The 57671-nt window shown below is 54.6% G+C and carries 53 protein-coding genes and 2 pseudogenes (1 of these 55 running past the window's edge); 37 read left to right on the forward strand and 18 right to left on the reverse strand.

Annotated elements, in window-relative coordinates; translation table 11 throughout:
• The first annotated feature begins 344 nt into the window (after nt 1-344).
• Together EQV24_RS17985 and mdtD are read left to right on the forward strand one after the other, a co-directional pair.
• The gene (locus EQV24_RS17985; protein WP_130626897.1) at nt 345-1052 is read left to right on the forward strand and encodes a FadR/GntR family transcriptional regulator; all 708 of its coding nucleotides are present in this window, start codon (nt 345-347) and stop codon (nt 1050-1052) included.
• Nucleotides 1049-2482, forward strand: a complete 1434-nt coding sequence (mdtD, locus tag EQV24_RS17990; protein ID WP_023622147.1) for a multidrug transporter subunit MdtD — start codon at nt 1049-1051, stop codon at nt 2480-2482. The genes EQV24_RS17985 and mdtD overlap by 4 nt, the downstream gene beginning before the upstream one ends.
• On the opposite strand, the gene rbsR is transcribed toward mdtD, so the two are convergent.
• The 7 genes from rbsR to kup form a co-directional block, all read right to left on the reverse strand.
• Complete coding sequence (gene rbsR, locus EQV24_RS17995; protein WP_013099392.1) at nt 2448-3440, reverse strand: ribose operon transcriptional repressor RbsR; 993 nt, start codon at nt 3438-3440, stop codon at nt 2448-2450. The genes mdtD and rbsR overlap by 35 nt on opposite strands.
• Nucleotides 3441-3443: 3 nt before the next feature.
• Nucleotides 3444-4373 (reverse strand): ribokinase, encoded by a 930-nt coding sequence (gene rbsK, locus EQV24_RS18000; RefSeq protein WP_028028127.1) that lies wholly within the window; start codon nt 4371-4373, stop codon nt 3444-3446.
• A gap of 107 nt (nt 4374-4480) precedes the next feature.
• Nucleotides 4481-5371 carry a ribose ABC transporter substrate-binding protein RbsB gene (rbsB, locus tag EQV24_RS18005; RefSeq protein ID WP_013099394.1) on the reverse strand — a complete coding sequence of 297 codons (891 nt, stop codon included), beginning with the start codon at nt 5369-5371 and terminating at the stop codon, nt 4481-4483.
• A 27-nt stretch (nt 5372-5398) separates the two neighbouring features.
• The gene (gene rbsC, locus EQV24_RS18010; protein ID WP_029883505.1) at nt 5399-6364 is read right to left on the reverse strand and encodes a ribose ABC transporter permease; all 966 of its coding nucleotides are present in this window, start codon (nt 6362-6364) and stop codon (nt 5399-5401) included.
• 4 nt (nt 6365-6368) lie between these two features.
• A complete protein-coding gene (gene rbsA / locus EQV24_RS18015) occupies nt 6369-7874 on the reverse strand; it encodes a ribose ABC transporter ATP-binding protein RbsA (RefSeq protein ID WP_020690258.1) in 1506 nt (501 codons plus the stop codon).
• A 7-nt stretch (nt 7875-7881) separates the two neighbouring features.
• Nucleotides 7882-8301, reverse strand: coding sequence for a D-ribose pyranase (rbsD, locus tag EQV24_RS18020; RefSeq protein WP_020690257.1), 420 nt, complete (start codon nt 8299-8301; stop codon nt 7882-7884).
• Between the two features lie 194 nt (nt 8302-8495).
• Nucleotides 8496-10364 carry a low affinity potassium transporter Kup gene (gene kup / locus EQV24_RS18025; protein WP_013099398.1) on the reverse strand — a complete coding sequence of 623 codons (1869 nt, stop codon included), beginning with the start codon at nt 10362-10364 and terminating at the stop codon, nt 8496-8498.
• Nucleotides 10365-10587: 223 nt separating this feature from the next.
• Between kup and ravA the strand changes: the two genes are divergently transcribed.
• Both ravA and viaA read left to right on the forward strand, forming a co-directional pair.
• Nucleotides 10588-12084 carry an ATPase RavA gene (ravA, locus tag EQV24_RS18030; RefSeq protein WP_058679269.1) on the forward strand — a complete coding sequence of 499 codons (1497 nt, stop codon included), beginning with the start codon at nt 10588-10590 and terminating at the stop codon, nt 12082-12084.
• Entirely contained in the window at nt 12078-13529 is a 1452-nt protein-coding gene (viaA, locus tag EQV24_RS18035) for an ATPase RavA stimulator ViaA (RefSeq protein ID WP_130626898.1), read from the forward strand. Before ravA ends, viaA begins: the two co-directional genes overlap by 7 nt.
• On the opposite strand, the gene asnA is transcribed toward viaA, so the two are convergent.
• A complete protein-coding gene (gene asnA / locus EQV24_RS18040) occupies nt 13530-14522 on the reverse strand; it encodes an aspartate--ammonia ligase (protein WP_130626899.1) in 993 nt (330 codons plus the stop codon). It abuts the gene before it with no gap.
• Between the two features lie 151 nt (nt 14523-14673).
• Here asnA and asnC point away from each other — a divergent pair, with 151 nt between their 5' ends.
• From asnC to phoU, 20 genes are all read left to right on the forward strand, one after another.
• Complete coding sequence (asnC, locus tag EQV24_RS18045; RefSeq protein ID WP_130626900.1) at nt 14674-15132, forward strand: transcriptional regulator AsnC; 459 nt, start codon at nt 14674-14676, stop codon at nt 15130-15132.
• Nucleotides 15133-15222: 90 nt separating this feature from the next.
• Nucleotides 15223-15672 carry an FMN-binding protein MioC gene (mioC, locus tag EQV24_RS18050; protein WP_013099402.1) on the forward strand — a complete coding sequence of 150 codons (450 nt, stop codon included), beginning with the start codon at nt 15223-15225 and terminating at the stop codon, nt 15670-15672.
• A gap of 374 nt (nt 15673-16046) precedes the next feature.
• On the forward strand, nt 16047-17936 hold the full coding sequence (mnmG, locus tag EQV24_RS18060; RefSeq protein WP_058650929.1) for a tRNA uridine-5-carboxymethylaminomethyl(34) synthesis enzyme MnmG: 1890 nt from the start codon (nt 16047-16049) through the stop codon (nt 17934-17936).
• A 107-nt stretch (nt 17937-18043) separates the two neighbouring features.
• Nucleotides 18044-18667 (forward strand): 16S rRNA (guanine(527)-N(7))-methyltransferase RsmG, encoded by a 624-nt coding sequence (rsmG, locus tag EQV24_RS18065; protein WP_013099403.1) that lies wholly within the window; start codon nt 18044-18046, stop codon nt 18665-18667.
• A 616-nt stretch (nt 18668-19283) separates the two neighbouring features.
• The gene (atpI, locus tag EQV24_RS18070; RefSeq protein ID WP_006177553.1) at nt 19284-19664 is read left to right on the forward strand and encodes a F0F1 ATP synthase subunit I; all 381 of its coding nucleotides are present in this window, start codon (nt 19284-19286) and stop codon (nt 19662-19664) included.
• 8 nt (nt 19665-19672) lie between these two features.
• On the forward strand, nt 19673-20488 hold the full coding sequence (atpB, locus tag EQV24_RS18075; RefSeq protein WP_013099405.1) for a F0F1 ATP synthase subunit A: 816 nt from the start codon (nt 19673-19675) through the stop codon (nt 20486-20488).
• A gap of 49 nt (nt 20489-20537) precedes the next feature.
• A complete protein-coding gene (gene atpE / locus EQV24_RS18080) occupies nt 20538-20777 on the forward strand; it encodes a F0F1 ATP synthase subunit C (RefSeq protein WP_000429386.1) in 240 nt (79 codons plus the stop codon).
• A gap of 48 nt (nt 20778-20825) precedes the next feature.
• On the forward strand, nt 20826-21296 hold the full coding sequence (gene atpF / locus EQV24_RS18085; RefSeq protein WP_013099406.1) for a F0F1 ATP synthase subunit B: 471 nt from the start codon (nt 20826-20828) through the stop codon (nt 21294-21296).
• Between the two features lie 14 nt (nt 21297-21310).
• Nucleotides 21311-21844 carry a F0F1 ATP synthase subunit delta gene (gene atpH, locus EQV24_RS18090; RefSeq protein WP_013099407.1) on the forward strand — a complete coding sequence of 178 codons (534 nt, stop codon included), beginning with the start codon at nt 21311-21313 and terminating at the stop codon, nt 21842-21844.
• Nucleotides 21845-21856: 12 nt separating this feature from the next.
• Complete coding sequence (gene atpA / locus EQV24_RS18095; RefSeq protein WP_003862367.1) at nt 21857-23398, forward strand: F0F1 ATP synthase subunit alpha; 1542 nt, start codon at nt 21857-21859, stop codon at nt 23396-23398.
• A gap of 51 nt (nt 23399-23449) precedes the next feature.
• The gene (atpG, locus tag EQV24_RS18100; protein WP_003862364.1) at nt 23450-24313 is read left to right on the forward strand and encodes a F0F1 ATP synthase subunit gamma; all 864 of its coding nucleotides are present in this window, start codon (nt 23450-23452) and stop codon (nt 24311-24313) included.
• Between the two features lie 31 nt (nt 24314-24344).
• Entirely contained in the window at nt 24345-25727 is a 1383-nt protein-coding gene (atpD, locus tag EQV24_RS18105; protein WP_003862362.1) for a F0F1 ATP synthase subunit beta, read from the forward strand.
• 20 nt (nt 25728-25747) lie between these two features.
• On the forward strand, nt 25748-26167 hold the full coding sequence (locus tag EQV24_RS18110) for a F0F1 ATP synthase subunit epsilon (RefSeq protein WP_006177560.1): 420 nt from the start codon (nt 25748-25750) through the stop codon (nt 26165-26167).
• Between the two features lie 137 nt (nt 26168-26304).
• On the forward strand, nt 26305-27675 hold the full coding sequence (glmU, locus tag EQV24_RS18115) for a bifunctional UDP-N-acetylglucosamine diphosphorylase/glucosamine-1-phosphate N-acetyltransferase GlmU (protein ID WP_045293067.1): 1371 nt from the start codon (nt 26305-26307) through the stop codon (nt 27673-27675).
• Nucleotides 27676-27912: 237 nt separating this feature from the next.
• Complete coding sequence (glmS, locus tag EQV24_RS18120; RefSeq protein ID WP_013099409.1) at nt 27913-29742, forward strand: glutamine--fructose-6-phosphate transaminase (isomerizing); 1830 nt, start codon at nt 27913-27915, stop codon at nt 29740-29742.
• A gap of 322 nt (nt 29743-30064) precedes the next feature.
• A complete protein-coding gene (gene pstS, locus EQV24_RS18125) occupies nt 30065-31105 on the forward strand; it encodes a phosphate ABC transporter substrate-binding protein PstS (protein WP_013099410.1) in 1041 nt (346 codons plus the stop codon).
• A gap of 127 nt (nt 31106-31232) precedes the next feature.
• Nucleotides 31233-32192, forward strand: coding sequence for a phosphate ABC transporter permease PstC (gene pstC, locus EQV24_RS18130; RefSeq protein WP_013099411.1), 960 nt, complete (start codon nt 31233-31235; stop codon nt 32190-32192).
• A complete protein-coding gene (gene pstA / locus EQV24_RS18135) occupies nt 32192-33082 on the forward strand; it encodes a phosphate ABC transporter permease PstA (protein WP_020690249.1) in 891 nt (296 codons plus the stop codon). The genes pstC and pstA overlap by 1 nt, the downstream gene beginning before the upstream one ends.
• Before the next feature lie 47 nt (nt 33083-33129).
• Nucleotides 33130-33903, forward strand: a complete 774-nt coding sequence (pstB, locus tag EQV24_RS18140) for a phosphate ABC transporter ATP-binding protein PstB (RefSeq protein ID WP_008500183.1) — start codon at nt 33130-33132, stop codon at nt 33901-33903.
• A 14-nt stretch (nt 33904-33917) separates the two neighbouring features.
• Nucleotides 33918-34643, forward strand: coding sequence for a phosphate signaling complex protein PhoU (gene phoU, locus EQV24_RS18145; protein ID WP_008500182.1), 726 nt, complete (start codon nt 33918-33920; stop codon nt 34641-34643).
• A 50-nt stretch (nt 34644-34693) separates the two neighbouring features.
• On the opposite strand, the gene yieH is transcribed toward phoU, so the two are convergent.
• The gene (gene yieH, locus EQV24_RS18150; RefSeq protein WP_013099413.1) at nt 34694-35359 is read right to left on the reverse strand and encodes a 6-phosphogluconate phosphatase; all 666 of its coding nucleotides are present in this window, start codon (nt 35357-35359) and stop codon (nt 34694-34696) included.
• A 165-nt stretch (nt 35360-35524) separates the two neighbouring features.
• Here yieH and adeP point away from each other — a divergent pair, with 165 nt between their 5' ends.
• Nucleotides 35525-36862, forward strand: a complete 1338-nt coding sequence (gene adeP, locus EQV24_RS18155) for an adenine permease AdeP (protein WP_023621401.1) — start codon at nt 35525-35527, stop codon at nt 36860-36862.
• A 61-nt stretch (nt 36863-36923) separates the two neighbouring features.
• Here adeP and EQV24_RS18160 read toward each other — a convergent pair whose 3' ends face one another.
• From EQV24_RS18160 to rpmH, 8 genes and pseudogenes are all read right to left on the reverse strand, one after another.
• Nucleotides 36924-37490, reverse strand: a complete 567-nt coding sequence (locus tag EQV24_RS18160; RefSeq protein ID WP_013099415.1) for an NADPH-dependent FMN reductase — start codon at nt 37488-37490, stop codon at nt 36924-36926.
• A 36-nt stretch (nt 37491-37526) separates the two neighbouring features.
• On the reverse strand, nt 37527-38273 hold the full coding sequence (locus tag EQV24_RS18165; protein ID WP_130626901.1) for a phosphopantetheinyl transferase: 747 nt from the start codon (nt 38271-38273) through the stop codon (nt 37527-37529).
• Nucleotides 38274-38385: 112 nt separating this feature from the next.
• Nucleotides 38386-38730 (reverse strand): annotated as a pseudogene (locus EQV24_RS18170) (hypothetical protein); the annotation flags it as partial.
• Between the two features lie 97 nt (nt 38731-38827).
• Nucleotides 38828-40192, reverse strand: coding sequence for a tRNA uridine-5-carboxymethylaminomethyl(34) synthesis GTPase MnmE (gene mnmE, locus EQV24_RS18175; RefSeq protein ID WP_020685446.1), 1365 nt, complete (start codon nt 40190-40192; stop codon nt 38828-38830).
• A gap of 72 nt (nt 40193-40264) precedes the next feature.
• Nucleotides 40265-41905 carry a membrane protein insertase YidC gene (gene yidC / locus EQV24_RS18180; RefSeq protein WP_020685445.1) on the reverse strand — a complete coding sequence of 547 codons (1641 nt, stop codon included), beginning with the start codon at nt 41903-41905 and terminating at the stop codon, nt 40265-40267.
• A gap of 2 nt (nt 41906-41907) precedes the next feature.
• Entirely contained in the window at nt 41908-42165 is a 258-nt protein-coding gene (yidD, locus tag EQV24_RS18185) for a membrane protein insertion efficiency factor YidD (RefSeq protein ID WP_001307474.1), read from the reverse strand.
• Entirely contained in the window at nt 42129-42488 is a 360-nt protein-coding gene (rnpA, locus tag EQV24_RS18190) for a ribonuclease P protein component (protein ID WP_028028049.1), read from the reverse strand. The genes yidD and rnpA overlap by 37 nt, the downstream gene beginning before the upstream one ends.
• Nucleotides 42489-42504: 16 nt before the next feature.
• Entirely contained in the window at nt 42505-42645 is a 141-nt protein-coding gene (gene rpmH / locus EQV24_RS18195; protein WP_000831330.1) for a 50S ribosomal protein L34, read from the reverse strand.
• Between the two features lie 637 nt (nt 42646-43282).
• Between rpmH and dnaA the strand changes: the two genes are divergently transcribed.
• From dnaA to gyrB, 4 genes are read left to right on the forward strand one after another with little or no spacing between them, the layout of a single operon-like run.
• Nucleotides 43283-44680, forward strand: a complete 1398-nt coding sequence (dnaA, locus tag EQV24_RS18200; RefSeq protein WP_014830027.1) for a chromosomal replication initiator protein DnaA — start codon at nt 43283-43285, stop codon at nt 44678-44680.
• Between the two features lie 4 nt (nt 44681-44684).
• Nucleotides 44685-45785 carry a DNA polymerase III subunit beta gene (gene dnaN / locus EQV24_RS18205; RefSeq protein WP_130626902.1) on the forward strand — a complete coding sequence of 367 codons (1101 nt, stop codon included), beginning with the start codon at nt 44685-44687 and terminating at the stop codon, nt 45783-45785.
• Nucleotides 45785-46858, forward strand: a complete 1074-nt coding sequence (gene recF / locus EQV24_RS18210) for a DNA replication/repair protein RecF (protein ID WP_013094779.1) — start codon at nt 45785-45787, stop codon at nt 46856-46858. Before dnaN ends, recF begins: the two co-directional genes overlap by 1 nt.
• 28 nt (nt 46859-46886) lie before the next feature.
• Nucleotides 46887-49298: a DNA topoisomerase (ATP-hydrolyzing) subunit B gene (gyrB, locus tag EQV24_RS18215; RefSeq protein WP_013094780.1), complete on the forward strand. Its 2412-nt coding sequence runs from the start codon at nt 46887-46889 to the stop codon at nt 49296-49298.
• A 64-nt stretch (nt 49299-49362) separates the two neighbouring features.
• Here the strand turns inward: gyrB and EQV24_RS18220 are convergent.
• Nucleotides 49363-50268 (reverse strand): annotated as a pseudogene (locus EQV24_RS18220) (LysR family transcriptional regulator); the annotation flags it as partial.
• A gap of 110 nt (nt 50269-50378) precedes the next feature.
• Here EQV24_RS18220 and EQV24_RS18225 point away from each other — a divergent pair.
• The 8 genes from EQV24_RS18225 to EQV24_RS18260 form a co-directional block, all read left to right on the forward strand.
• Nucleotides 50379-51404 carry an NAD(P)-dependent alcohol dehydrogenase gene (locus EQV24_RS18225; RefSeq protein WP_013094782.1) on the forward strand — a complete coding sequence of 342 codons (1026 nt, stop codon included), beginning with the start codon at nt 50379-50381 and terminating at the stop codon, nt 51402-51404.
• Between the two features lie 114 nt (nt 51405-51518).
• Nucleotides 51519-52331 carry a sugar-phosphatase gene (gene yidA / locus EQV24_RS18230; protein WP_130626903.1) on the forward strand — a complete coding sequence of 271 codons (813 nt, stop codon included), beginning with the start codon at nt 51519-51521 and terminating at the stop codon, nt 52329-52331.
• 226 nt (nt 52332-52557) lie between these two features.
• On the forward strand, nt 52558-53247 hold the full coding sequence (gene dgoR / locus EQV24_RS18235; protein WP_003861109.1) for a D-galactonate utilization transcriptional regulator DgoR: 690 nt from the start codon (nt 52558-52560) through the stop codon (nt 53245-53247).
• Nucleotides 53244-54122: a 2-dehydro-3-deoxygalactonokinase gene (locus EQV24_RS18240; RefSeq protein WP_130626904.1), complete on the forward strand. Its 879-nt coding sequence runs from the start codon at nt 53244-53246 to the stop codon at nt 54120-54122. Before dgoR ends, EQV24_RS18240 begins: the two co-directional genes overlap by 4 nt.
• Complete coding sequence (locus EQV24_RS18245) at nt 54106-54723, forward strand: 2-dehydro-3-deoxy-6-phosphogalactonate aldolase (RefSeq protein WP_130626905.1); 618 nt, start codon at nt 54106-54108, stop codon at nt 54721-54723. Before EQV24_RS18240 ends, EQV24_RS18245 begins: the two co-directional genes overlap by 17 nt.
• On the forward strand, nt 54720-55868 hold the full coding sequence (dgoD, locus tag EQV24_RS18250) for a galactonate dehydratase (protein WP_038982421.1): 1149 nt from the start codon (nt 54720-54722) through the stop codon (nt 55866-55868). The genes EQV24_RS18245 and dgoD overlap by 4 nt, the downstream gene beginning before the upstream one ends.
• 116 nt (nt 55869-55984) lie before the next feature.
• A complete protein-coding gene (locus EQV24_RS18255) occupies nt 55985-57322 on the forward strand; it encodes an MFS transporter (protein WP_161496901.1) in 1338 nt (445 codons plus the stop codon).
• A 50-nt stretch (nt 57323-57372) separates the two neighbouring features.
• On the forward strand, nt 57373-57671 hold the 5' end (the start) of the coding sequence (locus EQV24_RS18260) for a DUF3748 domain-containing protein (protein ID WP_130626906.1). It continues 931 nt past the right edge of the window; 299 of the gene's 1230 nt are visible here — the first part of the coding sequence; it begins with the start codon at nt 57373-57375; its stop codon lies beyond the right edge, outside the window.

A 57671-nucleotide genomic window follows, 5' to 3' on the forward strand; every position in this document is an offset into this window, starting at 1 on the left:
GCCCACACAGATTGTCTGATAAATTGTTAAAGAGCAGTGCCGCTTCGTTTTCGCTGCGGCGCGGGGTGTGCATATTACGCTTTCCCGCTTCAGAGTCAAGCGTTTAATTTGCTTTTCTCTGCTGACCTGGCGGCGTGTGTGCCGTTGTTCCGTGTCAGTGGAGGCGCATTATAGGGAGTTATTCTGAAGTGACAAGAGGAAATTTAAAAAAAGTTTCCGTCCGTGTTTTTTTTCACCAATAGCGATGAAATCAAGCTACAAAGTGTTCTATTTGATGTATCTGCAACCACAATCACATTCACGGTGGCATACTTATCGACAAGAATCATTAAGGAATAAAAGCAATGCCATTAAGCGCACAACAGCTGGCAGCCCAAAAAAACCTGTCTTATGTGCTGGCAGAAAAGCTGGCTCAGCTGATTTTAGCGGGTAAATATGCCCCGGGTAGCATCCTGCCGGGCGAAATGGAGCTGGGCGAGCAGTTTGGCGTGAGTCGTACCGCCGTTCGCGAAGCAGTGAAAACCTTAACAGCAAAAGGCATGGTGCTACCGCGTCCGCGCATTGGCACGCGGGTAATGCCACAAAGCAACTGGAACTTCCTCGATCAGGAACTTCTCTTCTGGTGGATGACAGAAGACAACTTCAATCAGGTCGTCGATCACTTTCTGGTGATGCGCAGCAGTCTTGAGCCGCAGGCCTGCCTGCTTGCCGCCACGCTCGGGACAGCCGAACAAAAAGCCCAGCTCAACACCTTAATGGAAGAGATGGTGTTCCTGAAAAAGCACTTCAACCGCGAGCGCTGGGTTGAGGTCGATATGGCCTGGCATGAACATATCTATATGATGAGCGCCAATCCGTTCCTTACCTCTTTTGCTTCTTTATTCCATTCGGTGTACCACACCTACTTTACCTCTATTACTCAGGACGAAGTGGTGAAGCTGGATCTGCATCAGGCCATTGTCGATGCCATTCAGGAGAGCGACGGGCAACGAGCCCTGAGCGCGTGCCAGGCGTTACTGGCCGCGCCAACCCACCAGCAGGTGAATAAATGACAAAGAAAAAAGCACGCAGCATGGCCGGGCTGCCGTGGATTGCAGCCATGGCGTTCTTTATGCAGGCACTGGATGCCACCATCCTCAACACCGCACTTCCCGCCATTGCGCAAAGCCTTAACCGATCGCCGCTGGCGATGCAGTCCGCCATCATCAGTTACACCCTGACGGTTGCAATGTTGATCCCGGTGAGCGGCTGGCTGGCCGATCGCTTCGGCACCCGTCGCGTATTTATGTTGGCCGTAACGCTCTTTACGCTCGGTTCGCTGGCCTGTGCATTATCATCCTCTCTGACCGAACTGGTTATCTTCCGCGTCCTGCAGGGAATTGGCGGCGCGATGATGATGCCCGTGGCGCGCCTGGCACTTTTGCGCGCCTATCCGCGCAGTGAATTGCTTCCCGTGCTCAACTTCGTCACCATGCCCGGCCTGGTCGGCCCGATACTTGGCCCGGTGCTGGGCGGTGTGTTTGTCACCTGGGCCAGCTGGCACTGGATCTTCCTGATTAACATTCCAATTGGCGTAGCGGGGCTGCTGTATGCCCGCAAATATATGCCGAACTTCACCACGCCAAGACGCAGTTTCGATATGGGTGGTTTTTTCCTGTTTGGTCTGAGCCTGGTATTGTTCTCCAGCGGGATGGAGCTGTTTGGTGAGAAGATAGTGGCAACATGGCTTGCGCTGGCTGTCATTCTTGGCGGTATTTTGCTGTTCCTTCTTTATATACGTCATGCACGCCGTCACCCGACACCGCTGATCTCGCTCTCTCTCTTTAATACGCGCACTTTCTCGGTAGGTATCGCGGGGAATATTGCTTCGCGCCTGGGGACGGGCTGCGTACCGTTTTTGATGCCTCTGATGCTGCAGGTCGGTTTCGGCTATCCGGCCCTGATAGCCGGCTGCATGATGGCGCCCACGGCAATGGGCTCAATTCTGGCCAAATCAACCGTCACGCAGGTGCTGCGCTGGTTTGGCTATCGGAAGACGCTGGTTGGCGTAACGGTCTTTATCGGGCTGATGATTGCGCAGTTCTCGCTACAATCTGCCTCGCTTCCCGTCTGGATGCTGATCCTGCCGCTGTTTGTGCTGGGTATGGCAATGTCAACGCAGTTCACGTCGATGAACACGATTACTCTCGCGGATCTGACTGACGACAACGCCAGTAGTGGCAACAGCGTGCTGGCGGTGACTCAACAGTTATCAATCAGCCTTGGGGTGGCTGTCAGTGCCGCGGTACTGCGGTTCTATGAAGGTTTTGACAGCGCGAACACCGTCGAGCAGTTCCACTATACCTTTATCACGATGGGCGGACTTACCGTCGTTTCAGCGCTGGTCTTTATGCTGTTAAAACCGAAAGATGGTCGAAACCTGATTAAAGAACGCCACAAAACAAAAGCTAAACCGAACCCCGTTCCATCAGAACAGGAGTAAGCTGCAGACGTTGCTGCTGCAGCGTGGGCTGCGCCATTCGGTGGATTAATACATCAATGGCCAGCTCACCCAGTTCATCTTTTGGCTGATGGATCGTGGTCAGCGGCGGGGTCATGTAGCTGGCCAGTTCGATATCATCGTAGCCAATCACCGCCATATCGTCAGGAATACGCAATCCCGCCTGGTACAACGCCTTATACGCCCCAAATGCCATGGCATCGTTGCCAATAAAGACGGCCTGCGGGCGCGGTGTCTGCGCCAGCAATGTCTGCATCGCCTCGAAACCGCCCTGAAATTCAAAATCGCCGGTGATACGGTAACCCTCCGGAACCGCGAGTCCCGCCCGAGCCATCGCGGAAAGGTATCCCTCCAGACGCAAACGCGCCGGGGTTTTATCCAGCGGGCCAGTAATGCAGGCGATGCGGGTATGGCCTTTGTCGATCAGATACTGGGTTGCCATATCTCCGCCCAGCAGGGAGTTATCCTGAATCAGATCGCTGGTCCCGTCGAACGGCGCCCAGTCCATCATCACCGTGGGGATAGACGGATAACGCTGAATGATCTCTTTCGAGGGTTGATGCGTTTCGGTACACAGCAGCAGTAATCCGTCGACGCGTTTTTGCATCAGCGTCTCCAGATTACGGTTCATGCGCTGCTCATCCCCTTCGGTATTGCACAGCACCAGACTGTAGCCACGTTCGAAGCAGCTGCGTTCCACCCCGCGGACAAGTTCAGAATAAAAGGGATTCGTACTGGCGGTGATCAGCATGCCAATGGTGCGCGTCTGGTTGAGCTTCAGGCTGCGGGCCAGCGCAGACGGCGCATAGTTGAGATCTTTCACTGCGGCTTCGACTTTCTCCCGAATCGCCTCGCTGACGAAGCGATCGTTATTAATGACGTGGGAGACTGTCGACGTAGAAACGCCCGCCAGGCGGGCGACATCTTTCATTGTGGCCAAGCGTTACCCCTGCTGACTTAAGAATTCATCGATCTCTTTACGCCACGGAACGGAGGGCTGGGCACCTTTGCGCGTGACGGCGATAGCCGCAGCAGCATGCGCAAAGCGGATAGCATCATCCATTCCCTTTCCTTCCAGCAGCGCTGTCACCAATGCTCCGTTAAACGTATCGCCTGCCGCTATGGTGTCAATCGCCTTGACCTTAAAGCCCGGCACGCGACGGCCTTCGCCGTTTACGCTTGCCCACACGCCGCGGCTACCGAGGGTAATGATAACGGTGCCGATGCCTTTATCGTGCAGCGCTTTCGCAGCACGCGCTGCGTCATCATCATTTTCAACACCAATGCCCGTCAGTTTTTCCGCTTCGGTTTCGTTCGGTGTAATGATGTCCACCCGCGCCAGCAGTTCGTCTGATAATACACGGGCAGGCGCAGGATTAAGTACGACAGTGGTATGATTTTGATGCGCAATGTCAGCGGCCGCCAGTACGCTTTCTACGGGCGATTCCAGCTGCATCAGTAACGCGTCGGCATTAGCGATAAGCTCGCGCTGTGCTTCAACGCGGTCCGTCGTAAGACGGGCATTCGCGCCAGCATGAATACCGATGACATTCTCACCTTCCGCGTTGACGAAAATCAGCGCCACGCCGGTCGATTCCCCTGCAACAACGCTGACTGGCGCAACATCGATGTTATCGCTGGCGAGCTGTTTACGCACGCGCTCACCGGTATCGTCATCACCCGTGCAGGCGATAAACGCGATATTTGCCCCACTGCGTCCTGCTGCAACCGCCTGGTTGGCACCTTTACCGCCAAATGCCACCTGATAATGGTTGCCGGTGACGGTTTCGCCCGGCGTCGGGAAGGATTCAAGGTTAAGAATGTGATCGGCATTGATACTGCCAAGGACGACGAGGTTGCCTGCGGTTTTCATGGTTGAGCTGTCCATCTGAGAGCGCCACCGGTGTTACCCGGTGGCGTATGCCACACTTTTCTTTATTGGTGTCCCTCAGGCAGCCAGCGACTGCCTGAATCGCCTTTTTACTGCTTGATGACCAGTTTCAGGTCAACTGGATATTTAGCCTGAACTTTTTCGCCCTTCAGCACTTTGTCAGCAGTCTGCACGCCAGTCGCGCCGATCTGCTCAGGCAGCTGAGCGATGGTCGCCGCCAGTTTGCCATCATTTACCGCTTTTTCACCATCTGGTGTGCCGTCAAATCCGACAACCATCACATCAGATTTACCTGCAGTCTGCAGGGCACGCAGCGCGCCGAGCGCCATTTCGTCGTTCTGTGCGAACACCGCCTGCACGTCTGGGTGCGCGGTCAGCAGGTTCTGCATGACGTTCAGACCTTTAGTACGGTCGAAGTCAGCAGGCTGGCTGGCCAGGACGTTAAATTTGTGAGCCGCAACCGCCTGCTGGAAACCTTCGCCACGTTCGCGGGCTGCGGACGTACCGGCAATACCCTGCAGTTCGATAACTTTCGCGCCTTCACCTGCTTTCTTCGCGATGTAGTCACCCGCGATTTTACCGCCCAGCACGTTATCAGACGCAATGTGGCTCACAACGTCGCCTTTCGTTGCCTGACGGTCCAGGGTGATCACCGGGATCTTCGCCTGGTTTGCCATCTTCACGGCGTTACCCACCGCGTCAGAATCGGTTGGGTTGATCAGCAGAATTTTGGTGCCGCGAACGGTTAAGTCCTGCACGTTAGCCAGCTCTTTCGCCGGGTTGTTCTGTGAATCCAGCACCACCAGGTTGTAACCCAGTTTGTCGGCTTCTTTTTGTGCGCCATCCTTCAGGGAGACGAAGAACGGGTTGTTCAGCGTGGAGATAACCAGCGCGATGGTGTCTTTCGCCATAGCGTTAGCACTTACGGTTGCGCTCAGCGCGACAGCAGAAACCAGGGTAGCCAGTTTTTTCATGTTCATATCTAAGATGTCCTGTAGTGTCGTCAGTTACTGTTTTTTGTTGTCTACCAGGACCGCCAGCAAAATCACCACTGCTTTAACGATCATCTGGTAATAGGAGGAAACACCTAACAAATTCAAACCATTATTCAGGAAACCGAGAATCAGTGCGCCGATCAATGTCCCAACAATGCGACCTTTACCGCCCGCAAGACTCGTACCGCCCAGAACCACTGCCGCAATGGCATCCAGCTCATACCCCGTACCCGCCGTTGGCTGCGCGGAAGAGAGGCGCGCCACTTCGATGATGCCCGCCAGAGAGGCCAGCAAACCGCACAGTGAGTAAACGATAATTTTAACTTTGTTGACGCTGATACCGGACAGACGCGTTGCCGCTTCGTTACCGCCCAGTGCATAAATATAGCGGCCCAGACGCGTGTGGTGCAGCATGTACCACGCCGCCAGGAAGACGATGGCCATGATCCAGACCGGCGTCGGGATACCCAGCGGGCGACCGATACCGAACCAGCCAAACAGATCGGCGTTGTCCGTAAAGCCGGTGTTAACCGGGCTGCCGTTGGTATACACCATGGTGACACCGCGCAGCAGCAGCATCATGACCAGCGTCGCAATAAACGCCTGAACACGACCTTTCGCCACAATAACCCCGGTGACAGCACCAATTGCCGCACCCAGCGCCAGCGCAGCGGCAACGGCCACCAGCGCATTGACCTCAATCCCGACGATTGAAGCAGCAACCGCACCGGTGAGTGCCAGCAGGGAACCGACGGACAGATCGATACCCGATGTCAGAATCACCAGCGTCATCCCGACCGCCATAATGGCGTTCACGGAGGTCTGCTGCAGAATATTGAACAGGTTATTAACGGTGAAGAAATTGGGGCTCATGGTCGACACAATCGCGATCAGCACCAGCAGGGCAATCAGCGATTTTTGTTCCATCAGCCATGCCTTTGTGAAATAACGGCGACCAGAAACAGCCTGGGTAGTCATCTTCTTACTCCTGATTCACGCGATTAAGCTTGCCCACAGCGGCAGCCATCAGAACTTCCTGGGTGGCCTGCTCGCGAGTGAATTCACCGCCGAGATGCCCTTCATGCATGACGATAATGCGATCGCTCATGCCTAATACCTCTGGCATCTCGGAAGAGACCAGAATGATGCTCAGACCGTCGGCCTTGAACTGGTTAATCAGCTGATAGATCTCTTTTTTAGCCCCTACGTCCACGCCGCGGGTAGGTTCATCAAGGATCAACACTTTCGGGCGCGTCATCAGCCCGCGTGCAATCGCCACTTTCTGTTGATTACCGCCGGACAGCAGGCCAATCGCCTGTTCCATCGAGGGGGTTTTCACATTAAAGAGGCGGATAAAATCGCTGACTGCCTGCTGTTCATCTTTATGTTTCAGGCTGCCGCCGCTGCGGCTGAAATAGCGCAGGGCGGTAAGAGACATGTTCTCTTTCACCGACATGCCCAGCACTAAGCCGTCGCGCTTACGGTCTTCGGAGATATAAACAATACCATTCGCCAGGCCATCCTGCGGAGAGCGCGTCACCACTTCATGCCCGTCGAGAGTGACATAACCGCTGGATCGCGGCAGCGCACCGTACAGCACTTTCATCAGCTCGGTACGGCCAGCGCCCATTAGCCCTGCCACGCCAAGAATTTCCCCTTTGCGCAGGGTAAAGGAGACATTATCCACGCCCGGGCCACAGAGATTATCCACCTTCAGGCGGATCTCACCCGGTGCTTTGTCGAGGTGCGGGTATTGATCTTCGAGTTTGCGTCCCACCATCATTTCGATAAGCGTATCTTCCGTCAGCGATGCCACTTCACGCTCGGCAATAAACTGCCCGTCGCGGAAGACGGTAACGTCGTCGCAGATCTCGAAAATCTCTTTCATACGGTGAGAGATATAGACAATTCCACGCCCCTGCGATTTCAGCTCGCGGATGACGCGGAACAGGGATTCGGTTTCGGTATCGGTCAGGGCGTCCGTCGGTTCATCCATAATGATGACCTTCGACTCAAAGCTCAGCACTTTCGCGATCTCCACCATCTGCTGGTCGCCAATGGAGAGTTCGCCCACCAGACGGTCGCTTTTGAAGCGCAGGTTCAGCTTCGCCAGTAGCTTATCCGCTTCGGCATACATCGTTTTCCAGTCAATTTTGCCAAACCGGTTAACAAATTCGCGGCCGAGGAAAATGTTCTCCGCAATAGTGAGCTGCGGGATCAGGTTCAGTTCCTGGTGAATAATGCCGATCCCCGCTTCCTGCGAAGCTTTTGGACCGCTGAAGGTGGTCTCTTTACCCAGCCACAAAAGTGAACCGGCATCGCGTTGATAGATACCGGTCAGCACTTTCATCATGGTGGATTTGCCGGCGCCATTCTCGCCCACCAGCGCCATTACGCGTCCGGCATAAACGTTCAGCGCCGCGCCAGAAAGGGCTTTTACGCCCGGGAACGATTTATCGATCCCTTTAAGTTGCAGTAATGCGTCCATGATGGCCTCAGAAGGTGACGCCAGCACAGAGAATGATATTCGCATACGGGGAACACTCCCCGCTGCGAATCACCGCCTGACTGTCTGCGGTTTGTTGTTTGAACTGTTCGTGCGTTGTGTAACGAATTTCTATGGTGTTTCCCTGGTGTTGTTGCAGTTGCTCAATGTGATTGAGCAACGTTTCGTGGAGTTGCGGATTATGTTGTTTAATTTCCGTCGCGAGAATGGCCGCCTCAACCTGCATCTCCGCGGTCACTACATCCAGTACCTGCATAAACGAGGGCACGCCCTGCGTTAACGCCATATCAATACGGGTTGTGTTGCGCGGAACCGGTAAGCCTGCATCGCAAACCACCAGCGTATCGGTATGCCCAAGACGGGAAATAACCGACGAGATTTCTGAGTTGAGAACCGTGCCTTTCTTCATTTTCTTGCTCCACTAGCGAAACGTTTCGCTGAAATCAGTTTAGTCTTAAGAGTGTTCAGAAAACCACCATGACGTAACAGAATTGTGATCGGTGTCGAAACGTTTCGCTAAGTGAAATGAGACGTAAATTTTGGCGGGAATATTGAGTATGAATAGGCCGGGTAAGCGAAGCGCCACCCGGCATTTTAAGAAGCTTAAATCTCGACCTGGGTTCCCAGCTCGATCACGCGGTTAGGCGGGATCTCAAACTGGTCCGGCGCACGAAGGGCGTTTCGCTGCAGAATAAGATACAGCTTGCCGCGCAGGCGCAAATACCACGGACGTTTACCGATAATCAGCGACTCATGCGACATAAAGAACGATGTTTCCATCATGCGGCAGCTTAAGCCTTCCAGACCGCAGCGGTGGAAGACCTCTTCCACGTTCGGCGTCTCACGCCAGCCGTAGCTCGCCACCACGCGCCAGAAGGTTGGCGACAGTTGCTCAATTTGAACACGGCGCACATTGTGAACATACGGTGCATCTTCGGTGCGCAGGGTCAGCAGGATAACCCGCTCATGCAGCACCTTGTTGTGCTTGAGGTTATGCATCAATGCGAACGGAATAACGTTCAATGCACGAGACATATACACCGCCGTGCCCGGTACGCGAACCGGTGGGGATTTCTCCAGCGAGGCAATCATCGCCTCCAGGGAGTTTCCGTGTTCATGCATACGACGCAGCAGACGAAAACGCTCGCTTTTCCACGTGGTCATCACAATGAACATCAACAGACCAAGCGTCAGCGGCAGCCAGCCGCCGGAGACAATCTTATCGAGGTTTGCCGAGAACAGCGGTACGTCGATGCACAGGAAGCCCACCAGAATCATCGCCACGAGGAACTTGTTCCAGTGCCAGTTTCGGTACGCCACCGTGGTGGAAAGAAGCGATGTCAGCACCATGGTGCCTGTTACCGCAATACCGTACGCTGCGGCCAGGTTGCTGGAGTGCTCAAAGCTGACGATCACGATCACCACAGCAAAATAGAGCAGCCAGTTAACAAACGGGATGTAGATCTGGCCCGATTCCATCTCTGAGGTATGGATGATACGCATGGGAGAGAGATACCCCAGACGCACGGCCTGGCGCGTCAGAGAGAACACGCCGGAAATGACCGCCTGAGAAGCGATAACGGTGGCCAGCGTGGCCAGAATAAGCATCGGCACCAGCGCCCAATCCGGGGCCAGCAGGAAGAAGGGGTTTTTAATCGCTTCCGGGTTTTTCAGCAGCAGCGCCCCCTGCCCGAAGTAGTTCAATACAAGCGATGGCAGGACAACTAAAAACCACGCCACGCGAATCGGCAGTTTGCCGAAGTGCCCCATATCTGCATACAGCGCTTCGACACCGGTAATAGAGAGCACAACAGCGCCGAGCGCCACGAAGGAAACGACTTTGTATTCAAGGAAGAAATGGATAGCCCAGTATGGGTTCAGCGCCTGCAGAACCTCCGGGTTGCCAATAACTCCGCGCAAACCGAGCGCCGCCAGAATCAGGAACCAGGCCAGCATAATCGGTGCGAACAGTTTCCCCACCAGCCCGGTACCGTGCTTCTGGATAATAAACAGCAACGTCAGAACGATTATCGCCAGCGGAACCACCCACGTATCAAGCTGCGGTGCGATAATCTCAAGCCCCTCAATCGCCGAAAGCACCGAGATAGCAGGCGTGATGACCACTTCCCCATAGAAGAAGCTGCCACCAATCAGGCCAATAATAACCAGTACCGATGTCATTCTGGCCGAGGTGTTGCGCCCCGCAAGGGACATCAGGGTCAGGATCCCCCCCTCACCAGCGTTATCTGCACGCATCACAAAGGAGAGGTATTTAACAGAAACCACCAGGATCAGCAGCCAGAAGATGAGGGACAGGAAGCCAAATACGGCATCGCGTTCAACACCAAAGCCAAACTGGCCGGACAGACATTCACGAAGCGTATAAAGCGGGCTGGTGCCGATATCACCGTAGACAACCCCGATCGCCGCAAGCGTAATTGCGGGTAATGATTGCTTATTATCAGTGCTCATAGACTAGTCTTTTCGTTTAAATAACAAATGTGTTCCTGTTCCCTTGGTCCACAAAAAGCGCACAGTATGCACGATTCGTTGCAAAATCGAACCCCTAAATGCAACCGCATTAATGTAGCGCAAAGAAAATTGCGCCGCACTTCAGCCTATTACCAGCCCTGACTGAAACGTCTATACTCGCTTCAATTAGCCGCCACGACGGCGAAAGGATGCAAAAACTATTATGGCTCACTCACATTTATTAGCAGAAAGAATTTCCCGTCTCAGCAGCGCACTGGAGAAAGGTCTTTTCGAACGCAGTCACGCCATACGCCTCTGTTTACTGGCGGCGTTGAGCGGTGAAAGCGTATTTCTGCTTGGCCCGCCGGGCATTGCCAAAAGCCTGATTGCCCGTAGGCTGAAATTTGCCTTTCAAAATGCACGCGCCTTCGAATACCTGATGACCCGCTTTTCCACCCCTGAAGAGGTTTTCGGCCCGCTGTCCATCCAGGCGCTGAAAGATGAGGGGCGTTATCAACGCCTTACCGAGGGGTATCTGCCGGAAGCAGAGATTGTATTTCTCGATGAGATCTGGAAAGCGGGACCGGCCATTCTGAATACACTGCTCACGGCGATTAACGAACGCCGGTTCCGTAACGGCGCCAGCGAAGAAAAAATCCCGATGCGCCTGCTGGTGGCCGCCTCGAACGAACTTCCCGAAGCCGACAGCAGCCTTGAAGCGCTGTATGACCGCATGCTGATCCGCCTGTGGCTGGACAAAGTGCAGGATAAATCGAACTTCCGCTCCATGCTGATCAGCCAGCAGGATGAAAATGAAAACCCGGTAGCCGCTTCACTGCAGGTCACGGACGAGGAGTATCAGCAGTGGCAGGTGGATATCGGCAAAATCACACTGCCGGACGCGGTCTTTGAGTTGATCTACCAGCTCCGTCAGCAGCTTGATCTCCTTCCTTCTGCACCTTATGTTTCCGACCGTCGCTGGAAAAAAGCAATCCGTCTGCTGCAGGCCAGCGCCCTGTTCAGCGGGCGCGACGCGGTTGCCCCTATCGATCTTATCCTGCTGAAAGACTGCCTCTGGCACGATGCCGAAGGGATGAATCTGATGCAGCAGCAGCTTGAAATATTGATGACCGGACACGCCTGGGGCCAGCAATCAATGCTCAACCAGCTTGGGGCGATAGCCCAACGGCGCATTCAGCTACAGCAGCAGCAAAGTGATAAAACAGCACTGAAGGTGAACCGTCTTGGCGGCATGTTCGCCCGTAAACCGCACTACGAACTGCCCGCTGAGCTGACCAGCCCAACGCTGACGCTGCTTCTCCAGCAGCCGCTTAAACTCCATGACATGCAGGTGGTGCACATTACGCTTGAGCGTGACGCGCTGGCCCAGTGGCTTGATAAGGGCGGAGAGATCCGCGGTAAGCTTAACGGTATAGGCTTTGCACAGCCGCTGAATATGGAAGTGGACAGCAGTCAGCACCTGGTGATCCGCGACGTAAGCCTGCAGGGGTCACGCCTTGCCCTCCCGGGAAGCGCCTCTGACAGCGTACCGGAAGAGATCACGCAGCAGCTGGAGGCGCTGGATACCGAATGGCATCAGCAGCATACGCGCTTCAGCGAACAGCAAAAGTGCCTCTTTATTCACAGCGACTGGTTAGGTCGCATTGAAGCCAGCCTGCAGGATGTGAGCGCGCAGATCAAACAGGCTCGTCAATGCTAACGCTGGATACGCTTAACGTCATGCTGGCCGTCAGCGAAGATGGGTTGATCGAAGAGGTGATTATTACTCTTCTGGCGTCTCCTCAGCTGGCGGCTTTTTTTGAAAAATTCCCGAAGCTAAAAAAAGCGATGACGGACGATCTCCCGCGCTGGCGGGACAACCTGCGACAGCGGTTTAAAGAGACCGAAGTGCCACAGGAGTTAACCGAAGAGGTGGCCTGCTATCAGCAGTGCCAGCGGCTTTCCACGTCGCAGTTTATTGTTCAGCTCCCGCAAACCCTGACGTTACTCGATAAAGTACACTCCCCATTTGCCAGCCAGGCCCGGGCGCTGGTCACCGATAACGCCACCTTCACCCCCGCCTTACACACACTCTTTTTACAGCGCTGGCGCCTCAGCCTTGTGGTTCAGGCCACGACGCTGAACCAGCAGCTGCTGGATGAAGAGCGTGAACAATTGCTCAGCGAAGTTCAGGAACGCATGACCTTAAGCGGTCAGCTGGAGCAGGTACTGGTAGAAAATGAAAACGCCGCCGGACGTCTCTGGGATATGAGTGCAGGCCAAATCAGGCGTGGGGATTATCAGCTGATTGTCCGGTATGGTGATTTCCTGGCGCAGCAGCCCGAGCTGATGAAGCTTGCGGAACAGCTGGGTCGCTCAAGGGAGGCTAAATCGGTCCCAAAGAAGGATGCCCCGATGGAAACCTTCCGCACCCTGGTGCGGGAACCGGCCACCGTGCCGGAACAGGTGGATGGGCTCCAGCAAAGCGATGACATTTTACGCCTGCTGCCTACGGAGCTGAGCACGCTCGGGATGACCGAGCTGGAATATGAGTTTTATCGTCGGCTGGTGGAAAAACAGCTTCTGACCTATCGCCTGCATGGCGAAGCCTGGCGCGAAAAAATCAGCCAACGTCCGGTGGTCCATCAGGATTTTGATGAGCAACCGCGCGGCCCATTTATCGTCTGTGTGGATACATCTGGCTCGATGGGCGGTTTCAACGAACAGTGTGCCAAAGCGTTCTGCCTGGCGCTGATGCGCGTGGCGCTCGCTGACCGGCGTCGCTGCTTTATCATGCTCTTTTCCAGCGAAGTGGTGAGCTATGAGCTGACCCATCAGCAGGGCATTGAGCAAGCGATCCGCTTTTTAAGCCAGCGTTTTCGCGGCGGTACCGATCTGGCCAGCTGTTTTCGCAGCATTGTGGAACGTATGCAGGGCGGCGACTGGTACGACGCTGACGCGGTGGTGATTTCCGATTTTATTGCCCAGCGGCTGCCGGATGACGTGGTGAACAAAGTGAAGGAGTTACAGCGGGTGCATCAGCACCGTTTCCACGCAGTGGCGATGTCCGCCCATGGAAAACCCGGCATCATGCGCATCTTCGATCATATCTGGCGCTTTGATACCGGGTTGCGTAGCCGCCTGCTCAGGCGCTGGCAGCGTTAATTACAGAAGCGAGCTGACGCTTTCGCGTACCTGCTGCGGCCAGACACCACACTGCACCTGACCAATATGCGACAACTGCAGCAGCAGCATGGTCAGACGGGACTGGCCGATGCCGCCGCCAATGGTCTGCGGCATCTCACCGCGCAGCAGCGCCTGGTGCCATTCCAGCGTGAGACGATCTTCATCACCGGTCACCGCCAGCTGGCGTTTCAGCGCATCAGCATCCACGCGGATCCCCATTGAGGAGAGTTCAAACGCATCTTCCAGCACCGGGTTCCAGACCAGAATATCGCCGTTCAGACCAGCAAACTCGCCCTCGCTCATGGTGCTCCAGTCATCATAATCCGGTGCACGAACATCATGACGTTTACCATCCGACAGCTTACCGCCGATCCCCATCAGGAAGACGGCACCCAGTTCTTTGGCGATCGCACGTTCACGACCTTTAGCATCCAGATCCGGGAAACGACTCAGCAACTCCTGGCTGTGAACAAAGTGGATCGATTCCGGCAGGAACGGTGCCAGACCAAACTCTTTGCTTACGGCCGCTTCGGTCGCTTTGATCCCGGAGTAGATCGCCTCAACGGTGGATTTCAGCGTGCCGACATGGCGCTCGCCATCACCCATTACGCGCTCCCAGTCCCACTGGTCAACGTAAACAGAGTGAATGGCAGACAGACGGTCTTCATCGGGGCGAAGGGCTTTCATGTGCGTGTAGAGCCCTTCGCCTGCGCTGAAGTCGTGCTGTCCCAGGGTTTGACGCTTCCACTTCGCGAGGGAATGAACCACTTCGAACTGGGCGTCTGGCAGTGTTTTCACTTTCACCTGCACCGCTTTTTCGCATCCGGACAAGTTATCCTGCGTCCCATCACCCACGCGGCTGAGAATCGGTGCCTGAACTTCAATCAGACCCAGCTTCTCTTCCAGCTGGCGGGAAAAATGGGATTTAACGAAACTGATCTGGCGTTGTTTTGCGATATAAGCGGTTTTCATTATTTATACTCCTGCGTCCTGTTGGTATTGATTAAGCAACAGAAAAGGCATTCAATTCAATAATCAAACAACAAAAAGCCACCTTCACTTTTGATTCGTTAAAATTTAACGCTAGAATAGAGTGATTCATTAATCTTCATAAGAAAAAGCTATGGAAAATTATCAGATCGATAATCTGGACCGCGGCATCCTGGAGGCGTTAATGGCCAATGCCCGTACCGCCTATGCCGAACTGGCGAAGCAGTTTGGCGTCAGCCCAGGGACGATTCACGTTCGTGTAGAGAAGATGAAACAGGCGGGGATCATTACCGGGGCTCGTATCGATGTCAGCCCAAAACAGCTGGGTTATGACGTCTGCTGCTTTATTGGCATTATTCTTAAAAGCGCAAAAGATTATCCTTCCGCGCTGGCGAAGCTGAACGCGCTCGATGAAGTCACAGAGGCGTACTACACCACCGGCCACTACAGCATCTTTATCAAGGTGATGTGTCGATCCATAGATGCCCTGCAGCAGGTACTTATCAACAAGATCCAAACAATCGATGAAATTCAGTCCACCGAGACGTTGATCTCGCTGCAAAACCCGATCATACGTACCATTCGCCCCTGATCGGGCAAATCCATACCCACATTTTCCACAGGTAGATCCCAGCCCGTTCACAGCGTACAATGATCCCCTCTTTATCTGAGCGAGCGATCAATGGCGGACATTACCCTTATCAGTGGCAGCACCCTTGGCGGCGCGGAATATGTAGCGGAACATCTGGCTGAGAAGCTGGAGGATGCGGGATTTTCCACACAAACGCTGCACGGGCCTTTGCTTGAAGATCTCCCGACTGATGGGGTCTGGCTGGTGATCACCTCCACGCATGGCGCAGGCGATCTTCCGGATAACCTGCAACCTTTATATGACGAACTGCAGGAACAGCAGCCAGACCTGTCAAACGTGCGTTTTGGCGCAGTGGGTATTGGCAGCCGTGAATATGACACCTTCTGCGGTGCTATAGAGAAAGTCGAAGCCGCTGTCACCGCCTGCGGAGCTAAACAGGTGGGTGAAACGCTGAAGATCAACATCCTCGATCATGATATTCCGGAGGATCCGGCTGAGATCTGGCTGGGTGAATGGAAAAATTTACTCAAAAACGATTAAAGATCGCGCGAACAGATGTGGATAACTCTGGTTAAAAGCTCGTATTAAGCAGTAGTTATCCAAAGAACAACGTTGAAGTCGTTTTTGTCCTGTGTATAAAGTCGCGATCTGATCCCAGCTTATACGGGCCAGGATCACCGATCATTCACAGCAAACGATCCTTTCTAACTCCATGATCTTCTTTATGAGATCGGACTTATCCACAAAGGTCTTCGATCCTAATAAGAGATCACAATAGAACAGATCTCTAAATAAAAAGATCTTCTTTTTAATAGCCCAGGATCCCAATGCTTTCTCGAAAGACTAAAGTTGAGTAGAATCCACGGCCCGGGCTTCAATCCATTTTCATACCGCTTTACGCGAGGCAGACCACCATGTTTTATCAGGATCCTTTTGACGTCATCATCATTGGCGGGGGTCACGCAGGCACTGAGGCCGCAATGGCCGCAGCGCGAATGGGTCAGCAGACCCTGCTTTTGACACACAATATCGACACGCTGGGACAAATGTCCTGTAATCCGGCGATTGGCGGCATTGGGAAAGGACACCTGGTAAAAGAAGTGGATGCACTTGGCGGCCTGATGGCGAAAGCGATCGATCACGCAGGCATTCAGTTTAGGATACTAAACGCCAGTAAAGGCCCCGCTGTGCGTGCGACCCGCGCTCAGGCAGACCGCGTGCTTTATCGTCAGGCGGTGCGTACCGCCCTGGAGAACCAGCCGAACCTGATGATCTTCCAACAGGCAGTGGAAGATCTTATCGTGGAAAACGATCGTGTCGTTGGCGCAGTTACCCAGATGGGGCTCAAATTCCGCGCCAAAGCGGTTGTTCTGACCGTCGGGACATTCCTGGACGGTAAGATCCATATCGGTCTGGATAATTACAGCGGTGGACGTGCTGGCGATCCGCCATCTATCCCACTGTCACGCCGTCTGCGTGAACTGCCGCTGCGTGTCAGCCGTCTGAAAACCGGTACTCCACCGCGTATTGATGCGCGCACCATTGATTTCAGCGTGCTGGCACAACAGCACGGCGATAACCCAATGCCGGTCTTCTCGTTCATGGGCAATGCAGCGCAGCATCCGCAGCAGGTACCGTGCTATATCACGCATACCAACGAAAAAACCCATGACGTGATCCGCAATAACCTCGATCGCAGCCCAATGTACGCCGGCGTGATCGAAGGGATCGGCCCACGCTATTGCCCGTCGATCGAAGACAAAGTCATGCGCTTTGCCGATCGTAACCAGCACCAGATCTTCCTGGAGCCAGAAGGGCTGACCTCGAACGAAATCTATCCGAACGGCATCTCCACCAGCCTGCCGTTCGATGTGCAGATTCAAATTGTTCGCTCAATGCAGGGGATGGAGAATGCGAAAATCGTTCGCCCTGGCTACGCTATTGAGTACGATTTCTTCGATCCGCGTGACCTGAAGCCAACTCTGGAGAGCAAATTCATCCACGGTCTGTTCTTCGCAGGTCAGATTAACGGCACCACCGGTTACGAAGAAGCTGCTGCACAGGGCCTGCTGGCCGGTCTGAACGCCGCCCGTTTCTCTGCCGAGAAAGAGGGCTGGGCTCCGGCGCGTTCTCAGGCTTATCTGGGCGTGCTGGTCGACGATCTCTGCACGCTGGGCACCAAAGAACCGTACCGTATGTTTACCTCTCGCGCGGAATATCGCCTGATGCTGCGCGAAGATAACGCCGACCTGCGTCTGACCGAAATGGGTCGTGAGCTGGGTCTGGTGGATGACGAACGCTGGGCGCGCTTCAACGAGAAACTGGAGCGCATTGAGCAGGAACGTCAGCGCCTGAAAACGACCTGGGTTAATCCGCAGGCTGAAACCGCTGCGGAAGTGAACGCTCACTTAACTGCGCCGCTCTCGCGCGAAGCCAGCGGTGAAGATCTGCTGCGTCGCCCGGAAGTGACCTATGAGAATCTGGTGAAACTCACCGCCTTTGCCCCGGGTCTTGAAGACGCTGAAGCGGCAGAGCAGGTTGAGATCCAGGTGAAATACGAAGGTTACATCGCGCGTCAGCAGGATGAGATCGAAAAGCAGCAGCGTAACGAAAACACGCTGCTGCCGGAAATGCTGGACTATCGTCAGGTGACGGGGCTGTCCAACGAGGTGATCGCCAAGCTGAACGATCACAAACCGGTGTCGATCGGCCAGGCCTCCCGCATCTCGGGCGTTACCCCTGCAGCGATTTCGATTCTGCTGGTGTGGCTGAAAAAGCAGGGCATGCTGCGCCGCAGCGCGTAATATGTGTAATTCGCCCGGTGGCGCTGCGCTTACCGGGCCTACAGAACTCCGTAGGGCGGGTTAGCGAAGCGCCACCCGCCACTTAAGTCTCTCAACAGGTATTCACCGTGCTCAATAAACTCTCTCGTCTGCTGGATCAGGCAGGTATTTCGCTCACCGATCACCAGAAAAATCAGCTGGTGGCCTATGTCGATATGCTGAACAAATGGAATAAAGCGTACAACCTCACCTCCGTACGCGACCCCAACGAGATGCTGATTCGCCATATTCTCGATAGCATTGTGGTTGCGCCGTACCTGAACGGTGAGCGCTTTATCGATGTGGGCACGGGTCCTGGCCTGCCGGGTATTCCCCTGTCAATTGTCCGCCCGGAAAGCCATTTCACGCTGCTGGATAGCCTTGGCAAGCGCGTGCGTTTTTTGCGCCAGGTACAGCATGAGCTGAAGCTTGAGAACATCACGCCTGTGCAAAGCAGGGTAGAGGAGTTTCCGGCAGAGCCACCGTTCGACGGGGTTATCAGCCGTGCGTTTGCTTCGCTTAATGACATGGTGAGCTGGTGTAAGCACTTACCGGCAGAGAATGGCCGTTTTTATGCGCTGAAAGGGCAGTTGCCCGGCGATGAAATTGAACAGCTTCCGGACGGTTTTGCTGTCGAGTCCATTGAGAAATTACAGATTCCTCAGCTCGAAGGCGAACGTCATCTGGTGATAATTAAGCCAAACAATTTTTAAAAAATTAATAAAAAATGTGGAATTTGTGCTGTTCTGTCAGTGTTAAAAAACAGCACAACACAACGGATTTTGCCGGAGAGAATTTAACCGTGTTTTTACTAAGGGTTTTCTAATGGTTAACTTCCTCACCATTGTTCACCCTGAAGATAATCAACCACGAAAATATCAGCCTGCTAAAAGTGGAAAGCAGCAACCAGAATGCAATGTTAAATATTTATTAAGAATGTCAATAAAAGGTTTTTATTGTATACGGGGCTGTTTTGAAAATAGTTGCGACATTTTATCTTTAATTTCAGAAAGATGAAATTAAGCGATTTACGAGTTTGATAAATACAACCTTATCGCAAATGTGTATTTTGTGATCTCGTGCACGCTTTGTAGTCAACGTTTTCGCGCTGTTTGCAGTTTTGCTCGAAGGTCGGGGCTTTCATCAAAAGTTGAAAAATAGCGGCGGGGAAAAATATTTAAACATTTATTCACCTTTTCGCTACTTAATGTTTGAAATCACGGGTGCGCACCGTATAATTTGACCGCTTTTTGATGCTTGACTCTGAGCCTTAAAGGACGTTTTATACGACACGCGGCATACCTCGAAGGGAGCAGGAGTAAAAACGTGATGTCTGTGTCGCTCTTGAGTAGAAACGTTGCTCGTAAGCTTCTGTTCATTCAGTTTCTGGCTGTGATAGCAAGTGGACTGCTGTTTAGCCTCAAAGACCCCTTCTGGGGCATCTCCGCCGTGTGCGGGGGTTTGGCGGTTGTGCTGCCAAACATGTTGTTTATGATTTTTGCCTGGCGTCATCAGGCGCATACACCTGCCAAAGGCCGCGTGGCCTGGTCCTTCGCCCTCGGCGAAGTGTGTAAGGTGTTGCTGACCTTTGCTCTACTGGTGATGGCGCTGGCGGTTTTGAAAGTGGTATTCATGCCGCTGATAGCTACGTGGGTTTTGGTGCTGGTGGTACAAGTTCTGGCTCCAGCTGTAATCAATAACAAAGGGTAAAAGGCATCATGGCTTCAGAAAATATGACGCCGCAGGATTACATAGGTCACCATCTGAATAACCTTCAGCTGGACCTGCGTACATTCTCGCTGGTGGATCCGCATAACCCCCCGGCCACCTTCTGGACGATCAACATCGACTCCATGTTCTTCTCGGTGGTTTTGGGTCTTCTGTTCCTGGCCATGTTCCGCGGTGTTGCTAAAAAGGCGACCAGCGGTGTTCCAGGGAAATTCCAGACGTTCGTTGAGATGATCATCGGCTTCGTCCATGGCAGCGTGAAAGACATGTACCATGGTAAGAGCAAGCTGATTGCGCCACTGGCACTGACCGTGTTCGTGTGGGTCTTCCTGATGAACCTGATGGACCTTCTGCCTATCGATTTCCTGCCGTGGATTGGCGAGCATGTCTTCGGTCTGCCTGCTCTGCGCGTGGTTCCGTCTGCTGACGTGAACATCACCCTGTCGATGGCGCTGGGCGTGTTTATCCTGATTCTTTTCTACAGCATCAAAATGAAAGGCGTAAGCGGCTTTGTGAAAGAGCTTACCTTGCAGCCGTTCAACCACTGGGCGTTTATTCCGGTCAACCTGATCCTGGAAGGCGTTAGCCTGCTGTCCAAACCTGTTTCACTGGGTCTGCGACTGTTCGGCAACATGTATGCGGGTGAGCTGATTTTCATTCTGATCGCGGGTCTTCTGCCGTGGTGGTCACAGTGGGTTCTGAATGTGCCGTGGGCCATTTTCCACATCCTGATCATTACGCTGCAAGCCTTTATCTTCATGGTTCTGACGATCGTCTATCTGTCGATGGCGTCTGAAGAGCACTGATTTTTTACCAACACTACTACGTTTTAATTGAAACAAACTGGAGACTGTCATGGAAAACCTGAATATGGATCTGCTGTACATGGCTGCCGCTGTGATGATGGGTCTGGCGGCTATCGGTGCTGCGATCGGTATCGGCATCCTCGGGGGCAAATTCCTGGAAGGCGCTGCGCGTCAACCTGATCTGATTCCTCTGCTGCGTACTCAGTTCTTTATCGTTATGGGTCTGGTGGATGCTATCCCAATGATCGCTGTAGGTCTGGGTCTGTACGTGATGTTTGCTGTCGCGTAGTAGTTGTTTTAAAACCCCAAGCCACAGAAATTTAAGAGGTATTGTGCTGTGAACATGAACGCAACAATCCTCGGCCAGGCCATCGCGTTTATTATCTTTGTCTGGTTCTGCATGAAGTATGTATGGCCGCCTTTAATGGCTGCCATCGAAAAACGTCAGAAAGAAATTGCTGACGGTCTGGCTTCTGCAGAACGTGCAAAGAAAGATTTGGACCTTGCACAGGCCAACGCGACAGACCAGCTGAAAAAAGCGAAAGCGGAAGCTCAGGTAATCATCGAACAGGCTAACAAACGCCGTTCTCAGATCCTGGACGAAGCCAAAGCTGAAGCAGAACAGGAACGTACTAAGATCGTGACACAGGCTCAGGCTGAAATTGAAGCTGAGCGTAAACGTGCTCGTGAAGAACTGCGTAAGCAGGTTGCGATTCTGGCTGTTGCTGGCGCCGAGAAGATCATCGAACGTTCCGTGGATGAAGCTGCTAACAGCGACATCGTGGACAAACTTGTCGCTGAACTGTAAGGAGGGAGGGGCTGATGTCTGAATTTGTTACGGTAGCTCGCCCCTACGCCAAAGCAGCTTTTGACTTTGCTGTCGAACACCAAAATGTCGATCGCTGGCAGAATATGCTGGCGTTTGCCGCTGAGGTGACGAAAAACGAACAAATGGCCGAGTTGCTTTCTGGTGCATTAGCACCTGAAACCCTCGCCGCGTCGTTCATCGCCGTGTGCGGAGAGCAACTGGATGCCAACGGCCAGAACCTGATTAAGGTAATGGCAGAAAATGGTCGTCTCCGTGTGCTCCCGGATGTTCTCGAGCAGTTTGAGCACTTACGTGCCCTTAGTGAAGCTACTGCTGAAGTTGAAGTAACTTCTGCGACTGAACTGAGTCATGAACAGCTTGCGAAAATTACCGCCGCGATGGAAAAACGTCTGTCACGCAAAGTTAAGCTGAATTGCAAAATCGATAAGTCTGTAATGGCAGGCGTAATCATCCGCTCGGGTGATATGGTCATTGATGGCAGCGTACGCGGCCGTCTTGAGCGCCTTGCAGACGTCTTGCAGTCTTAAGGGGACTGGAGCATGCAACTGAATTCCACCGAAATCAGCGAACTGATCAAGCAGCGCATTGCTCAGTTCAATGTTGTGAGCGAAGCTCATAACGAAGGTACTATTGTTTCTGTAAGTGACGGTGTTATCCGCATCCACGGCCTGGCCGATTGTATGCAGGGTGAGATGATTTCCCTGCCGGGTAACCGTTACGCTATCGCACTGAACCTGGAGCGCGACTCCGTAGGTGCAGTTGTGATGGGTCCATACGCTGACCTCGCCGAAGGCATGAAGGTTAAGTGTACTGGCCGTATTCTGGAAGTTCCGGTTGGCCGTGGCCTGCTGGGTCGTGTTGTTAACACCCTGGGTGCACCAATCGACGGTAAAGGTCCGGTTGAGCACGATGGCTTCTCTCCAATCGAAGTTATCGCACCGGGCGTTATCGACCGTCAGTCCGTAGATCAGCCTGTTCAGACGGGTTATAAGTCCGTTGATGCCATGATCCCAATCGGTCGTGGTCAGCGTGAACTGATCATCGGTGACCGTCAGACCGGTAAAACCGCGATGGCTATCGATGCCATCATCAACCAGCGTGACTCCGGCATCAAATGTGTGTACGTGGCTATCGGCCAGAAAGCGTCCACCATTTCTAACGTGGTTCGTAAACTGGAAGAGCACGGCGCGCTGTCTAACACCATCGTTGTTGTGGCTACCGCTTCTGAATCTGCTGCACTGCAATACCTGGCGCCATACGCCGGTTGTGCAATGGGTGAATACTTCCGTGACCGCGGTGAAGATGCACTGATCGTATACGATGACCTGTCTAAACAGGCTGTTGCTTATCGTCAGGTTTCCCTGCTGCTCCGTCGTCCACCAGGACGTGAAGCGTTCCCTGGCGACGTATTCTACCTCCACTCTCGTCTGCTGGAGCGTGCTTCCCGCGTTAACGCGGAATACGTCGAGAACTTCACCAAAGGTGAAGTGAAGGGTAAAACGGGCTCTCTGACCGCGCTGCCGATCATTGAAACCCAGGCGGGTGACGTTTCTGCGTTCGTTCCGACCAACGTAATCTCCATTACCGATGGTCAGATCTTCCTGGAAACCAACCTGTTTAACTCCGGTATTCGTCCGGCGGTTAACCCGGGTATCTCCGTATCCCGTGTAGGTGGTGCTGCTCAGACCAAGATCATCAAGAAACTGTCCGGTGGTATCCGTACCGCGCTGGCACAGTATCGTGAACTGGCTGCGTTCTCTCAGTTCGCATCCGATCTGGACGAAGCAACCCGTAAACAGCTGAGCCACGGTCAGAAAGTGACCGAGCTGCTGAAGCAGAAACAGTACGCACCAATGTCTGTTGCTCAGCAGGGCCTGGTACTGTTCGCGGCTGAACGCGGTTACCTCGAAGATGTGGAACTGGCGAAAATCGGTAGCTTCGAAGCCGCTCTGCTGGCTTACGTCGACCGTGATCACGCTCCGCTGATGCAAGAGATCAACCAGACCGGTGGCTATAACGACGAAATCGAAGGCAAGCTGAAAGCTATCCTCGATTCCTTCAAAGCAACCCAATCCTGGTAATCGTCCGGCGGCTTGTCTCAGGACAAGCCGCCTGGCATTGAGGAGAAGCTCATGGCCGGCGCAAAAGAGATACGTAGTAAGATCGCAAGCGTCCAGAACACGCAAAAGATCACTAAAGCGATGGAGATGGTCGCCGCTTCCAAAATGCGTAAATCGCAGGATCGCATGGCGGCCAGCCGTCCTTATGCAGAAACCATGCGCAAAGTGATTGGTCACCTTGCAAACGGTAATCTGGAATATAAGCACCCTTACCTGGAAGAACGCGACGTTAAGCGCGTGGGCTACCTGGTGGTGTCGACCGACCGTGGTCTGTGTGGCGGCTTGAACATTAACCTGTTCAAAAAACTGCTGGCGGATATGAAAGGCTGGTCCGATAAAGGCGTTCAGTGCGACCTCGCATTGATCGGCTCTAAAGGCGTCTCTTTCTTTAACTCCGTTGGTGGCAACATTGTCGCTCAGGTGACCGGTATGGGTGATAACCCGTCCCTGTCCGAACTGATCGGCCCGGTTAAAGTGATGTTGCAGGCCTATGATGAAGGCCGTCTGGACAGACTGTACGTTGTCAGCAACAAATTTATTAACACCATGTCTCAGGTGCCAACGCTCACTCAGATGCTGCCTTTACCGGCTTCAGAAGATGACGAGCTGAAACAGAAAGCCTGGGATTACCTGTATGAACCCGATCCGAAACCGCTGCTGGATACCCTGCTGCGTCGTTACGTTGAATCTCAGGTTTATCAGGGCGTTGTAGAAAACCTGGCCAGCGAGCAGGCCGCACGAATGGTGGCGATGAAAGCCGCGACCGATAATGGCGGCAGCCTGATTAAAGAGCTGCAGTTGGTTTACAACAAAGCTCGTCAGGCCAGCATTACTCAGGAACTCACCGAGATCGTCTCGGGGGCCGCCGCGGTTTAACCAGGTTTACGAATTACGTAGAGGATTCAAGATGGCTACTGGAAAGATTGTCCAGGTAATCGGCGCCGTGGTGGACGTCGAGTTCCCTCAGGACGCCGTACCACGCGTGTACGACGCGCTTGAGGTACAGAATGGTAACGAGAGCCTGGTGCTGGAAGTTCAGCAGCAGCTCGGCGGCGGTATCGTGCGTACCATCGCGATGGGTTCTTCCGACGGTCTGCGTCGTGGTCTGGAAGTTAAAGACCTTGAGCACCCGATCGAAGTCCCGGTAGGTAAAGCAACACTGGGTCGTATCATGAACGTATTGGGTCAGCCAATCGACATGAAAGGCGACATCGGTGAAGAAGAGCGTTGGGCTATCCACCGCGCGGCACCTTCCTACGAAGAGCTGTCCAGCTCTCAGGAACTGCTGGAAACCGGTATCAAAGTTATCGACCTGATGTGTCCGTTTGCGAAGGGCGGTAAAGTTGGTCTGTTCGGTGGTGCGGGTGTAGGTAAAACCGTAAACATGATGGAGCTGATCCGTAACATCGCGATCGAGCACTCCGGTTATTCCGTATTTGCGGGCGTAGGTGAACGTACTCGTGAGGGTAACGACTTCTACCACGAAATGACCGACTCCAACGTTCTGGACAAAGTATCCCTGGTTTACGGCCAGATGAACGAGCCACCAGGAAACCGTCTGCGCGTTGCGCTGACTGGTCTGACGATGGCAGAGAAGTTCCGTGACGAAGGCCGTGACGTTCTGCTGTTCGTTGATAACATCTACCGTTACACCCTGGCCGGTACGGAAGTATCTGCACTGCTGGGTCGTATGCCTTCAGCGGTAGGTTATCAGCCTACGCTGGCGGAAGAGATGGGTGTTCTTCAGGAACGTATCACCTCTACCAAAACCGGTTCTATCACCTCCGTTCAGGCGGTATACGTACCTGCGGATGACTTGACTGACCCATCACCAGCAACCACCTTTGCGCACTTAGATGCAACCGTGGTACTGAGCCGTCAGATCGCGTCTCTTGGTATCTACCCGGCCGTTGACCCGCTGGACTCCACCAGCCGTCAGCTGGATCCACTGGTTGTTGGTCAGGAACACTACGACACCGCGCGTGGCGTACAGTCCCTGCTGCAGCGTTACCAGGAACTGAAAGACATCATCGCCATCCTGGGTATGGATGAACTGTCTGAAGAAGACAAACTGGTGGTAGCACGTGCGCGTAAGATCCAGCGCTTCCTGTCCCAGCCGTTCTTCGTTGCGGAAGTATTCACCGGTTCTCCAGGTAAATACGTTTCCCTGAAAGACACCATCCGTGGCTTTAAAGGCATCATGGAAGGCGAATACGATCACCTGCCAGAGCAGGCGTTCTACATGGTTGGTTCCATCGAAGAAGCTGTGGAAAAAGCCAAAAAACTTTAACGCCTTAATCGGAGGGTGATATGGCAATGACTTACCACCTGGACGTCGTCAGCGCAGAGCAACAAATGTTCTCTGGTCTGGTCGAGAAAATCCAGGTAACGGGTAGTGAAGGTGAACTGGGTATCTTCCCGGGTCACGCACCGCTGCTCACCGCCATTAAGCCTGGTATGATCCGCATCGTTAAACAGTTCGGTCACGAAGAGTTTATCTATCTGTCCGGCGGCATTCTTGAAGTGCAGCCTGGTAGTGTGACCGTTCTGGCCGATACCGCTATTCGTGGCCAGGATCTCGACGAAGCGCGAGCCCTGGAATCGAAGCGTAAGGCTGAAGAGCACATTAGCAGCTCTCATGGTGACGTGGATTACGCTCAGGCGTCTGCGGAGCTGGCCAAAGCGATCGCCAAACTGCGCGTTATCGAGTTGACCAAAAAAGCGATGTAACACCGGCTTGAAAAGCACAAAAGCCAGTCTGGATACCAGGCTGGCTTTTTTTTCGTCCTTAATTCATGACGAAAAAGATGTAGAATTTTAAGCACCAAACGTTTTTACTTCTCACTCAAACTACCGTCAGGATGCGTATGTCAAACAGTGCGATGAGCGTGGTGATCCTTGCCGCAGGCAAAGGTACCCGCATGTATTCCGATCTGCCTAAAGTGCTTCATACACTGGCAGGAAAGCCAATGGTGCAGCATGTTATTGATGCAGCAAATGAATTGGGCGCTCGCCAGGTTCACCTGGTCTATGGCCACGGCGGCGATCTGCTTAAAAAGACGCTGAGCGATGACAAGCTCAACTGGGTGCTTCAGGCTGAACAGCTGGGAACCGGCCACGCAATGCAGCAGGCAGCACCGTTCTTTGCCGATGACGAAGACATTCTGATGCTCTACGGCGATGTTCCGCTGATCTCCATCGACACACTGACTCGCCTGCGTGAAGCCAAACCGCAGGGCGGTATCGGTTTATTAACCGTCGTGCTGGACGATCCGACCGGCTACGGCCGCATCACCCGTGAAAACGGCAACGTCACGGGTATCGTTGAACATAAAGACGCCAGCGAAGCACAGCGCCAGATTCAGGAGATCAACACCGGTATCCTGATGGCTAACGGCGCGGACATGAAGCGCTGGCTGTCTAAGCTCAACAACAACAACGCGCAGGGTGAATACTACATCACCGACATCATTGCGATGGCGTACCAGGAAGGGCGTGAGATTGCGGCGGTTCACCCGGCGCGTATCAGCGAAACCGAAGGGGTGAATAACCGCCTTCAGCTTTCCCGTCTGGAGCGTGTTTATCAGTCCGAACAGGCCGAAAAACTGCTGCTGGCTGGCGTGATGCTGCGCGATCCGGCGCGTTTCGATCTGCGTGGAACGTTAACGCACGGGCGCGACGTTGAAATTGATACTAACGTTATCCTGGAAGGTAACGTCACGCTGGGTAACCGCGTCAAAATTGGTGCGGGCTGTGTGATCAAAAACAGCATCATCGGTGATGATTGCGAAATTAGCCCATACAGCGTGGTGGAAGATGCCCGTCTTGACGCAGCGTGCACTATTGGGCCGTTCGCGCGTCTGCGCCCGGGGGCTGAGCTGCTGGAAGGCTCACATGTTGGAAACTTCGTTGAGATGAAAAAAGCGCGTCTGGGTAAAGGCTCTAAAGCCGGTCATTTGACCTATCTGGGCGATGCGGAAATTGGCGACAACGTGAATATTGGCGCAGGAACGATTACCTGCAACTATGACGGCGCGAATAAGTTTAAAACCATCATCGGTGATGATGTGTTTGTTGGTTCCGACACTCAGCTGGTGGCGCCTGTTACCGTGGGTAACGGCGTAACGATTGCCGCCGGGACAACCGTTACGCGCGATATCGCCGATAACGAACTGGTATTAAGCCGTGTGCCGCAGGTGCACAAGCAGGGCTGGAAACGCCCTGTGAAGAAGAAGTAACGGATTTACCCCTCACCCTAACCCTCTCCCCAAAGGGAGAGGGGATCGTTCGGTGCGGTGTTTTTCTCCCTCGCCCCTTTGGGGAGAGGGCCGGGGTGAGGGGATAATATAATCCTCCCCCCACAAGCAGTACCCATAACAATAACCCCACTCTCTACAAGGCTCGGGGCGCCCGGAAAGGGCAAATACAGGTCAGCGACAACGCATGGCATAACGCCATAATCAGGAAATCTAACTATGTGTGGAATTGTTGGCGCAGTTGCGCAGCGTGATATTGCTGAAATCCTTCTCGAAGGTTTACGTCGTCTGGAATACCGTGGCTACGACTCTGCCGGTCTGGCAGTAGTGGATGCAGAAGGTCATATGACCCGTCTGCGTCGCCTCGGTAAAGTGCAGATGCTGGCCCAGGCCGCGGAAGAACACCCGCTGCACGGTGGCACCGGTATTGCGCATACCCGCTGGGCGACACACGGCGAACCGTCTGAAGGCAACGCGCACCCGCATGTGTCTGAACACATCGTGGTCGTGCATAACGGCATTATCGAAAACCACGAACCGCTGCGCGAAGAACTGAAAGCGCGCGGCTATATCTTCGTTTCTGAAACCGATACCGAAGTGATTGCGCACCTGGTGCACTGGGAGCTGGCACAGGGCGGCACGCTACGTGACGCGGTGCTGCGCGCAATCCCACAGCTGCGCGGTGCGTACGGTACGGTGATCATGGACTCCCGCGATCCGTCCACCCTGCTGGCGGCGCGTTCCGGTAGTCCAATGGTTATCGGTATGGGCATGGGCGAAAACTTTATCGCTTCTGATCAGCTGGCGCTCCTGCCGGTCACCCGCCGCTTTATCTTCCTGGAAGAGGGTGATATCGCAGAAGTGACTCGCCGCAGCGTGACGGTATTTGATACCAAAGGCGAGCAGGTGAAACGCCCTGAAATTGAATCCAATCTGCAGTACGACGCGGGCGACAAAGGCGCTTACCGTCACTACATGCAGAAAGAGATTTACGAGCAGCCAAACGCCATCAAAAACACCCTGACCGGTCGTATCAGCCACGGCGAAGTGGACCTGAGCGAACTGGGTGCCAACGCAAACGAGCTGCTCAGCAAGGTTGAGCACATTCAGATTGTGGCCTGCGGTACCTCCTACAACTCCGGGATGGTCTCTCGCTACTGGTTTGAGTCGCTGGCTGGCGTGCCGTGCGATGTGGAAATCGCCTCTGAATTCCGCTACCGCAAATCCGCCGTGCGCCGTAACAGCCTGATGATCACCCTTTCTCAGTCTGGCGAAACGGCAGATACCCTGGCGGCGCTGCGTCTCTCTAAAGAGCTGGGTTACCTGGGATCGCTGGCTATCTGTAACGTGCCGGGCTCATCGCTGGTGCGTGAATCCGATCTGGCGCTGATGACCAAAGCGGGCACTGAAATCGGCGTGGCCTCCACCAAAGCGTTTACCACGCAGCTGACGGTTCTGCTGATGCTGGTGGCGAAACTGGCGCGTCTGAAAGGGCTGGATGCTTCTGTTGAGCATGACATTGTTCATGGTCTGCAGGCGCTGCCAAGCCGTATTGAGCAGATGTTGTCTCAGGATAAGCGCATTGAAGCCCTGGCTGAAGATTTCTCTGACAAGCATCACGCCCTGTTCCTCGGCCGTGGCGACCAGTACCCCATTGCGCTGGAAGGCGCGCTGAAGCTGAAAGAGATCTCCTACATCCACGCTGAAGCCTACGCGGCAGGCGAGCTAAAACACGGCCCGCTGGCGCTGATTGACGCGGATATGCCGGTTATCGTTGTGGCACCTAACAACGAACTGCTGGAAAAACTGAAGTCCAACATTGAAGAAGTTCGCGCCCGCGGTGGTGTACTGTACGTCTTCGCTGATAAGGACGCCGGTTTTGCCAGCAGCGACAACATGCACATCATCGAGATGCCGCACGTAGAAGAGGTTATTGCCCCTATCTTCTACACCGTGCCGCTGCAGTTGCTGGCTTACCACGTTGCGCTGATCAAAGGCACCGACGTTGACCAGCCGCGTAACCTGGCGAAATCGGTCACCGTAGAATAATCCCTCCAGGCTCCACCTTCGGGTGGAGCTTTTTTACCCTGCCTGGTTTGTTTTTAATCAACGCATTCGCGTTTTTATTTATGACAATCTGTCATCTTCAGCTACTTTTTTCAGTGTCACATAAAGAAAATATTTCTGAAAAGTTGTTGTCATGATAGTGGCTAACATGATGATAAATAAGAAATCTTTCTCTGTTTTTTAAGCTAAATTTCCATTGTCATAAAACTGTCATAATTCGTACATTTATCTGTCACCTGTTTGTCCTATTTTGCTCATCGTAGCCACTTAAACAATGATTTACGAAATCCTTGCAGGAGACATTATGAAAGTTATGCGTACCACTGTCGCAACTGTTGTCGCCGCGACCTTATCTCTGAGCGCTTTCTCTGTATTCGCAGAAGCAAGCCTGACTGGCGCTGGTGCAACCTTCCCTGCGCCGGTGTATGCCAAATGGGCGGATACCTACCAGAAAGAAACCGGTAACAAGGTTAACTATCAGGGTATCGGCTCCTCCGGTGGCGTGAAACAAATTACCGCAAACACCGTTGATTTCGGCGCATCCGACGCTCCGCTGTCTGATGACAAACTGGCTCAGGAAGGCCTGTTCCAGTTCCCGACCGTAATCGGTGGTGTGGTTCTGGCGATCAACCTGCCGGGCGTGAAGTCGGGTGAGCTGGTGCTGGACGGCAAAACCCTGGGTGATATCTACCTGGGCAAAATCAAAAAATGGGATGACGAAGCCATCGCTAAGCTCAACCCTGGCCTGAAGCTGCCTTCTCAGAACATCGCCGTGGTTCGCCGCGCGGATGGTTCTGGTACCTCTTTCGTCTTCACCAGCTACCTGGCGAAGGTGAACGAAGAGTGGAAATCTAAAGTTGGTTCCGGCTCTACCGTTAACTGGCCAACCGGTCTGGGCGGTAAAGGGAACGACGGTATCGCCGCGTTCGTACAGCGTCTGCCGGGCTCTATCGGTTACGTAGAATATGCGTACGCCAAGCAGAACAACCTGTCCTACACCAAACTGGTTTCTGCTGATGGCAAACCTGTCAGCCCGACTGAAGAGAACTTTGCCAACGCTGCAAAAGGCGCTGACTGGAGCAAATCCTTCGCTCAGGACCTGACTAACCAGAAAGGTGAAGACGCGTGGCCAATCACCTCTACCACCTTCATTCTGGTTCACAAAGAGCAGAAGAAACCTGAGCAGGGCGCAGAAGTGCTGAAGTTCTTCGACTGGGCATACAAAAACGGCGGCAAACAGGCTAATGACCTGGATTATGCCAGCCTGCCAGACAGCGTGGTTGAGCAGATTCGTGCTGCATGGAAAACCAACGTGAAAGACAGCAGCGGTAAAGCGCTGTACTAACAGGATATATTTAACGAAGATGGCGGGTGGCGCTACGCTTACCCGCCCTACGGTTAACGCTGTAGGCCCGGTAAGCGTCAGCGCCACCGGGCATATTCGTAAAACGTCTCAAACAGAAGAGTAATTTATGGCTGCAACCAAGCCTGCATTTAACCCTCCGGGTAAAAAAGGTGACATGATTTTCAGCGCGCTGGTAAAACTGGCTGCGCTGATTGTGCTATTGCTGCTGGGCGGCATTATCGTGTCTCTGATTTTCTCCTCCTGGCCGAGCATTCAGAAATTCGGTTTCTCCTTCCTGTGGACCAAAGAGTGGGACGCGCCGAATGATATCTACGGTGCGCTGGTGCCGATTTACGGCACGCTGGTCACCTCGTTCATCGCCCTGCTGATTGCAGTTCCGGTAAGCTTTGGTATCGCCCTGTTCCTGACGGAACTGGCACCGGGCTGGCTGCGACGCCCGCTGGGTATCGCCATTGAACTGCTGGCGGCCATTCCAAGTATCGTGTACGGCATGTGGGGTCTGTTTATCTTTGCGCCACTGTTTGCCACGTATTTCCAGGAGCCGGTGGGTAATGTTCTTTCCGCTATTCCGTTTGTGGGGGCGCTGTTCTCCGGCCCGGCATTCGGTATCGGTATTCTGGCGGCTGGTGTGATCCTCGCCATCATGATTATTCCGTACATTGCGGCAGTTATGCGCGATGTGTTCGAACAAACCCCGGTGATGATGAAAGAGTCGGCTTACGGCATTGGCTGCACCACCTGGGAAGTGATCTGGCGTATCGTTCTTCCGTTCACCAAAAATGGGGTGATTGGGGGCGTGATGCTGGGCTTAGGGCGTGCGTTGGGTGAGACCATGGCGGTGACCTTTATCATCGGTAACACCTACCAGCTCGACAGTGCCTCGCTCTATATGCCGGGTAACAGTATTACCTCCGCACTGGCGAACGAATTCGCCGAAGCGGAATCCGGGCTGCACGTGGCGGCGCTGATGGAGCTGGGTCTGATCCTGTTCGTAATTACCTTTATCGTACTGGCGATCTCCAAGCTGATGATCCTGCGTCTCGCGAAAAATGAGGGGGCACGCTAATGGCAACTCTCGAAATGCAAAGCACTGCTCAGCTTGCGGAATCCCGCCGCAAAATGCAGGCGAAGCGTCGTTTCAAAAACCGTATCGCGCTGACGCTCTCAATGGCAACGATGGCATTCGGTCTGTTCTGGCTGATCTGGATCCTCTTCTCTACCGTGGTTCGCGGTATCGACGGCATGTCTCTGGCGCTGTTTACCGAAATGACGCCGCCGCCGAACACGGCGGGTGGTGGACTGGCGAACGCCCTGGCAGGCAGCGGATTGCTGATCCTGTGGGCGACGGTATTCGGTACGCCGCTTGGCATCATGGCGGGTATCTATCTGGCGGAATATGGCCGTAAATCCTGGCTCGCAGAAGTGATTCGTTTCATTAACGACATTCTGCTCTCTGCGCCGTCTATTGTGGTGGGTCTGTTTGTTTACACCATTGTTGTGGCACAAATGGAACACTTCTCCGGCTGGGCGGGTGTGATTGCGCTGGCGCTGCTGCAGGTGCCTATCGTCATTCGTACCACCGAGAACATGCTCAAACTGGTGCCGGACAGTCTGCGTGAAGCGGCGTATGCGCTGGGTACACCAAAGTGGAAAATGATCTCCGCGATTACGCTTAAAGCCTCTGTCTCCGGGATCATGACCGGTATTCTGCTGGCCATTGCCCGTATCGCGGGTGAAACGGCACCGCTGCTGTTTACCGCCCTCTCCAACCAGTTCTGGAGCACGGACATGATGCAGCCGATCGCCAACCTGCCGGTGACGATCTTTAAATTTGCGATGAGCCCATTCGCGGAATGGCAGCAGCTGGCCTGGGCCGGGGTGCTGATCATCACCCTTTGCGTACTGTTGCTGAACATTCTGGCGCGCGTCATTTTCGCGAAGAAGAAACACGGTTAATTTTTTACGGCGCGGCAGCTCGCGGCGCCGAATGAGGAAATGAGTCAATGAGTATGGTTGATACTGCCCCGGGTAAGATTCAGGTTCGTGATTTGAACTTCTACTACGGCAAATTCCATGCCCTGAAGAATATCAACCTGGATATCGCGAAGAACCAGGTAACGGCATTCATCGGTCCGTCCGGCTGTGGTAAATCCACGCTGCTGCGCACCTTTAACAAAATGTACTCGCTCTATCCAGAGCAGCGTGCCGAAGGCGAAATCATCCTGGACGGTGAAAACATTCTGACCCAGGCTCAGGATATCGCCCTCCTGCGTGCGAAAGTGGGCATGGTTTTCCAGAAACCGACGCCGTTCCCGATGTCGATTTACGACAACATCGCGTTTGGCGTACGCCTGTTTGAAAAGCTCTCCCGTGCCGATATGGACGAGCGCGTGCAGTGGGCGTTGACCAAGGCCGCATTATGGAACGAAACCAAAGATAAGTTGCACCAGAGCGGTTATTCTCTCTCCGGCGGGCAGCAGCAGCGTCTGTGCATTGCGCGTGGAATCGCGATCCGCCCGGAAGTGTTGCTGCTGGATGAGCCATGTTCAGCGCTGGACCCGATCTCAACCGGTCGTATCGAAGAGCTGATCACCGAGCTGAAGCAGGATTACACCGTGGTTATCGTGACCCACAACATGCAGCAGGCTGCGCGTTGCTCCGACCACACGGCATTTATGTACCTGGGCGAGTTGATTGAGTTCAGTAACACGGACGATCTGTTCACCAAGCCCGCTAAAAAGCAAACAGAAGACTATATCACCGGTCGTTACGGTTGATTCAGGAGCGCGCTATGGACAATCTCAATCTTAATAAACACATTTCCGGCCAGTTCAACGCAGAGCTGGAAAGTATTCGCACTCAGGTCATGACCATGGGTGGCATGGTCGAGCAACAGCTTTCTGATGCGATCACGGCGATGCATAACCAGGACAGCGAACTGGCGAAGCGCGTTATCGAAGGCGATAAAAACGTCAACATGATGGAAGTGGCGATTGACGAAGCGTGTGTGCGCATCATCGCCAAGCGTCAGCCGACGGCGAGCGACCTGCGTCTGGTTATGGCCATCATCAAAACCATCGCCGAGCTGGAACGTATCGGTGACGTTGCGGATAAAATCTGCCGCACCGCGCTGGAGAAATTCTCCCAGCAGCATCAGCCGCTGCTGGTAAGCCTGGAGTCGCTGGGCCGCCACACGGTGCAGATGCTGCACGACGTGCTGGATGCCTTTGCGCGTATGGATCTGGACGAAGCGGTGCGTATCTACCGTGAAGACAAGAAAGTCGACCAGGAGTATGAAGGCATCGTGCGCCAGCTGATGACCTACATGATGGAAGATTCACGTACGATCCCAAGCGTACTGACCGCCCTGTTCTGCGCGCGCTCTATCGAGCGTATCGGCGACCGCTGCCAGAACATTTGCGAATACATTTTCTACTTTGTGAAAGGTCAGGACTTCCGTCACGTGGGCGGCGACGAGCTGGACAAGCTGCTGGCGGGTAAAGATCCAAAAGAGTAATCGGTGGTTAAAATGCCCGGTGGCGCTGCGCTTACCGGGCCTATAAAAACCTACCGCGTAATATTCCACCCGCGCGCCTTCCACAATTCCGGCAACTGCGCCAGATCGGTAAAGGTCGTCACTTTTGGATGATCGATCGGCTTGTTGTGCGGGTCGGCACAGAAATAAAACACTTCCATTCCTGCATCAATGCCCGACTGCGCGCCCGCGGACGAGTCATCCACCAGAATACAGTTCTCTACGTTGACGTTCATCGCGTTTGCCGCATGGAACATCAGCGCAGGATCTGGCTTCCAGCGTTGAATATCGTAGCCGCTGAACAGTTTTTCCGGGAAGTGGTGCAGCATCTCAAGCTTACCCAGCGAGTGCTGCATTTTGCTGACCGGTCCGTTAGATACCACGCAAATCGGTACCGTCATGGCATCCAGCAGCGCGTTTGCGCCAGCAATGACCTCCAGCTCAGAATCGAACAGGCGTGCGACCTCGGCGCGGTACACCGGTTCCAGATCCGTTTTCGCCAGATCCACACCGTGTTCGGCGTTAATGATGTCGATGATCTCGTACAGCTTCACGCCCTTAAAGCGTTTGAACACCTCGTCGAGATCGAGCGTAATACCAAATTCCTGGAACATGGCGACATACGCGCGGGAACAAATGACCTCACTGTCGACCAGCGTACCGTCGCAGTCGAAAAATACCGCTTCAATTCCGGACATGCCTTTCCCTTTTTACAAGTTTAACGTTTACGTACTGCAGTTCAACGAGACGCAATCGTTGCCGTATAAGCAAAATCAATGAAAAAAGTATCTCGTAACCGCCACTATTGTCGCATTTTGGTATAGGATAGCGACGAATTTTCCCTCCTTGTTCGGAAATTGATGATGAGTCAACAACACACAACCCAGACATCGGGTCAGGGTCTGCTTGAGCGCGTGTTTAAACTGCGCGAGCACGGCACAACGGCACGCACCGAAGTGATCGCCGGTTTTACTACCTTCCTGACGATGGTCTATATCGTTTTTGTTAACCCACAAATTCTGGGCGTTGCTGGCATGGATACCAGCGCCGTCTTCGTGACCACCTGCCTGATCGCTGCACTTGGCAGCATTCTGATGGGCGTATTCGCTAACCTGCCGGTTGCGCTGGCTCCGGCGATGGGGCTTAACGCATTCTTTGCGTTCGTAGTAGTTCAGGCGATGGGGCTGCCGTGGCAAGTCGGCATGGGCGCTATCTTCTGGGGCGCGGTTGGTCTGCTGCTGCTGACTATTTTCCGCGTGCGTTACTGGATGATTGCTAACATTCCTGTCAGCCTGCGCGTGGGTATCACCAGCGGTATCGGTCTGTTCATCGGTATGATGGGGCTGAAAAATGCCGGTGTTATCGTCGCTAACCCGGAGACGCTGGTCAGCATAGGTCACCTGACCTCCCATAACGTGCTGCTGGGCGTGCTGGGCTTCTTTATCATCGCGATCCTCGCTTCCCGCAATATTCATGCGGCGGTGCTGGTGTCCATCGTAGTGACCACCCTGCTGGGCTGGATGCTGGGTGACGTTCACTATAATGGCATTGTCTCCGCACCACCGAGCGTCTCTACCGTTATTGGTCATGTTGATCTGGCGGGTTCCCTGAATCTGGGCCTGGCGGGGGTGATTTTCTCCTTTATGCTGGTGAACCTGTTTGACTCGTCCGGCACACTGATCGGCGTGACCGACAAAGCGGGCCTGGCGGATGAGAAAGGTAAATTCCCGCGCATGAAGCAGGCGCTGTTTGTGGACAGCATCTCCTCTGTCAGCGGTGCTTTTATCGGGACCTCTTCTGTTACCGCTTACATTGAGTCCTCTTCCGGTGTCTCCGTAGGGGGCCGTACCGGTCTGACCGCAGTAGTGGTGGGTATTCTGTTCCTGCTGGTGATCTTCCTTTCTCCACTGGCTGGCATGGTTCCACCGTATGCGGCTGCCGGTGCGCTGATTTACGTGGGGGTACTGATGACCTCCAGCCTGTCGCGCGTGAAGTGGGATGATTTAACCGAAGCGGTACCGGCGTTTATTACCGCGGTAATGATGCCGTTCAGCTTCTCTATTACTGAAGGTATCGCGCTGGGCTTTATCTCTTACTGCGTGATGAAGATTGGCACCGGTCGTTTCCGCGACCTCAGCCCGTGTGTCATCATTGTGGCGCTGCTGTTTGTGCTGAAGATTGTGTTTATCGACGCCAAATAAACATGTTTGCACCCTCTCCCGTGGGAGAGGGCTGGGGTGAGGGCATCAGCCCGCACCTCACTTAAGCCTTCACCCTCTTGATATAATCCCCAAACGCCGTCAGTTGGCCAGAGAGATGGTCACGCGTGCTCTGATCCACCACTTCACCCGTCTGCGGGTCGACCTTATTCTGAATCACACCACCCATAAATTCCGGCTTGTTCATGACCATTGCATCCAGGAATACCAGGATCTGGCGTAGGTGATACTGGCAGCGCGCACCGCCAATGGCACCCATTGAACTGGTCTGAATCAGCACCGGCTTACCGGACAGCGGCTGCTCCGGCAGGCGGGATAGCCAGTCAATTGCGTTTTTCAGACCACCCGGAACCGAGTAGTTATACTCTGGCGTCACAATCACCACCCCGTCAGCCTGGCGAATCTGCTCAGCCAGCGCTTCGACGCTCTGCGGAAAGCCTTCTTCCTGCTGCACGTCCGCATCGTAAAGGGGAATGTCACCAATGGACGGCAGGGCGCTAATCTCCATACCCGCCGGAGCCAACTGTGGCAGCGTACGGGCAACCATCCCGTTAAATGAACCTTTGCGCAGGCTTCCCAGTAATGTAACGACTTTCAACGTTTCAGACATGATTACTCCTGTTTCATCATGATGACCCTGAACGGATCAGCTAAGGGTATATGCTTTTTCTGCCGGTAAACTGGTTAATCTCATCAGGCGCGCGGCGGGCTCGTTGGCACGTTCGGGCACATCCGGAAGGCTACTCCATCCCTGTTTACTGTCAAATTCCCAGATTTTCAGCCGTTCAATGGCAGGTGTGACTGCTACAGACCAGATCAGTACATCCTCAACATCGCTGAGCGCTTCTACCAGCGCGGCTTGCGTGGAGCGCAGGCGTCCGGAGCCCGGCAGGAGTTGCAGCTGACTGGCATCGTCTGACGCGCAACCACAGAGCTTACGAATGCTCTGACGCAAGGTGATAAGCTGAGCCCGGGCTTCAGTGGGATCGTTCTGGTTGCGCACCCACAGCTGTTCATTGCTGGAGAGCGGGTAATCATCATGCGGGCTGGCGCCGTGAAAACCGCGTGTCGCGCGCTGAAGCTCCATATCCAGCCCGCAATCGCCTTCGGTGGTGAGTGCCACGCCAATAATATTGCCCGTATAGGCAATGGAGAAACGCGGCAGCTCCGGGTCGGTAAAGACCGGACGACCTTCAGGTTGGATGATGATGTCCGGCAGCTCACTGGTGCCGTACAGCATAAACAGCAGTTCAGCAAGAAGCGCCCGGGACGCCAAAAAACGCGACCGACGGTGCTCTGGAAGTTTGAGCGCTTCACTGTGACACGCTGAAGAAATTCTGGCCGATACGAGACGACCTTCTGTCAGTATCCCTCTTGCAAAGTGCGTAGCCATTTTTCGCTCCTTGATAATGGTCGTAGTCGGTTAAACGGTTACATCATTATCGCTTAACTCAACTCCTGTTTTAATCAGTAAATGATAGTAAGAAAAGGCTGAGGACCGAACTTTACATTTTCTTAGGCGAAAATTGGATCGCTGACACCCTATAACGCCTTGATGGTCTCGCGTAGCCAGAGGATTTTCGGATTATGGCTGTTCGTTTATGCCAGATCTGCGTGAAGGGCTGGAGGACCATAAGTAAAAGGATGCAGAGCATGCTACAGCCAATCAGAATCCCGATCAGCATATTGAGCGCAAACGGCGTCAAGAACGAGACCGCCATACTGACCATCGTGGAATACTGCTCGCGATTAAAACCCATGGTTTCCATCAGCAGCACCGGGGAAACGGTTACATAGGTGAGGATCGCCGCCAAGCACAGGGTAGCGTTCAATAACCGGCTAATAAAAAACGGTTCAGTAGCTTTCGGCCGGATGGCTCTCTTTGAGTACGGCAATCGACTGGACAAGGGTGATTTCCTGGGGGAAATCACCCTTCAGTAACGGGGGTCACTTACCAATACAGAAGCTCGAGAAGATCCTCCCAAGCAGATCGTCCGACGTAAACTCCCCGGTGATCTCACTCAGATTCTGCTGCGCCAGGCGCAACTCTTCCGCCAGCAATTCCCCCGCCCATGCGCCAATCAGCTGCGCTTTGCCCTGCTCGAGGTGACGTGCCGCCTCTTCCAGCGCCTGCAGGTGGCGACGCCGCGCCAGGAAGCCGCCTTCCATGCTGGTGTCAAAGCCCATGCTCTGCTTGAGATGGTTACGCAGGTCGTCAACGCCCTCGCCGGTGCGGGCCGACAGACGGATAAGTGAGTGACCATTCACATCGCTGATGCCCAGCGTTTCGCCGGTGACGTCTGCTTTGTTACGCACCACGGTGATCGGCAGTTTAGCTGGCAGACGGGCGATAAAGTCCGGCCAGATCTCCGCCGGGTCTACGGCGTCGGTCGTGGTGCCATCTACCATAAACAGCACACGGTCGGCCTGCTCAATCTCCTGCCAGGCGCGCTCGATACCAATACGCTCCACTTCGTCGCTGGCATCACGCAGACCCGCAGTGTCGATGATATGCAACGGCATGCCGTCGATGTGAATATGCTCGCGCAGCACGTCGCGGGTGGTCCCGGCGATGTCGGTCACGATCGCCGCCTCACGGCCCGCGAGGGCGTTCAGCAGGCTCGATTTCCCGGCGTTTGGACGACCCGCGATGACCACCTTCATCCCTTCACGCAGCAGGCTCCCCTGGCGCGCTTCGGCGCGAACGGCATCGAGATCGGCCATCACGTCATTGAGCTGGGCTTCAATTTTACCGTCAGAGAGAAAGTCGATTTCTTCATCCGGGAAGTCAATCGCTGCTTCGACGTAGATCCTGAGGTGAGTAAGTGCTTCCACAAGGTGATTTACGCGTGCGGAAAACGCGCCCTGCAACGAGTTCAGAGCAGAGCGAGCCGCCTGTTCAGAGCTGGCGTCGATCAGGTCTGCAATCGCCTCGGCTTGCGCCAGGTCGAGCTTGTCGTTGAGGAAGGCACGTTCGGAGAACTCGCCCGGCTTCGCAATGCGCAGGCCCGGCAGAGTCAGAATACGTTTTAACAGCAGGTCGAGGATGACCGGGCCACCGTGACCCTGCAGCTCCAGCACGTCTTCACCAGTAAAGGAGTTCGGGCCGGGGAACCACAGCGCAATGCCCTGGTCCAGTGGGGTACCGTCGCTGTCTTTAAACGGCAGATAATCAGCGTAGCGCGGCTTTGGCAGTTTACCCAGCACCGCTTCAGCGACCTCGCGCGCCTTCAGGCCGGAGATACGCAAAATGCCTACACCACCGCGTCCCGGTGGGGTTGCCTGGGCGACGATAGTGTCGTTATGGCTCATGGTTGCTCTCGTTCAATACAAATAAAAAAGGCGGTCAATCGACCGCCCTTATTTTAGCGTTAACTTACCGAATCAGGACTTTTTCTTTTCGCGGCTATGCAGGCCACGTTTTTCCAGACCACGGTAAATCAGCTGCTGCTGGATGATGGTCACCAGGTTGCTGACGATATAGTACAGCACCAGACCTGACGGGAACCACAGGAAGAACACGGTGAAGATGACCGGCATAAAGGTCATGATCTTCTGCTGCATCGGGTCGGTCACGGTGGTCGGAGACATCTTCTGGATGAAGAACATCGTCACGCCCATCAGGATCGGCAGGATGTAGTACGGGTCCTGTGCGGACAGGTCATGGATCCACAGCGCGAACGGCGCATGGCGCAGCTCAACGGAACCCATCAGCATGTAGTACAGCGCAAGGAAGATTGGCATCTGAATCAGCAGCGGGAAGCAGCCACCCAGCGGGTTCACTTTCTCTGCTTTATACAGGGCCATCATCTCCTGGCTCTGACGCTGTTTGTCATCGCCCAGACGCTCGCGCATTGCCTGAATCTTCGGCTGCAGCATACGCATCTTCGCCATGGAGGTGTACTGCGCTTTGGTCAGCGGGTACATGATGCCACGTACGATGAAGGTGATAACGATGATGGAGAAGCCCCAGTTACCCAGGAAGCTGTGGATGAACTTCAGCAGCTTGAACAGCGGCTGAGAGATGAACCACAACCAGCCGTAGTCAACGGTCAGATCCAGGTGCGGTGCAACAGCAGCCATTTTGTCCTGGATTTCCGGGCCGACCCACAGGGTGCTTGCCAGCTTACCGGTTTGACCCGGCTGAACCAGAACCGGCTGAGATTTGTAGCCGATAGCCGCAATACCGTTGCCCAGATTCGCGGTGTAGAAGTTATTGGTACCGTCGTTATTTGGGATCCATGCCGTTGCGAAATACTGCTGCAACATTGCCACCCAACCGCCTTTGGAGCTGACGTTCAGGTTTTCGTTATCGGCAATGGTGTCGAATTTGTATTTCTCATACTTCGCGTCAGGCGTGGAGTATGCCGCGCCACGGAAGGTATGCAGCGCAAAGTTGCTGCTTCCGGTGTCACGGTGAGACGGCAGATTGATGGACTGCTTCAGCTGACCAAAGGTCGATACTTCAAGCGGTTTCGCACCGGCGTTCTGTACGCTGTAGCCCACGTTTACTGCATATTCACCGCGTTTCAGGGTGAAGGTTTTAGTGAAGGTGTTGCCTGCCGCGTCGGTGTAGGTCATCGGAATAACGAGTTCGTTCTGGCCATCAGCCAGTACAAAGGTGTCGTTTTCGACGTTGTACAGTGGACGCGCACCGTTAGCCGGGTTATCCGGGCCATCACGACCGGTCAGGCCGCTCTGCGCCTGGTAGATAAACTCTGGCGTGGTTTCCAGTAACTGGAACGGCTCGGTAGACTTCAGCTCTTTCGGGTAGGTCAACAGCAGCGCCTGCTCAACATCACCACCACGGGTGTTGATAGTCAGCTCAAGCACATCGGTCTTAACCGTAATCTGTTTCCCCTGGCCACTGGCCGGTACGCCCTGGTCGGCGGCACTCCCCTGGCTGCTCGTTGTCTGCGTGGTCTGCTGCTGGGGTTGAGGATTTTTATCCTGCTCCCATGCCTGCCAGATCATGAAAGACACGAACAACAAAGCGATGATAAGAAGATTGCGTTGCGAATCCATCGTTAGTGTTCTCTGGTATCAAAGGGTCCTGGGGGGACGGGGTCGTCTCCACCTGGGTGTAAAGGGTGGCATTTTAATACGCGTTTCACCGTCAACCAACTGCCTTTTATCACTCCAAACCTGCGCAATGCCTCAATTCCGTAGCTTGAGCATGTTGGCGTGAAACGGCAGTGCGGCCCGAGTAGCGGACTAATCAGGCGTTGATAGACCCGAATGAGGGCTATCAGGACCCGCGAGCCAGGCGACAGTGGCGGCGCCATAATTTTTCCAACGCTTCCGAGAGAGCACGGTTATCGAGGTCGGCAACCCCTTTTTTCGCCACCACCACGAAATCCATAGAAGGCAGTTCGTGCTGACGTAAACGGAAGCTTTCACGCGTCAGACGTTTAATCCGGTTGCGTTCATGCGCACGCTTAACGTTTTTCTTGGCGACAGTAAGACCGATGCGGGGATGCCCCAGCGAATTTTGGCGGCCGAGGATGGTGATTTGCGGCGTGCCAGCCCGTAGTGGCTGCTGGAAGACGAAAGTGAAATGAGCGGGAGTTAACAAACGTAACTCCCTGGGAAATGCTAGCTTAACCACTCAGGGGTTAGCTTTATTACTTGGAAACGGTCAGACGAGCGCGGCCTTTAGCACGACGACGTGCCAGAACCTGACGACCATTTTTAGTAGCCATACGAGCACGGAAGCCGTGAGAACGGTTGCGCTTCAGTACAGACGGTTGAAAAGTGCGTTTCATGGCGATTTCTACCTAAACTTGAATAAATTCACTGACTTTTGCGTATACCCGAACGAGATTCGAACGACTAACGCCTCAGCGTGGGTGATTAAAGAGGCCGGATTGTAATAATTGTACACTCCGGAGTCAATTCTCTTTCCTTATTTCCCGCGTATTTCCGCACGATTTCGCGTGGAAAATGAGCAACGGACGACGCAGGAAGAAGAGCATCACGCGCCGGGTCGAGGATTATACGGTCTCATCAACAAAGCGCAAGGATCGTCCTGGATCTTCGTTAGATCATTTAAGCAAAAAATTGTCTGTTCTCATTAAATTTTCCAATATGCGGGCTAAATCGTGGGGCACTCCCGCCAGGATCGTTTACACTTACCCGGTTTCGGATCTTCCTGTGGATAAATCGGGAAGAATCTGTGAGAAACAGAAGATCTCTGGCTCAGTTTAGGCTATGATCCGCGGTCCCGATCGGGATCCAGCGATCCTGGCCGGGCATAAACACAATATCGTTCAGGTTGTTTCAACGATGGCGTGTATAACCGCAGATAGCGGTTCGCACATCCCCCTCATTGGGTCATGTCGATGTGCGCCAACAATCATGAATATTCAATAGTTTTCTTTTATTGTTCGAGTGGAGTCCGCCGTGTCACTTTCGCTTTGGCAGCAGTGTCTTGCCCGATTGCAGGATGAGTTACCAGCCACAGAATTCAGTATGTGGATCCGCCCGTTGCAGGCGGAACTGAGCGATAACACGCTGGCTTTGTATGCGCCAAACCGTTTTGTGCTCGATTGGGTAAGGGACAAGTACCTTAATAACATCAACGGACTGCTGAATGATTTCTGCGGGTCAGATGCCCCGCAGCTGCGCTTTGAAGTAGGCACAAAGCCGGTTACCCAGACGGTGCGCGAAACCGTAAACGTGGCAGCGCCTGCTCAGGCGGCACCCGCTCCGGCTCCTCGCGTTGCTCCTGCTGCACGTCCGGGTTGGGATAATGTGCCTGCCCCGGCAGAACCGACCTACCGCTCTAACGTTAACGTCAAACACACCTTCGATAACTTCGTGGAAGGTAAATCGAACCAGCTGGCACGCGCGGCGGCTCGCCAGGTGGCAGACAACCCCGGTGGAGCCTATAACCCGCTGTTCCTCTATGGCGGCACGGGTCTGGGTAAAACGCACCTTCTGCACGCGGTGGGTAACGGCATTATGGCGCGCAAGCCAAATGCGAAAGTGGTGTATATGCACTCCGAGCGCTTCGTTCAGGACATGGTAAAGGCCCTGCAAAACAATGCGATCGAAGAGTTTAAACGCTATTATCGTTCTGTTGATGCGCTGCTGATCGATGACATTCAGTTCTTTGCGAATAAAGAACGATCGCAGGAGGAGTTTTTCCACACCTTCAATGCGCTGCTGGAAGGTAACCAGCAGATCATTTTGACCTCGGATCGTTATCCAAAAGAGATCAACGGTGTGGAAGATCGTCTGAAATCCCGCTTCGGCTGGGGCCTGACCGTGGCGATCGAGCCGCCGGAACTGGAAACCCGCGTCGCGATCCTGATGAAAAAAGCCGATGAGAACGACATTCGCCTGCCGGGTGAAGTGGCGTTCTTTATTGCCAAGCGTCTGCGTTCCAACGTTCGTGAGCTGGAAGGGGCGCTGAACCGCGTCATCGCCAATGCCAACTTTACCGGCCGCGCGATCACTATCGATTTTGTGCGTGAAGCGCTGCGCGATCTGCTGGCACTACAGGAAAAACTGGTCACTATCGACAACATTCAGAAGACGGTGGCCGAGTACTACAAAATCAAAGTGGCAGATTTACTGTCTAAACGTCGTTCCCGCTCGGTGGCGCGCCCGCGTCAGATGGCGATGGCGCTGGCAAAGGAGTTAACCAACCACAGTCTGCCGGAGATCGGCGATGCGTTTGGTGGCCGTGACCATACGACCGTGCTGCACGCTTGTCGCAAGATTGAGCAGTTACGCGAAGAAAGCCACGACATAAAAGAAGATTTTTCCAATTTAATCAGAACATTATCATCGTGACGCTATGAAATTTACCGTTGAACGTGAACATTTATTAAAACCGCTGCAACAGGTGAGTGGCCCACTAGGTGGCCGCCCAACGCTGCCTATTCTCGGAAACCTGCTGCTTCAGGTCGCGGACGGTACGCTGTCGCTGACCGGCACAGACCTGGAAATGGAAATGATCGCGCGCGTTACGCTGACTCAGCCGCATGACGCAGGCGCGACCACGGTTCCGGCACGTAAATTCTTTGATATCTGCCGCGGGCTGCCGGAAGGCGCAGAGATCGCGGTGCAGCTGGAAGGCGACCGCATGCTGGTGCGTTCTGGCCGCAGCCGTTTCTCCCTCTCCACGCTGCCTGCTGCGGACTTCCCGAACCTGGACGACTGGCAAAGTGAAGTCGAATTCACCCTGCCGCAGGCGACGATGAAGCGTCTGATTGAAGCCACGCAGTTCTCTATGGCGCACCAGGACGTTCGTTACTATTTAAACGGCATGCTGTTCGAAACCGAAGGGGAAGAGCTGCGTACCGTGGCCACCGACGGCCACCGTCTGGCGGTCTGTTCCATGCCAATTGGCGACTCACTACCAAACCATTCGGTGATTGTGCCGCGTAAAGGCGTAATTGAGCTGATGCGTATGCTCGACGGTGGCGACACGCCGCTGCGCGTGCAGATCGGCAGCAACAACATCCGCGCTCACGTGGGCGATTTCGTCTTCACATCCAAGCTGGTTGACGGTCGTTTCCCGGATTATCGCCGCGTATTGCCGAAGAACCCGGACAAAACGCTGGAAGCGGGTTGCGATAGCCTCAAGCAGGCGTTTGCCCGTGCGGCCATTCTCTCGAACGAGAAATTCCGCGGTGTGCGCCTGTACGTAAGTGAAAACCAGATCAAAATCACCGCCAACAACCCGGAGCAGGAAGAAGCAGAAGAGATTCTGGACGTCAGCTACGCCGGGGCGGAGATGGAAATCGGGTTTAACGTCAGCTACGTGCTGGACGTGCTGAATGCACTGAAATGCGAGAACGTTCGCATTCTGCTGACTGACTCCGTTTCGAGCGTACAGATTGAAGATGCCGCATCACAGTCGGCTGCGTATGTTGTTATGCCAATGAGACTGTAATGTCGCTCACCCGTCTGTTGATCCGCGACTTTCGCAATATCGAAAGCGCGGATCTCGCTTTATCCCCTGGCTTTAACTTCCTGGTTGGCGCAAACGGCAGCGGCAAAACCAGCGTGCTTGAAGCCATCTATACGCTCGGCCATGGCCGGGCGTTTCGCAGTTTGCAGATTGGTCGCGTGATTCGCCACGAACAGGAATCCTTTGTCCTGCACGGGCGTTTGCAGGGTGAGGAGCGGGAAACCGCCATTGGCCTGACCAAAGACAAGCAGGGCGACAGCAAGGTGCGCATCGACGGTACCGACGGCCACAAAGTGGCGGAGCTGGCGCTGCTGATGCCGATGCAGCTGATCACGCCGGAGGGGTTTACTTTACTCAACGGCGGCCCCAAATACAGAAGAGCGTTCCTCGACTGGGGATGCTTTCACAACGAAGCCGGTTTCTTTAACGCCTGGAGCAACCTGAAGCGTCTGCTTAAGCAGCGTAACGCCGCATTGCGCCAGGTCACGCGCTACGCCCAGCTGCGCCCGTGGGACATGGAATTAATTCCTCTTGCGGAACAAATCAGCCGCTGGCGTGCCGAATACAGCGCAGGCATCGCCGAAGATATGGCCGACACCTGCAAACAGTTTTTACCTGAATTTTCTCTCACCTTCTCCTTCCAGCGCGGCTGGGAAAAAGAGACGGATTATGCCGAGGTGCTGGAGAGAAACTTCGAGCGCGACCGTATGTTGACCTACACCGCGCACGGCCCGCACAAGGCGGATTTCCGCATTCGTGCTGACGGTGCGCCGGTAGAAGACACCCTGTCGCGCGGGCAGCTCAAGCTCCTGATGTGCGCGCTGCGCCTGGCGCAGGGGGAGTTCCTCACCCGCGAAAGCGGGCGACGCTGCCTGTACCTGATAGATGATTTTGCCTCGGAACTTGACGACGCGCGGCGCGGGCTGCTTGCCAGCCGCCTGAAAGCCACGCAGTCGCAGGTTTTCGTCAGCGCCATTAGCGCTGAACACGTTATGGACATGTCGGACGAAAATTCGAAGATGTTTACCGTGGAAAAGGGTAAAATAACGGATTAACCCAAGTTGAAATGAGCGAGAAACGTTGATGTCGAATTCTTATGACTCCTCCAGTATCAAAGTCCTGAAAGGGCTGGATGCGGTGCGTAAGCGCCCGGGTATGTATATCGGCGATACGGATGACGGCACCGGTCTGCACCACATGGTATTCGAGGTGGTAGATAACGCTATCGACGAAGCGCTCGCGGGTCACTGTAAAGACATTATCGTCACCATCCACGCCGATAACTCCGTTTCCGTACAGGATGACGGCCGTGGTATCCCGACCGGTATCCATCCGGAAGAGGGCGTGTCTGCTGCAGAAGTGATCATGACCGTTCTGCACGCAGGCGGTAAATTTGACGATAACTCCTATAAAGTCTCCGGCGGCCTGCACGGCGTAGGTGTTTCCGTGGTAAACGCCCTGTCGCAGAAACTGGAACTGGTTATCCAGCGCGAAGGCAAAATTCACCGCCAGATCTATCAGCACGGCGTGCCTGAAGCGCCGCTGGCCGTGACCGGCGATACCGAAAAAACCGGTACCATGGTGCGTTTCTGGCCGAGCCTCGAAACCTTCACCAACGTCACCGAGTTCGAGTACGACATCCTGGCAAAACGCCTGCGTGAACTGTCGTTCCTGAACTCCGGCGTCTCAATTCGTCTGCGTGACAAACGCGACAACAAAGAAGACCACTTCCACTATGAAGGTGGTATCAAAGCGTTCGTTGAATACCTGAACAAGAACAAAACGCCAATTCACCCAAATATCTTCTATTTCTCTACGGAAAAAGACGGTATCGGCGTGGAAGTGGCTCTGCAGTGGAACGACGGTTTCCAGGAAAACATCTACTGCTTCACCAACAACATTCCACAGCGTGACGGTGGTACGCACCTTGCGGGCTTCCGTGCGGCGATGACCCGTACCCTGAACGCCTACATGGACAAAGAAGGCTACAGCAAAAAAGCGAAAGTCAGTGCCACCGGTGATGACGCCCGTGAAGGCCTGATTGCTGTTGTCTCCGTGAAAGTGCCGGATCCGAAGTTCTCCTCACAGACCAAAGACAAGCTGGTCTCCTCTGAGGTGAAATCGGCGGTTGAACAGCAGATGAACGAACTGCTGAGCGACTACCTGCAGGAAAACCCGAACGACGCGAAAATTGTTGTCGGTAAAATTATCGATGCAGCGCGTGCCCGTGAAGCGGCGCGTAAAGCCCGTGAAATGACCCGCCGTAAAGGCGCGCTGGACTTAGCGGGTCTGCCGGGCAAACTGGCTGACTGCCAGGAACGCGACCCGGCGCTGTCCGAACTGTACCTTGTGGAAGGGGACTCCGCGGGCGGTTCTGCGAAGCAGGGCCGTAACCGTAAGAACCAGGCCATCCTGCCGTTGAAAGGTAAAATCCTCAACGTTGAGAAAGCGCGTTTCGACAAAATGCTCTCTTCTCAGGAAGTGGCGACGCTGATCACCGCGCTGGGCTGCGGCATTGGTCGTGACGAATACAACCCGGACAAGCTGCGCTATCACAGCATCATCATCATGACCGATGCGGACGTCGACGGCTCGCACATCCGTACGCTGCTGTTGACCTTCTTCTACCGTCAGATGCCGGAAATCGTTGAACGCGGCCACGTCTACATTGCACAGCCGCCGCTGTACAAAGTGAAGAAAGGCAAACAGGAACAGTACATCAAAGATGACGACGCGATGGATCAGTACCAAATCGCGATCGCACTTGATGGTGCGACCCTGCATGCGAACTCCAGCGCTCCGGCACTGGCAGGTGAGCCGCTGGAGCGTCTGGTGTCTGAGTTCAACGCCACGCAGAAAATGATTGGTCGTATGGAGCGTCGCTATCCAAAAGCGCTGCTGAAGGAGCTGATCTATCAGCCAACCCTGACTGAAGCCGATCTGAGCAACGAGCAGGCGGTGACCCGCTGGGTGAACGCGCTGGTGAGCGAGCTGAACGAGAAAGAGCAGCACGGTAGCCAGTGGAAGTTCGACGTTCAGCAGAACGCGGCGCAGCAGTTTGAGCCGATTATTCGCGTGCGTACCCACGGCGTCGATACCGATTACCCGCTGGAGCACGAGTTTGTGACCGGCCCGGAATACCGTCGTATCTGCACTCTTGGCGAGAAGCTGCGTGGTCTGATTGAAGACGATGCGTTCATCGAACGTGGCGAACGTCGCCAGCCGGTGGCCAGCTTCGAACAGGCGCTGGAATGGCTGGTGAAAGAGTCCCGTCGCGGCCTCTCAATCCAGCGTTATAAAGGTCTGGGCGAAATGAACCCGGATCAGCTGTGGGAAACCACCATGGATCCGGAAAGCCGTCGCATGCTGCGCGTTACCGTTAAAGACGCGATTGCTGCCGACCAGTTGTTCACGACCCTGATGGGCGATGCGGTTGAACCTCGTCGTGCCTTCATCGAAGAGAATGCGCTGAAAGCGGCGAATATCGATATTTAATCGTTGTTATACAGCACGACTCAGGCCGCGCATTTAGCGCGGCTTTTTTTTTTGGCTCAGGCATATCCAGCGACAGCACTGACGGTAAACGGCTGGCAAGCGTATCGATGGCAATTCTGACTCTGAGTGGCAGATGCGGCGTCTGTTGCCAGACTGCATGAACGTCGAAGCGTACGTCCGGCGCCTGCTTTAAAAGCGGGATGAGTTTCCCCTGCTGTATTTCTCTGCGGGCCATCCAGCAGGGCAACCATGCAATGCCGTATCCTGCCAGCGCTGCGTCGCAAATCGCCTGCAAATCATCCATATTGAGGGATGAGCGGGGAGTAAAGGTGTGCGATCTCCCTTCGTTATCCACCAGCTGCCAGGGTAACACTCTGCCTGCCCGCAGATAGTTAATGGCAGTATGGTGGGGTAAATCAGCAACGGTGTCTGGCTGACCGCTTTTTTGCAGATATTCTGGCGCAGCACAGAGCACCATGCGGTGTTCTCCCAGCCTTCTGGCGACCAGAACGCTACTGTCCTGCAGCGTGCCGTTGCGCACCGCCATATCAAACCCTTCCTCTACGAGATCCACCACGCGGTCGCTGAATGACATTTCCAGTTCAAGACCGGGATGTTCCTGCGCCAGTTCTATCAGCAGTGGCGCGACGCACTGGCGACCAAACAGCACCGGCATGGCCACACGCAGGCGGCCGCTGATCTGCTGCTTCCCCGTTTCCAGCAGCGATTCCGCGCCCCTAATCTCGTCCAGCGCGCGCAGGCAGCGCTCGTAAAAAAGCGCCCCGTTATCGGTCAGGCTTTGGCTGCGGGTGGTGCGGTGAAACAGTCGGACCCCCAGCCGCTCTTCCAGGCGAGCGATGCTTTTCCCCACCGCGGAGCGCGACAAATGCAGGCGGATCGCGGCCTGCGCAAAACTGCCCGCCTCCACGGCGGCCACGAAAACGGGAATATCCTTCAGCGTACTGGTCATGGATTGTTTACATTATGGCGTCAATAGTGGGAAAAGTTATCGCCACTGGCAACAAAGAGTCAACGGTAGACTGTCGATACTGAAGCTTATTTAACGGCAGGAGAAAAACGATGGCAGAGACAATGCAACGCTGGTCAATGAACGCTCTCGGACGGGAGAATCTTAAACTCACCCAGGAACCTGTTCCGAAGCCAGGTCCAGGCGAAGTGCGCGTGCGGGTGAATGCCGTTGCGCTCAACTATCGCGATAAAATGGTTATTGAAGGCATGATGCCGATCCCGCTTTCCTTCCCGTTCACACCGGCGTCTGACATGGCCGGCGTGGTGGACAGCATCGGTGAAGGCGTGACGCGTTTTCAACCCGGCGCTCGCGTCATCTCGACGTTCTTCCCGGAGTGGATCGACGGCAGGCCGCAGGCGGATGCCCGTCATTTGCCCTATAAAACGAGCGGAGGGTACTTCCCGGGGATGCTGGCTGAGTACGTGATCGTGAATGAAAACGGGCTGGTGGCCGCTCCGGAAACCCTGGATGACGTTGAGGCCAGCACATTACCTTGTGCAGGGCTAACCGCCTGGTTTGCGCTGGTGGAGCGCGGGAACTTGCGAGCCGGACAATCGGTGCTGGTACAAGGCACCGGCGGGGTGGCGATTTTCGCATTGCAAATTGCAAAAGCACTCGGTGCAGAGGTTTACGTGACTTCGGGGAGTGATGAAAAGCTGGCGCGGGCTAAAAAACTGGGAGCCGATCGGGGTATCAACCGGCTGAAAGGCGACTGGGCTGAAGCGCTTTTAACGCTGACTCAGGATCGCGGCATTGACCACATAATTGAAACCGTGGGGGGAGAAAACCTGCAGCACTCCCTGCGTGCCGTCGCCGTTCATGGACGCATCTCGGTGATTGGCGTGCTGGCCGGGAGCGAGATTACGCTATCAGCGGGTGAGTTGTTGCTGAAATCCCCGGTTATTCAGGGGATTGGTGTCGGGCATCGCCGTGCGCTGGAAGAGTTTGTCCGCGCCGTGGAGGTGACAGGGCTGAAACCGGTCATTGAGCAGCGCTACCGTTTTGACCAGCTGGAGCAGGCGCTGGAACACCTCGATCGCGGCGCGTTTGGTAAAATCGTCCTCACCCGCGAGTGAGCCAACGTTCCCCGGGATTGCGGAAAAAGGGGTTTTCTGTTGCGCAATGTAGCTCTATTTTTGTGTGCTTAATCGCGTTAGCATGAGGTAGCACTCATTTATCCCGGGGACCTCATGGCTATCAAACTCATTGCAATCGATATGGACGGCACGCTGCTGCTGCCAGACCACACTATCTCTCCAGCCGTTAAAAACGCAATCGCCGCGGCGCGCGCAAAGGGCGTGAATGTGGTACTGACCACCGGGCGTCCGTATGCGGGCGTGCACAGCTACCTCAAAGAGCTACACATGAATCAGCCGGGTGATTACTGCATCACCTATAACGGCGCGCTGGTGCAGAAAGCGGCGGACGGCAGCACGGTTGCGCAAACCGCGCTGAATTATGATGACTATCTGTTCCTGGAAAAACTGTCCTGTGAAGTCGGGTCTCACTTCCACGCGCTCGATCGTACAACGCTCTACACCGCTAACCGCGACATCAGCTATTACACCGTGCACGAATCGTATGTCGCCACCATTCCGCTGGTGTTCTGTGAAGCAGAAAAAATGGATCCGAACACTCAGTTCCTGAAAGTGATGATGATCGATGAGCCAGAGATCCTCGATAAAGCCATTGCGCGCATCCCGGCGGAGGTCAAAGAGAAATACACCGTGCTGAAAAGCGCACCGTACTTCCTCGAAATCCTCGATAAACGCGTCAATAAGGGCACCGGCGTGAAGTCGCTTGCCGACGCGCTGGGCATTAAGCCTGAAGAGATCATGGCCCTGGGCGATCAGGAAAACGACATCGCAATGATTGAATACGCGGGTATGGGCGTGGCGATGGAAAACGCCATCCCGTCAGTGAAAGAAGTGGCGAACTTCGTCACCAAATCTAACCTGGAAGACGGCGTGGCTTACGCGATTGAGAAATTTGTCCTCTCCTAACAGTCGCCCTTAATCATCAGCCTCGGTTATCAACCGGGGCTTTTTTTGGCCCTGAGTTTATTGAATTGTTCTTTTTGTGATCTGGATTGTAGTACAACATTAATTGATTGTACTACATTGTCACCACAGCAAAGGCGAAAGGCCTCACGTTTGTACTGCAAAAGTGAGGCGAAATTCAGCGGTCGCGGTAAAGTAGTGATGGACTTACAGAGCACAAGGACTCTCCATGACTCTCAATAAAACCGATCGCATTGTCATCACGCTGGGTACACAGATTGTGGGTGGCAAATATGTTCCCGGCTCGCCGCTGCCGGCAGAGGCAGAACTGTGTGAGGAGTTTGAAACCTCCCGCAACATCATCCGGGAAGTGTTCCGCTCGCTGATGGCGAAGCGGCTGATTGAAATGAAACGCTATCGCGGCGCGTTTGTTGCCCCGCGCAACCAGTGGAACTACCTCGATACCGATGTTCTGCAGTGGGTACTGGAAAACGATTACGACCCGCGGCTGATTGGCGCCATGAGCGAGGTACGAAACCTGGTAGAACCGGCTATCGCCCGCTGGGCGGCAGAGCGCGCCACCTCAGGTGACCTGGCGCAGATTGAGTCGGCGCTGAACGACATGATCGCCAATAACCAGAACCGTGAGGCATTTAACGAGGCGGATATTCGCTACCACGAGGCGGTACTGCAGTCGGTGCATAACCCGGTGTTACAGCAGCTTAGCGTGGCGATCAGCTCGCTACAGCGAGCAGTATTTGAACGTACCTGGATGGGTGATGAGGCCAATATGCCAAAAACGCTCCAGGAACATAAAGCGCTGTTCGATGCGATACGGCATCAGGACGGCGATGCGGCAGAGCAGGCGGCGCTCACCATGATTGCCAGCTCAACACGAAGGCTGAAGGAAATCACATGACATCACGCTACATCGCAATTGACTGGGGATCGACCAATCTGCGCGCCTGGCTGTACCAGGGCGAGCAGTGCCTGGAGAGCAGGCAATCAGAAGCAGGCGTGACGCGTCTGAACGGAAAATCCCCCGAGGCGGTGTTAGCAGAGGTCACACAAAACTGGCGCGACAGCGCCACGCCCGTGGTGATGGCGGGGATGGTGGGCAGCAACGTGGGCTGGAAAATCGCGCCTTATCTGCCTGTTCCTGCCCCTTTCTCCGCCATTGGCGAGCAGTTAACGTCCGTTGGCGACAATATCTGGATTGTTCCCGGTTTGTGCGTCTCGCGCGACGATAACCAAAACGTGATGCGCGGTGAAGAGACACAGCTGCTCGGTGCGCGCACGCTTTCTCCTTCTTCTGTCTACGTCATGCCCGGCACGCACTGCAAGTGGGTCCAGGCAGATGCAGAGCATATCCACGATTTTCGCACCGTAATGACCGGCGAATTGCACCATTTGCTGCTTAATCATTCGCTGTTGGGGGCCGGTTTACCGGAGCAGGTTCCGTCGCCGGAGGCGTTTGCTGCTGGCCTTGCTCGTGGGATCGCTTCTCCTGATGTTTTGCCGCAACTTTTTGAGGTTCGCGCCTCGCACGTGCTGGGAAATCTCCCGCGCGAGCAGGTCAGCGAGTTTCTTTCTGGCCTGCTGATTGGCGCAGAAGTCGCCAGCATGCGTGAGTTCGTCGGGTGCGAGCAGGCTGTCACGATTGTCGCTGGTGCAGCGCTGACGTCGCGCTACGAGCAGGCGTTTCGCGCGATTGGCCGTGAAGTATCAACGGTATCCGGTGACACGGCATTTCAGGCAGGAATAAGGAGCATCGCTCATGCAGTGGCAAACTAGTCTTCCCCTTATCGCAATATTGCGCGGCATTACCCCCGACGAGGCGCTGGCGCACGTCGGTGCCGTGATCGACGCCGGATTCGACGCGGTGGAAATCCCGCTCAACTCCCCCGAATGGGAAAAAAGCATTCCGACAGTGGTAGAGGCCTTTGGTGATAAAGCGCTGATTGGCGCAGGAACCGTCTTGCAGCCGGAGCAGGTGGAGAGGCTGGCAAAGATGGGCTGCAAGCTCATCGTCACCCCCAACATCAACCCCGAGGTGATCCGCCGCGCGGTGAGCCATGGGATGACCGTGTGTCCAGGATGCGCGACGGCAACCGAAGCCTTTACCGCTCTCGATGCGGGTGCGCAGTCGCTCAAAATTTTCCCCTCTTTGGCCTTTGGTCCTGACTATATCAAAGCACTGAAAGCGGTCTTGCCCGCCAGCGTGCCGGTCTTTGCCGTGGGCGGCGTGACGCCAGAAAACCTGGCGCAGTGGATTAACGCCGGTTGTGTGGGCGCGGGGCTGGGCAGCGATCTCTATCGCGCCGGACAGTCCGTTGAGCGTACCGCGCAGCAGGCGGCAGCATTTGTGAAAGCGTATCGAGAGGCAGTGCAATGAAAATAACCAAACTCACCACGTACCGTTTACCCCCGCGCTGGATGTTCCTGAAAATTGAAACCGATGAAGGCGTGGTTGGCTGGGGCGAGCCGGTGATTGAAGGGCGCGCGCGCACCGTGGAGGCCGCGGTGCATGAGCTGGGGGAATACCTGATTGGTCAGGATCCGGCACGCATTAACGACCTGTGGCAGGTGATGTACCGGGCGGGCTTTTATCGCGGTGGCCCAATCCTGATGAGCGCCATCGCCGGTATTGACCAGGCGCTGTGGGATATCAAAGGCAAAGTGCTGAATGCCCCGGTCTGGCAGCTGATGGGCGGCCTGGTACGCGACAAAATCAAAGCCTACAGCTGGGTGGGTGGCGACCGCCCTGCGGAAGTGATCGACGGCATTACGCAGCTGCGCAATATCGGCTTCGATACTTTTAAGCTCAACGGCTGTGAAGAGATGGGCGTGATTGACAACTCGCGCGCGGTGGACCGGGCGGTGAATACCGTGGCGCAAATCCGTGAAGCTTTCGGTAACGAGATTGAGTTTGGTCTGGACTTCCACGGACGCGTCAGTGCGCCAATGGCCAAAGTGCTGATTAAAGAGCTGGAGCCCTACCGTCCGCTGTTTATTGAAGAGCCCGTCCTGGCCGAGCAGGCGGAGTACTATCCGAAACTGGCTGAACAGACCCATATTCCTATCGCCGCAGGTGAGCGTATGTTCTCGCGCTTCGAGTTCAAACGTGTGCTGGAGGCAGGCGGTGTTGCGATCCTGCAACCGGATCTCTCCCATGCGGGCGGTATCACCGAATGCTACAAAATTGCCGGGATGGCAGAAGCCTACGATGTGGCGCTGGCACCGCACTGTCCGCTGGGGCCCGTTGCGCTGGCGGCCTGCCTGCACGTGGATTTTGTCTCCCGCAATGCCGTGTTCCAGGAACAGAGCATGGGTATTCACTATAACAAGGGCGCGGAATTGCTCGACTTTGTGAAAAACAAAGAAGACTTCAGCATGGAAGGCGGTTTCTTCAAACCATTAATGAAGCCGGGCCTTGGCGTGGACATTGACGAAGCCAAAGTCATTGAGCTCAGTAAAAATGCGCCGGACTGGCGTAACCCGCTGTGGCGTCATGAAGATGGCTCCGTAGCCGAGTGGTAAATCGCCGGATGGCGCTACGCTTATCCGGCCTACTCTCTCGTAGGCCCGGTAAGCGAAGCGCCACCGGGCAATAAAAACGTACATACAAAAATATAACCCTCTGTAAATTACAGGGCATGGTGAGCGGCTTCGCTATGCCCAAAATCTGGAGACAGATTGCGATGGATATTCCAGTTACTGCTACAAAGACCGGGCGTCGCCGCTACCTGACGCTAATCATGATCTTTATTACCGTGGTCATTTGCTATGTTGACCGCGCCAACCTTGCCGTGGCCTCGGCCCATATTCAGGAAGAGTTTGGGATCACCAAGGCGGAAATGGGCTACGTCTTCTCGGCGTTTGCCTGGCTCTATACGCTCTGCCAAATCCCCGGTGGCTGGTTCCTCGACCGCGTGGGGTCGCGTCTGACCTACTTCATCGCCATTTTAGGCTGGTCCGTGGCGACCCTGTTCCAGGGCTTCGCGACCGGGCTGATGTCGCTGATTGGCCTGCGTGCTATCACCGGCGTTTTCGAGGCACCTGCGTTCCCCACCAACAACCGTATGGTCACCAGCTGGTTCCCGGAGCATGAACGTGCCTCTGCGGTGGGCTTTTACACCTCCGGGCAGTTTGTCGGCCTGGCGTTCCTGACCCCGCTGTTAATCTGGATCCAGGAACTGCTAAGTTGGCACTGGGTGTTTATCGTCACCGGTGGGATCGGCATTATCTGGTCCCTGATCTGGTTCAAGGTCTATCAACCGCCACGTCTGACAAAAAATATCACCAAAGCGGAACTGGACTACATCCGCGACGGTGGCGGCCTGGTAGACGGCGATGCGCCAGTGAAAAAAGAGGCGCGTCAGCCGCTGACCCGCGCGGACTGGAAGCTGGTCTTCCATCGTAAGCTGGTGGGGGTTTATCTCGGTCAGTTTGCGGTTACGTCGACGCTGTGGTTCTTCCTGACCTGGTTCCCGAATTACCTCACCCAGGAAAAGGGGATTACCGCGCTGAAAGCGGGCTTTATGACCACCGTGCCGTTCCTTGCCGCATTCTTTGGCGTGCTGCTCTCGGGCTGGCTGGCGGATAAGCTGGTCAAAAAAGGCGTCTCATTAGGTGTTGCGCGTAAAACGCCGATTATCTGCGGGCTGCTGATCTCAACCTGTATCATGGGCGCCAACTACACCAACGATCCGGTGTGGATTATGACCCTGATGGCGCTCGCGTTCTTCGGCAACGGTTTTGCCTCTATCACCTGGTCGCTGGTGTCGTCTCTGGCGCCGATGCGTCTGATTGGCCTGACCGGTGGTGTGTTCAACTTCGTCGGTGGACTCGGCGGGATCACTGTGCCGCTGGTCATCGGCTACCTGGCGCAGGACTACGGCTTTGGCCCGGCCCTGGTCTACATCTCTGCCGTAGCGTTGATTGGCGCGCTCTCCTACATCCTGCTGGTCGGCGACGTGAAACGAGTAGGCTAATCCCTGCGGATGTTTTACCCTGATGCGATAACTGCGCATCAGGGTATCCCATGAAACAAATCACCTTTGCTTCCCGCAACCACCAGCTCACCAATACCAATACCTGGACACCGGACAGCCAGTGGCTGGTCTACGATGTGCGCCCGTCCGGGGCATCGTTCACCGGCGAAACCATTGAGCGGGTAAACGTCGGTACGGGCGAGGTTGAGGTGATTTATCGTGCCACGCACGGCGCGCATGTCGGGGTGGTGACCGTTCATCCTGCACAAGACAAATACGTCTTTATCCACGGCCCGAAAAACCCGGATGCAGACTGGCAATACGATTTTCACCATCGCCAGGGCGTGAT

Origin of the sequence: Enterobacter sp. A8, from assembly GCF_004296595.1 — a bacterium.
GTDB classification, from domain to species: Bacteria; Pseudomonadota; Gammaproteobacteria; order Enterobacterales; family Enterobacteriaceae; genus Enterobacter; species Enterobacter cloacae.

Bases quoted from the DNA above. Each gene is read 5' to 3' on its own strand.
- EQV24_RS17985 (WP_130626897.1), top strand. From the start codon at position 345: ATGCCATTAAGCGCACAACAGCTGGCAGCCCAAAAAAACCTGTCTTAT.
- mdtD (WP_023622147.1), top strand. From the start codon at position 1,049: ATGACAAAGAAAAAAGCACGCAGCATGGCCGGGCTGCCGTGGATTGCA.
- rbsK (WP_028028127.1), bottom strand. From the start codon at position 4,373: ATGAAAACCGCAGGCAACCTCGTCGTCCTTGGCAGTATCAATGCCGAT.
- rbsB (WP_013099394.1), bottom strand. From the start codon at position 5,371: ATGAACATGAAAAAACTGGCTACCCTGGTTTCTGCTGTCGCGCTGAGC.
- rbsC (WP_029883505.1), bottom strand. From the start codon at position 6,364: ATGACTACCCAGGCTGTTTCTGGTCGCCGTTATTTCACAAAGGCATGG.
- rbsA (WP_020690258.1), bottom strand. From the start codon at position 7,874: ATGGACGCATTACTGCAACTTAAAGGGATCGATAAATCGTTCCCGGGC.
- rbsD (WP_020690257.1), bottom strand. From the start codon at position 8,301: ATGAAGAAAGGCACGGTTCTCAACTCAGAAATCTCGTCGGTTATTTCC.
- kup (WP_013099398.1), bottom strand. From the start codon at position 10,364: ATGAGCACTGATAATAAGCAATCATTACCCGCAATTACGCTTGCGGCG.
- ravA (WP_058679269.1), top strand. From the start codon at position 10,588: ATGGCTCACTCACATTTATTAGCAGAAAGAATTTCCCGTCTCAGCAGC.
- viaA (WP_130626898.1), top strand. From the start codon at position 12,078: ATGCTAACGCTGGATACGCTTAACGTCATGCTGGCCGTCAGCGAAGAT.
- asnA (WP_130626899.1), bottom strand. From the start codon at position 14,522: ATGAAAACCGCTTATATCGCAAAACAACGCCAGATCAGTTTCGTTAAA.
- asnC (WP_130626900.1), top strand. From the start codon at position 14,674: ATGGAAAATTATCAGATCGATAATCTGGACCGCGGCATCCTGGAGGCG.
- mioC (WP_013099402.1), top strand. From the start codon at position 15,223: ATGGCGGACATTACCCTTATCAGTGGCAGCACCCTTGGCGGCGCGGAA.
- mnmG (WP_058650929.1), top strand. From the start codon at position 16,047: ATGTTTTATCAGGATCCTTTTGACGTCATCATCATTGGCGGGGGTCAC.
- atpI (WP_006177553.1), top strand. From the start codon at position 19,284: ATGTCTGTGTCGCTCTTGAGTAGAAACGTTGCTCGTAAGCTTCTGTTC.
- atpB (WP_013099405.1), top strand. From the start codon at position 19,673: ATGGCTTCAGAAAATATGACGCCGCAGGATTACATAGGTCACCATCTG.
- atpE (WP_000429386.1), top strand. From the start codon at position 20,538: ATGGAAAACCTGAATATGGATCTGCTGTACATGGCTGCCGCTGTGATG.
- atpH (WP_013099407.1), top strand. From the start codon at position 21,311: ATGTCTGAATTTGTTACGGTAGCTCGCCCCTACGCCAAAGCAGCTTTT.
- atpA (WP_003862367.1), top strand. From the start codon at position 21,857: ATGCAACTGAATTCCACCGAAATCAGCGAACTGATCAAGCAGCGCATT.
- atpG (WP_003862364.1), top strand. From the start codon at position 23,450: ATGGCCGGCGCAAAAGAGATACGTAGTAAGATCGCAAGCGTCCAGAAC.
- atpD (WP_003862362.1), top strand. From the start codon at position 24,345: ATGGCTACTGGAAAGATTGTCCAGGTAATCGGCGCCGTGGTGGACGTC.
- EQV24_RS18110 (WP_006177560.1), top strand. From the start codon at position 25,748: ATGGCAATGACTTACCACCTGGACGTCGTCAGCGCAGAGCAACAAATG.
- glmU (WP_045293067.1), top strand. From the start codon at position 26,305: ATGTCAAACAGTGCGATGAGCGTGGTGATCCTTGCCGCAGGCAAAGGT.
- glmS (WP_013099409.1), top strand. From the start codon at position 27,913: ATGTGTGGAATTGTTGGCGCAGTTGCGCAGCGTGATATTGCTGAAATC.
- pstS (WP_013099410.1), top strand. From the start codon at position 30,065: ATGAAAGTTATGCGTACCACTGTCGCAACTGTTGTCGCCGCGACCTTA.
- pstC (WP_013099411.1), top strand. From the start codon at position 31,233: ATGGCTGCAACCAAGCCTGCATTTAACCCTCCGGGTAAAAAAGGTGAC.
- pstA (WP_020690249.1), top strand. From the start codon at position 32,192: ATGGCAACTCTCGAAATGCAAAGCACTGCTCAGCTTGCGGAATCCCGC.
- pstB (WP_008500183.1), top strand. From the start codon at position 33,130: ATGAGTATGGTTGATACTGCCCCGGGTAAGATTCAGGTTCGTGATTTG.
- phoU (WP_008500182.1), top strand. From the start codon at position 33,918: ATGGACAATCTCAATCTTAATAAACACATTTCCGGCCAGTTCAACGCA.
- yieH (WP_013099413.1), bottom strand. From the start codon at position 35,359: ATGTCCGGAATTGAAGCGGTATTTTTCGACTGCGACGGTACGCTGGTC.
- adeP (WP_023621401.1), top strand. From the start codon at position 35,525: ATGAGTCAACAACACACAACCCAGACATCGGGTCAGGGTCTGCTTGAG.
- EQV24_RS18160 (WP_013099415.1), bottom strand. From the start codon at position 37,490: ATGTCTGAAACGTTGAAAGTCGTTACATTACTGGGAAGCCTGCGCAAA.
- EQV24_RS18165 (WP_130626901.1), bottom strand. From the start codon at position 38,273: ATGGCTACGCACTTTGCAAGAGGGATACTGACAGAAGGTCGTCTCGTA.
- mnmE (WP_020685446.1), bottom strand. From the start codon at position 40,192: ATGAGCCATAACGACACTATCGTCGCCCAGGCAACCCCACCGGGACGC.
- yidC (WP_020685445.1), bottom strand. From the start codon at position 41,905: ATGGATTCGCAACGCAATCTTCTTATCATCGCTTTGTTGTTCGTGTCT.
- yidD (WP_001307474.1), bottom strand. From the start codon at position 42,165: ATGGCGCCGCCACTGTCGCCTGGCTCGCGGGTCCTGATAGCCCTCATT.
- rpmH (WP_000831330.1), bottom strand. From the start codon at position 42,645: ATGAAACGCACTTTTCAACCGTCTGTACTGAAGCGCAACCGTTCTCAC.
- dnaN (WP_130626902.1), top strand. From the start codon at position 44,685: ATGAAATTTACCGTTGAACGTGAACATTTATTAAAACCGCTGCAACAG.
- recF (WP_013094779.1), top strand. From the start codon at position 45,785: ATGTCGCTCACCCGTCTGTTGATCCGCGACTTTCGCAATATCGAAAGC.
- gyrB (WP_013094780.1), top strand. From the start codon at position 46,887: ATGTCGAATTCTTATGACTCCTCCAGTATCAAAGTCCTGAAAGGGCTG.
- EQV24_RS18225 (WP_013094782.1), top strand. From the start codon at position 50,379: ATGGCAGAGACAATGCAACGCTGGTCAATGAACGCTCTCGGACGGGAG.
- yidA (WP_130626903.1), top strand. From the start codon at position 51,519: ATGGCTATCAAACTCATTGCAATCGATATGGACGGCACGCTGCTGCTG.
- dgoR (WP_003861109.1), top strand. From the start codon at position 52,558: ATGACTCTCAATAAAACCGATCGCATTGTCATCACGCTGGGTACACAG.
- EQV24_RS18240 (WP_130626904.1), top strand. From the start codon at position 53,244: ATGACATCACGCTACATCGCAATTGACTGGGGATCGACCAATCTGCGC.
- EQV24_RS18245 (WP_130626905.1), top strand. From the start codon at position 54,106: ATGCAGTGGCAAACTAGTCTTCCCCTTATCGCAATATTGCGCGGCATT.
- dgoD (WP_038982421.1), top strand. From the start codon at position 54,720: ATGAAAATAACCAAACTCACCACGTACCGTTTACCCCCGCGCTGGATG.
- EQV24_RS18255 (WP_161496901.1), top strand. From the start codon at position 55,985: ATGGTGAGCGGCTTCGCTATGCCCAAAATCTGGAGACAGATTGCGATG.